This window comes from Chryseobacterium sp. PvR013, assembly GCF_017833095.1.
Taxonomy (GTDB): domain Bacteria; phylum Bacteroidota; class Bacteroidia; order Flavobacteriales; family Weeksellaceae; genus Chryseobacterium; species Chryseobacterium culicis_A.
Genome location: NZ_JAFIBT010000001.1, coordinates 5,065,407 through 5,123,077, shown reverse-complemented (window position 1 = coordinate 5,123,077; position 57,671 = coordinate 5,065,407). Strand labels below are relative to the sequence as shown.

56 protein-coding genes (2 of these 56 cut by a window edge) are annotated in these 57,671 nt (G+C 36.3%); 15 read left to right on the top strand and 41 right to left on the bottom strand.

Annotated features, from left to right (window positions below; all coding sequences use genetic code 11):
- The 12 genes from JOE44_RS23320 to JOE44_RS23265 form a co-directional block, all read right to left on the bottom strand.
- Positions 1-690 carry the 5' end (the start) of a SusC/RagA family TonB-linked outer membrane protein gene (locus tag JOE44_RS23320; protein WP_209788176.1) on the bottom strand. The gene continues 2,100 nt to the left of window position 1, outside the view, so only the first 690 of its 2,790 coding nucleotides appear in the window; its start codon is at positions 688-690; its stop codon lies off the left edge, out of view.
- A 429-nt stretch (positions 691-1,119) separates the two neighbouring features.
- Positions 1,120-2,571, bottom strand: a complete 1,452-nt coding sequence (locus JOE44_RS23315) for a RagB/SusD family nutrient uptake outer membrane protein (RefSeq protein ID WP_209788173.1) — start codon at positions 2,569-2,571, stop codon at positions 1,120-1,122.
- Between the two features lie 10 nt (positions 2,572-2,581).
- Positions 2,582-5,422 carry a SusC/RagA family TonB-linked outer membrane protein gene (locus JOE44_RS23310; protein WP_209788170.1) on the bottom strand — a complete coding sequence of 947 codons (2,841 nt, stop codon included), beginning with the start codon at positions 5,420-5,422 and terminating at the stop codon, positions 2,582-2,584.
- A gap of 417 nt (positions 5,423-5,839) precedes the next feature.
- Positions 5,840-7,168: a hydroxymethylglutaryl-CoA synthase family protein gene (locus JOE44_RS23305; protein WP_209788167.1), complete on the bottom strand. Its 1,329-nt coding sequence runs from the start codon at positions 7,166-7,168 to the stop codon at positions 5,840-5,842.
- Positions 7,169-7,337: 169 nt separating this feature from the next.
- Positions 7,338-9,848: a M1 family metallopeptidase gene (locus JOE44_RS23300; RefSeq protein WP_209788163.1), complete on the bottom strand. Its 2,511-nt coding sequence runs from the start codon at positions 9,846-9,848 to the stop codon at positions 7,338-7,340.
- 22 nt (positions 9,849-9,870) lie between these two features.
- Entirely contained in the window at positions 9,871-10,089 is a 219-nt protein-coding gene (locus JOE44_RS23295) for a hypothetical protein (RefSeq protein ID WP_209788160.1), read from the bottom strand.
- 227 nt (positions 10,090-10,316) lie between these two features.
- Positions 10,317-11,111: a thymidylate synthase gene (locus tag JOE44_RS23290; protein WP_209788156.1), complete on the bottom strand. Its 795-nt coding sequence runs from the start codon at positions 11,109-11,111 to the stop codon at positions 10,317-10,319.
- A 135-nt stretch (positions 11,112-11,246) separates the two neighbouring features.
- Positions 11,247-11,687, bottom strand: a complete 441-nt coding sequence (locus JOE44_RS23285; protein WP_105681095.1) for a hypothetical protein — start codon at positions 11,685-11,687, stop codon at positions 11,247-11,249.
- Positions 11,688-11,810: 123 nt separating this feature from the next.
- Positions 11,811-13,160, bottom strand: a complete 1,350-nt coding sequence (locus JOE44_RS23280) for an alpha-amylase family glycosyl hydrolase (RefSeq protein WP_209788153.1) — start codon at positions 13,158-13,160, stop codon at positions 11,811-11,813.
- A 148-nt stretch (positions 13,161-13,308) separates the two neighbouring features.
- Positions 13,309-13,908 (bottom strand): hypothetical protein, encoded by a 600-nt coding sequence (locus tag JOE44_RS23275; protein ID WP_209788151.1) that lies wholly within the window; start codon positions 13,906-13,908, stop codon positions 13,309-13,311.
- A 134-nt stretch (positions 13,909-14,042) separates the two neighbouring features.
- Positions 14,043-15,074 (bottom strand): ATP-binding protein, encoded by a 1,032-nt coding sequence (locus JOE44_RS23270; protein ID WP_209788149.1) that lies wholly within the window; start codon positions 15,072-15,074, stop codon positions 14,043-14,045.
- 48 nt (positions 15,075-15,122) lie between these two features.
- Positions 15,123-15,797, bottom strand: coding sequence for a response regulator transcription factor (locus JOE44_RS23265; RefSeq protein ID WP_105681099.1), 675 nt, complete (start codon positions 15,795-15,797; stop codon positions 15,123-15,125).
- A gap of 324 nt (positions 15,798-16,121) precedes the next feature.
- Between JOE44_RS23265 and JOE44_RS23260 the strand changes: the two genes are divergently transcribed.
- Together JOE44_RS23260 and JOE44_RS23255 are read left to right on the top strand one after the other, a co-directional pair.
- A complete protein-coding gene (locus JOE44_RS23260) occupies positions 16,122-18,911 on the top strand; it encodes a TonB-dependent receptor (protein ID WP_105681100.1) in 2,790 nt (929 codons plus the stop codon).
- A gap of 44 nt (positions 18,912-18,955) precedes the next feature.
- The gene (locus JOE44_RS23255; protein WP_209788147.1) at positions 18,956-20,365 is read left to right on the top strand and encodes a hypothetical protein; all 1,410 of its coding nucleotides are present in this window, start codon (positions 18,956-18,958) and stop codon (positions 20,363-20,365) included.
- A gap of 391 nt (positions 20,366-20,756) precedes the next feature.
- On the opposite strand, the gene JOE44_RS23250 is transcribed toward JOE44_RS23255, so the two are convergent.
- The 7 genes from JOE44_RS23250 to JOE44_RS23220 form a co-directional block, all read right to left on the bottom strand.
- Positions 20,757-21,995, bottom strand: coding sequence for an amidohydrolase (locus JOE44_RS23250; RefSeq protein ID WP_209788145.1), 1,239 nt, complete (start codon positions 21,993-21,995; stop codon positions 20,757-20,759).
- Between the two features lie 79 nt (positions 21,996-22,074).
- On the bottom strand, positions 22,075-22,920 hold the full coding sequence (locus tag JOE44_RS23245; RefSeq protein ID WP_209788141.1) for a helix-turn-helix domain-containing protein: 846 nt from the start codon (positions 22,918-22,920) through the stop codon (positions 22,075-22,077).
- Between the two features lie 229 nt (positions 22,921-23,149).
- Complete coding sequence (locus JOE44_RS23240) at positions 23,150-24,484, bottom strand: amidohydrolase (protein ID WP_209788139.1); 1,335 nt, start codon at positions 24,482-24,484, stop codon at positions 23,150-23,152.
- 707 nt (positions 24,485-25,191) lie between these two features.
- A complete protein-coding gene (gene hemL, locus JOE44_RS23235; RefSeq protein WP_209788136.1) occupies positions 25,192-26,481 on the bottom strand; it encodes a glutamate-1-semialdehyde 2,1-aminomutase in 1,290 nt (429 codons plus the stop codon).
- A 74-nt stretch (positions 26,482-26,555) separates the two neighbouring features.
- Positions 26,556-27,614, bottom strand: a complete 1,059-nt coding sequence (locus JOE44_RS23230; protein ID WP_209788133.1) for a glucosaminidase domain-containing protein — start codon at positions 27,612-27,614, stop codon at positions 26,556-26,558.
- Positions 27,615-27,680: 66 nt separating this feature from the next.
- The gene (locus tag JOE44_RS23225; RefSeq protein ID WP_209788130.1) at positions 27,681-28,589 is read right to left on the bottom strand and encodes a pyridoxal-phosphate dependent enzyme; all 909 of its coding nucleotides are present in this window, start codon (positions 28,587-28,589) and stop codon (positions 27,681-27,683) included.
- A 315-nt stretch (positions 28,590-28,904) separates the two neighbouring features.
- Positions 28,905-29,231, bottom strand: a complete 327-nt coding sequence (locus JOE44_RS23220) for a hypothetical protein (RefSeq protein ID WP_209788127.1) — start codon at positions 29,229-29,231, stop codon at positions 28,905-28,907.
- A gap of 40 nt (positions 29,232-29,271) precedes the next feature.
- On the opposite strand from JOE44_RS23220, the gene JOE44_RS23215 reads away from it, so the two are divergent.
- The 3 genes from JOE44_RS23215 (at position 29,272) to JOE44_RS23205 (ending at position 32,149) form a co-directional block, all read left to right on the top strand.
- Positions 29,272-29,454 (top strand): DUF5522 domain-containing protein, encoded by a 183-nt coding sequence (locus tag JOE44_RS23215; RefSeq protein WP_047434227.1) that lies wholly within the window; start codon positions 29,272-29,274, stop codon positions 29,452-29,454.
- A 1-nt stretch (position 29,455) separates the two neighbouring features.
- Entirely contained in the window at positions 29,456-29,983 is a 528-nt protein-coding gene (locus JOE44_RS23210; protein ID WP_209788124.1) for a DUF4136 domain-containing protein, read from the top strand.
- A 375-nt stretch (positions 29,984-30,358) separates the two neighbouring features.
- Positions 30,359-32,149, top strand: coding sequence for an endonuclease (locus JOE44_RS23205; protein WP_209788122.1), 1,791 nt, complete (start codon positions 30,359-30,361; stop codon positions 32,147-32,149).
- 212 nt (positions 32,150-32,361) lie between these two features.
- Here the strand turns inward: JOE44_RS23205 and JOE44_RS23200 are convergent, their stop codons facing one another.
- The 16 genes from JOE44_RS23200 to namA form a co-directional block, all read right to left on the bottom strand.
- Positions 32,362-33,081, bottom strand: coding sequence for a hypothetical protein (locus JOE44_RS23200; RefSeq protein WP_209788109.1), 720 nt, complete (start codon positions 33,079-33,081; stop codon positions 32,362-32,364).
- 124 nt (positions 33,082-33,205) lie between these two features.
- Positions 33,206-33,979 carry a hypothetical protein gene (locus tag JOE44_RS23195; RefSeq protein ID WP_209788108.1) on the bottom strand — a complete coding sequence of 258 codons (774 nt, stop codon included), beginning with the start codon at positions 33,977-33,979 and terminating at the stop codon, positions 33,206-33,208.
- A gap of 4 nt (positions 33,980-33,983) precedes the next feature.
- On the bottom strand, positions 33,984-34,352 hold the full coding sequence (locus tag JOE44_RS23190; protein ID WP_209788105.1) for a hypothetical protein: 369 nt from the start codon (positions 34,350-34,352) through the stop codon (positions 33,984-33,986).
- Positions 34,333-34,893, bottom strand: coding sequence for a LemA family protein (locus JOE44_RS23185; RefSeq protein WP_209788102.1), 561 nt, complete (start codon positions 34,891-34,893; stop codon positions 34,333-34,335). Before JOE44_RS23185 ends, JOE44_RS23190 begins: the two co-directional genes overlap by 20 nt.
- Positions 34,893-35,543, bottom strand: a complete 651-nt coding sequence (locus tag JOE44_RS23180; protein WP_209788099.1) for a hypothetical protein — start codon at positions 35,541-35,543, stop codon at positions 34,893-34,895. Before JOE44_RS23180 ends, JOE44_RS23185 begins: the two co-directional genes overlap by 1 nt.
- A 13-nt stretch (positions 35,544-35,556) precedes the next feature.
- Entirely contained in the window at positions 35,557-36,156 is a 600-nt protein-coding gene (locus JOE44_RS23175) for a hypothetical protein (RefSeq protein WP_209788097.1), read from the bottom strand.
- 5 nt (positions 36,157-36,161) lie between these two features.
- Positions 36,162-38,993 (bottom strand): OmpA family protein, encoded by a 2,832-nt coding sequence (locus JOE44_RS23170; RefSeq protein WP_209788094.1) that lies wholly within the window; start codon positions 38,991-38,993, stop codon positions 36,162-36,164.
- 11 nt (positions 38,994-39,004) lie between these two features.
- Positions 39,005-39,493: a DUF4280 domain-containing protein gene (locus tag JOE44_RS23165; protein WP_105681118.1), complete on the bottom strand. Its 489-nt coding sequence runs from the start codon at positions 39,491-39,493 to the stop codon at positions 39,005-39,007.
- Between the two features lie 30 nt (positions 39,494-39,523).
- Positions 39,524-40,567 (bottom strand): hypothetical protein, encoded by a 1,044-nt coding sequence (locus JOE44_RS23160; RefSeq protein WP_209788091.1) that lies wholly within the window; start codon positions 40,565-40,567, stop codon positions 39,524-39,526.
- 43 nt (positions 40,568-40,610) lie between these two features.
- Positions 40,611-42,026: a DUF2235 domain-containing protein gene (locus tag JOE44_RS23155; protein ID WP_209788089.1), complete on the bottom strand. Its 1,416-nt coding sequence runs from the start codon at positions 42,024-42,026 to the stop codon at positions 40,611-40,613.
- Positions 42,027-42,060: 34 nt separating this feature from the next.
- Positions 42,061-43,035 (bottom strand): DUF2931 family protein, encoded by a 975-nt coding sequence (locus tag JOE44_RS23150; RefSeq protein ID WP_245169847.1) that lies wholly within the window; start codon positions 43,033-43,035, stop codon positions 42,061-42,063.
- A 61-nt stretch (positions 43,036-43,096) separates the two neighbouring features.
- Complete coding sequence (locus JOE44_RS23145; protein ID WP_153816338.1) at positions 43,097-43,267, bottom strand: hypothetical protein; 171 nt, start codon at positions 43,265-43,267, stop codon at positions 43,097-43,099.
- Between the two features lies 1 nt (position 43,268).
- On the bottom strand, positions 43,269-45,200 hold the full coding sequence (locus tag JOE44_RS23140; RefSeq protein WP_209788083.1) for a phage baseplate assembly protein V: 1,932 nt from the start codon (positions 45,198-45,200) through the stop codon (positions 43,269-43,271).
- 148 nt (positions 45,201-45,348) lie between these two features.
- On the bottom strand, positions 45,349-45,753 hold the full coding sequence (tssD, locus tag JOE44_RS23135; RefSeq protein ID WP_105681123.1) for a type VI secretion system tube protein TssD: 405 nt from the start codon (positions 45,751-45,753) through the stop codon (positions 45,349-45,351).
- Between the two features lie 290 nt (positions 45,754-46,043).
- Positions 46,044-46,322 carry a DUF2752 domain-containing protein gene (locus tag JOE44_RS23130; RefSeq protein ID WP_209788081.1) on the bottom strand — a complete coding sequence of 93 codons (279 nt, stop codon included), beginning with the start codon at positions 46,320-46,322 and terminating at the stop codon, positions 46,044-46,046.
- Positions 46,323-46,351: 29 nt separating this feature from the next.
- Positions 46,352-47,404 (bottom strand): NADPH dehydrogenase NamA, encoded by a 1,053-nt coding sequence (namA, locus tag JOE44_RS23125; RefSeq protein WP_209788080.1) that lies wholly within the window; start codon positions 47,402-47,404, stop codon positions 46,352-46,354.
- A gap of 101 nt (positions 47,405-47,505) precedes the next feature.
- Between namA and JOE44_RS23120 the strand changes: the two genes are divergently transcribed.
- On the top strand, positions 47,506-47,988 hold the full coding sequence (locus JOE44_RS23120) for a cytidine deaminase (protein ID WP_209788078.1): 483 nt from the start codon (positions 47,506-47,508) through the stop codon (positions 47,986-47,988).
- 153 nt (positions 47,989-48,141) lie between these two features.
- Here JOE44_RS23120 and JOE44_RS23115 read toward each other — a convergent pair whose 3' ends face one another.
- The 6 genes from JOE44_RS23115 to JOE44_RS23090 form a co-directional block, all read right to left on the bottom strand.
- Positions 48,142-48,450, bottom strand: coding sequence for a barstar family protein (locus JOE44_RS23115; RefSeq protein ID WP_209788076.1), 309 nt, complete (start codon positions 48,448-48,450; stop codon positions 48,142-48,144).
- Positions 48,451-48,940: 490 nt separating this feature from the next.
- The gene (locus JOE44_RS23110) at positions 48,941-49,459 is read right to left on the bottom strand and encodes a ribonuclease domain-containing protein (protein WP_209788074.1); all 519 of its coding nucleotides are present in this window, start codon (positions 49,457-49,459) and stop codon (positions 48,941-48,943) included.
- 48 nt (positions 49,460-49,507) lie between these two features.
- Positions 49,508-50,299 (bottom strand): NAD(+) synthase, encoded by a 792-nt coding sequence (nadE, locus tag JOE44_RS23105; RefSeq protein ID WP_209788072.1) that lies wholly within the window; start codon positions 50,297-50,299, stop codon positions 49,508-49,510.
- Positions 50,300-50,312: 13 nt separating this feature from the next.
- Complete coding sequence (locus JOE44_RS23100) at positions 50,313-50,846, bottom strand: N-acetyltransferase (RefSeq protein WP_209788069.1); 534 nt, start codon at positions 50,844-50,846, stop codon at positions 50,313-50,315.
- Positions 50,847-50,848: 2 nt separating this feature from the next.
- Entirely contained in the window at positions 50,849-51,373 is a 525-nt protein-coding gene (locus JOE44_RS23095; RefSeq protein WP_209788066.1) for a GNAT family N-acetyltransferase, read from the bottom strand.
- Positions 51,374-51,385: 12 nt separating this feature from the next.
- The gene (locus JOE44_RS23090) at positions 51,386-52,024 is read right to left on the bottom strand and encodes a leucine-rich repeat domain-containing protein (protein WP_209788063.1); all 639 of its coding nucleotides are present in this window, start codon (positions 52,022-52,024) and stop codon (positions 51,386-51,388) included.
- 52 nt (positions 52,025-52,076) lie between these two features.
- Here JOE44_RS23090 and JOE44_RS23085 point away from each other — a divergent pair, with 52 nt between their 5' ends.
- From JOE44_RS23085 to JOE44_RS23045, 9 genes are all read left to right on the top strand, one after another.
- Complete coding sequence (locus JOE44_RS23085; protein WP_209788060.1) at positions 52,077-53,060, top strand: gliding motility protein GldB; 984 nt, start codon at positions 52,077-52,079, stop codon at positions 53,058-53,060.
- Positions 53,061-53,092: 32 nt separating this feature from the next.
- Entirely contained in the window at positions 53,093-53,416 is a 324-nt protein-coding gene (gene gldC, locus JOE44_RS23080) for a gliding motility protein GldC (RefSeq protein WP_034695059.1), read from the top strand.
- Positions 53,417-53,543: 127 nt separating this feature from the next.
- Complete coding sequence (locus JOE44_RS23075) at positions 53,544-54,683, top strand: cystathionine gamma-synthase (protein ID WP_209788057.1); 1,140 nt, start codon at positions 53,544-53,546, stop codon at positions 54,681-54,683.
- A 72-nt stretch (positions 54,684-54,755) separates the two neighbouring features.
- On the top strand, positions 54,756-55,202 hold the full coding sequence (locus tag JOE44_RS23070; protein ID WP_209788054.1) for a GNAT family N-acetyltransferase: 447 nt from the start codon (positions 54,756-54,758) through the stop codon (positions 55,200-55,202).
- A 108-nt stretch (positions 55,203-55,310) separates the two neighbouring features.
- Positions 55,311-55,823 carry a DinB family protein gene (locus JOE44_RS23065; protein WP_209788051.1) on the top strand — a complete coding sequence of 171 codons (513 nt, stop codon included), beginning with the start codon at positions 55,311-55,313 and terminating at the stop codon, positions 55,821-55,823.
- Positions 55,814-56,254: a hypothetical protein gene (locus JOE44_RS23060; protein ID WP_209788048.1), complete on the top strand. Its 441-nt coding sequence runs from the start codon at positions 55,814-55,816 to the stop codon at positions 56,252-56,254. Before JOE44_RS23065 ends, JOE44_RS23060 begins: the two co-directional genes overlap by 10 nt.
- Before the next feature lie 6 nt (positions 56,255-56,260).
- Positions 56,261-56,857 (top strand): hypothetical protein, encoded by a 597-nt coding sequence (locus tag JOE44_RS23055; protein ID WP_209788045.1) that lies wholly within the window; start codon positions 56,261-56,263, stop codon positions 56,855-56,857.
- Between the two features lie 90 nt (positions 56,858-56,947).
- Positions 56,948-57,496, top strand: coding sequence for an L-threonylcarbamoyladenylate synthase (locus JOE44_RS23050; RefSeq protein ID WP_047378653.1), 549 nt, complete (start codon positions 56,948-56,950; stop codon positions 57,494-57,496).
- A 109-nt stretch (positions 57,497-57,605) separates the two neighbouring features.
- Positions 57,606-57,671: the 5' portion of a nuclear transport factor 2 family protein gene (locus JOE44_RS23045; RefSeq protein ID WP_209788042.1), read on the top strand. 279 nt of this gene lie beyond the right edge of the window; only the first 66 of its 345 coding nucleotides appear in the window; its start codon is at positions 57,606-57,608; its stop codon lies beyond the right edge, outside the window.

Here is a 57,671-nt window from a genome sequence, read left to right as displayed (position 1 = left end):
TTTTTGCCAGTTGTGATCAAAAGCAGCAAGTCTGTCCATTTCCTGCTGAGATCTCGGCTTAAATCCAAGGTATCCCAATTGATTCTGGAAATCCATCAGCTCTCTGGAGTTCATCATGGTGTAGTTCTTGTCTCTCAGCTTTTCACTGAAACCAAATTTAGTTTCAAATGAATAGTGAGTTTTCCCAGCTTTTCCGGCCTTAGTAGTTACTACAACTACCCCATTTGCTCCTCTCGCACCATACTGTGCTGTAGCAGCAGCATCTTTAAGAATTGAAATAGACTCTACGTCTGCAGGGTTGATTGCACTGAACTGTCTTGCAGTCATGTACATCCCATTTACTACGTAAGTAGGCTCTGAAGAACCTCCAACACCGGCAATCCCTCTCACCTGGATGGTAGCAGCAGCACCTGGCTGCCCAGTAGTACTTTGTACAAATACCCCTGAAGCTCTACCCTGTAAAGAGTTACCGATAGATGTTGTAGGAGAGTTCCTTCTGATTTCGTCTCCACCCACAACAGCCTGAGCCTGGGTAATTTCATCTGCTTTTTTCTTCTGGTATCCAGTAACGATTACCTCATCGATCTTATTCTCCTTCAGAACAGAATCATTCTTAGATTTTTGCGCAAAAGCAGCTTGTCCTAAAAAAAACAAAGCTCCTGCACTTAATACATGTAACTTCACATTCATATTAACAGATTTTAATATATTCAAGGGACAAATATGTTAATAAATATCTGTAACATCAATTCATTAAATGCTGAAAACAGGCTTCCAGAACGGAGAGATTCACATTGATACTTGAAAAATGATGGGGAATCATTTTAATTGTATTTAAAAAATTAACAAAAAATAAGTCATTTTAAATATTAACGGAATTTTAATAAATTTCAAAATTAAAATCAATTTAAAGCAATTTAAAGTAATAGGTTAAAAAAATAAACTTCAATAAATAAAATTTACGAAAAATATAAAATAGAACCCTGCCTGATTTGAAGAGAAAATGTAAAAAAATATATTCAATTTCTTAAAATTTACATAACAAACGACGAGTTTACCCCTCAAAAGACTGTCTTAGAGACAGCCTTTTGAGAGGTAAAAAGAAAAAATTGTTAATTGCTAATATCCAGGATTTTGTTGAATTTGTGGATTCAAATTAATAGCATCTATAGGAATTGGCCATTGCCACTTATTACTTGTGGAAGATAAAGTTAAAGTGGGAGCAGGAGTTCCATTACCATTGCTTAAAGCGCCCTGGTTAGGTCTTGACAAGCTTAATCCTAATCTCTTTAATGTGTACCACCTGTCAGCTTCTCCCATTAATTCAAGTCTTCTTTCTTTTTGAATTTCATCCCATAAAGCAGTACCTGTTAAATTTAACGGTGAATAATCAGAATACCTGGATTGTCTTAAAATATTAAGCAATGCTAAAGCTCTGGCTTGATTAGAACTAAAAGCCGCTTCTGCACCGTTAAGATATACTTCAGCTGTTCTAAGATATTTATAATTAACCACATTCGGCAATGATCCTCTCGTATTATATTTAATTACATTAATATAGCTCAGGCCAGAAAATGTACTTACTTTAAAATAAGAATTTTTTCTTACATCAGTAGCTTTATATAAGTCATAGAAGTTCTTGTATACTACAAATTCTGATTTAATGGCTCCACTTATAATTTGATTATAGCAGCTACCAATTGTAACTCTTTCTGCATCTGAATTCAAAATTTCCAATAATGTACCATCTTGATTGGTACTATTCCAAACAGAAGGGAAATTACCTATTGCGCCGACACTAGGAGATATTGCTATAGACTCTTCTGCTGCAGCCAAAGCTTTTACATTATCTCCCATAAACAAATATACTCTTGACAATAGTCCTGCAACTGAAGCTTTATTCAGCCGGCCCTTTACAAATGGAGCAGCGGTATTATTAGTGGCTGGTATATTAGCTTTTGCAAATTCTAAATCAGCTATGATCTTTTCATAAACCTGAGAAACATTTAAATTCCTTGTCACCGGAGTATTGGAAGTAGTGGTCATATATGCAATTCCAAGAGAGGTATTTGCATCTGAGGATTGTGTTGGAATTTTACAATAAGCTCTGGCAATATCAAAGTGTATAATACCTCTTAATGCTCTGGCTTCAGCTTCAACTTGTAATGATTCTGCAGGAGTGAGAACTCCTTTATTTAAATTTTCAAGAACAAAATTAGCTCTGGAAATAGCAAAGTAACCTGCTCCATACAATGCTGTAGTCTGCCCGTCATCAGGACCAAATTCCAAAAGCCATGACCTTGTTTCGGTAAGTCTTCCTGATGGGCTCTGGATCAAATTATCAGCAGTTAGATCAGCCATAATATTTTGACTTCCGGAATCGCCACCCGAAAAATATCCTGTTCTTTTCATAGCATCATATACTCCATCTAAAGCAAACCTATAATCAGTATATGATTTAAATGCATTATCCACAAATGTATTGGTATTGGAAAATTGTTCCAAATCCTTATCACATGAAATCGTTGCTATAAAAGCAAGTAATAAACCTGATATAATTATCTTTTTCATTTTTTAAGTTTTAAAATTCTACTTGAACACCAAACATAAACTGTCTTACTGCCGGATAACTAAATAAGGCATATGATCCAGGTACATAAGTTTGATTTGCTGACAATTGATTTTCGCCGGAACCCACTGCCACCTCAGGATCACCTTTAAATTGGGTCCATGTTAATAAGTTCTGCCCTTGAACATACACCCTGAGTAAATTCAATGGAATACTTTCGCCCAGGAATTTTTTATTAAATGTATAGCCTATCATTAAAGTTCTAAATCTTAGATAATCTGATTTCTCCAAGAATTGATCAGAATCTCTTAAACCTACTGCAGTTGGCTTTGGAAGAACATTTGTATCGCCCGGATTTTTCCAATAATTAAGGGCATCAATACTCATATTATCCGTTCTAGATGAGGGGTCTTGTAAAGTCTGAGTTTGATAATTATAAGTATACGCTCCTGTTTTGAATGTAAAATCTGCTGAAAGATCAAATCCATAAATTTCAGCACTAAGACCAAAACCTCCAAAGAACTTTGGAATTGGGCTTTTGTTTGTAAGGTCTTTAATATCTGCAGAGGCATTATAAACATCCGTAGCTGTCCTTCCATTAATTGTATAAAAATTCTCTCCTGTATTGGGTGTTATTCTATCCGTAAAATATAATGCTTTTCCGTCTGAAGGATTTACCCCTGCATACTCTACAAATCTGTAGAAATATGGGGTTTCACCAATTTTTAAAGCGGTCTCCCCCATATTTCTTTGGGTACTTACTCCGTCAAGAGATGTTACTTTAGCTCTTTGCCAAGATGTATTTCCTCTTAATGAAACTTTTAGATTCGTTTTTCGGATCACATCAAATGTAAATTCAGCTTCAAGTCCCTCGTTACGCATATCACCAAGATTTTTGTATATTGAATAGTTACCTGATTCGTAGGGAAGTGGTAATAGCTGAATAAAATTATTTCTATCTGTTCGATAAACCTCAACAGCTCCTCTAAATCGGTTATTTAAAAAGGCAAAATCTACTCCTAAGTTGGTTGTTTTGTTGGTTTCCCATTTTATATCAGGATTTCCTGTTATAGTGGTAGGCGTCATTGTTGCTCCGCTTCCATAATCTCCATAAGAAACATAACCTACGTTAGCAAAGTTTGGAATATTTCTATCATTTCCTGAAGTACCATAAGATGCTCTGACTTTAAGTTCATTAAAAAAGCCTCCATCTAAAAATTCTTCTTTTGCAGCATTCCAGGCTAAACTACCACTCCAAAATACTCCAGATTTATTATTGGCCCCAAACTTTGAACTTTTATCCCGACGAATAGAACCTGTAACTAAATATTTCTTTTGATAATTATATTCGAACAAACCTAATAGAGAGAATAACGTGCTTTTTACTTTATCTCCTGTAAAAGTATTTTTATCGGATGGAATGGTATTCGAAGGAGCATCTGAATTAGGATTTTTATAATTAGTTCCACTTGCAGTAATATTTTCTGTAAACTCACTATTAAACTCTACAAGACCGGTAGCTCCAATAAAATGATCTCCTAATTTCTTTTTAAAATCTATTCTATTTCCATAAATATAATTGAATGAATAAAAAGTACTTTTTCTAAGTGTCCCTAAGCCAGCTGCTCCATTTACGATAACATCTAATTGAGATCCTCGTTTCAGGTCATTCGTATTTACTAAATTATCATATAATGAGTTAAAATACATCCTGTAAGACAGATCTTTATTGATTTTATATTCACCAAAAATATTTCCGGTAGCTCTTAACCTTTGGTCATAATCAACATTATTCCGTAATGCTTCAACAATATTAAAACCTTGTCTCAAATCATAATTATAGGATCCGTCCGAATTATAAACCGGTTCAAATGGATTATATTTGTACATGGCACCAAATGGACTTTGGACATTATTTCTATCCCTTATATTCTGAGTATACTGGTAAGCAGCTCCTAAGTCTAAACCTACCTTTAGTTTATCACTTAAGTTATTTTCAAAATTAAACCTACCAGTGTATCTATCAAGTCCATTAATATCTCGAACAATCCCATCATCTTTATCATAGCCAAGGGAATAGTAGAATTTATTTTTATCACTTCCCCCTCTTGCTGAAAACAGATAACTCTGGAGAAAAGAAGTTCTTAAAACATCTTTCTCCCAACTATGATCCAGCTTTAGTAAAGCCTCTTCCTCCGCTGTTGTATAATCAGGTAAGCCTGGTAACCCCAAAGCTCTCATTTCTCTTTCATATTGTAATTTCTGAGCAGCATTCATCATTTCAAAATTCAATTCCTTATTTGAAATTTTTTGAGAGAAGCCTAATCTATTTTCAAATGAGTATTGCGTCCTGCCATTCTTACCTCTTTTCGTGGTTACAACGACAACTCCGTTAGCTCCTCTTGAACCGTATTGTGCTGTCCCCGCAGCATCTTTCAGAATGACTATACTTTCTACGTCATTACCATTAACAGCATTAAATTGTCTTGCTGTCATATAAATCCCGTCCACTACGTACAATGGTTCTGAATTTCCCGTAAACCCGGCAATCCCTCGAATATTAATCTCAGCAGTTGATCCCGGCTGTCCGTTTCGTGATTGAACATATACCCCCGATGCCCTTCCCTGTAGCATATTCCCTACAGAGGTAGCAGGTGTTTGTGTTTTTAATTCTTCAGCTGTAACTGTAGATTGTGCCTGGGCAATTTCATCTTTTGCTTTTCTTTGATACCCGGTTACAACAACCTCATCAATTTTATTAGCTATGGTATCCTTGCTTACTTTCTGAGCAAAAGCAGTCTGCCCAAGAAAGAACATAGCTCCTGCACTCAATACGTATAATTTCACATTCATATTAACATATTTTAATATATTTTAGCAACAAATATGTTAACAATCCTTAACAACATCAAATCACAACATACTGCAAAACAACATGTTAAAACGTATTTAATTCATAATTAATATTAAAAAACACCAGCCCCAACTGAGAAACCATTTCTATTGATTTAAAAAATAAACGATAATAGAAATTTGACAGAATTTTGGCAGACGAAAAAAATATTATGAGGTTTCACTTTATTGGAAAAAGCGGTAAAAAAAATCAACAAAACAAAAATTCCCGATTAATAATATCCAAAACAAAATAGTTAATATTCACATAAAAAGTATCAAAATACCCCACAATGAGTGATAATACTTCACAAAAAACAACAAAAAAACAAAGCATCCCAAAATATGAGATGCTTTATGTATTAATTTTCTAAAAACTTATGGTTGATAATGATAATATCTGGCTCCAATTAAAACAGGATTTTCTACTTCAATCGAAACAAGCCCGAAACCTTTATAATTTCTGTTTACAGATTCTCTCAATTGTTTTCTATGAAGTTTTTCATAGGTTTCAAAATCAACAGCTGATCTCTGATTTAAATTTTCGAATAAATGCCATTTTTCAACTACTTTTCTCCAGTTCTCAGAAACCTTACCGGCAAACACTTTTGATTTCGAACCGCTTCCATAGCCTACAAAACCAATTTCTTTTCCTGAAAGTTCTTCATTTTCATTAAAAGATGTTTGTAGTGCAGAAAGAAACGCCATAAAAATAGATGCAGTATACATATTTCCTATTTCTGAAGAGGCTCTCTGGCTCTTTTCTATCTTATCATTAATTAATTTCAGATAGTTTTCTGATTTGGCAACCGCCTTCTGTTCTTCTGCTGTTTCATAGGAAAGATCATTCTCAAGGCTATATATTTCAGTAAAAACCCTTTTCCCATGGAAAGCATAGGGAAGATGGAAAATAATATGTTCCCAGTTTTCATAAGGTTTATTCTCCCCTGTGATCTTTTTATAATGATAATAAGCTTCTTTTATTCTATCCTGATAGCATTGATTAGAATATTGTCCGTCAAAAACAGGCTCATCTGTAAAAACTTCAACCTTGTCAGGATATGTTTCCGGAGCTCCATTCAAATCTTCTTTCTTATATAATCTTCGCGGCTTGAAAAAATCAAAGACACTTTCTGAAGCAACGCCCCAATTATTTTCAATTTCAAGAAGATCCGGTTTTGATGAAACCAAAAGAGCGACAGCCCCACCTCCCTGGGTATATTCTCCTGAAGAAGCCAATTCATATTTTGCATAATCACTGGCAATCACGACTGCTTTTTTATCAGGATTTACTCTTACAAAATCCAGAGCATTATGTAGTGCATCCACTCCTCCTACACAGGCAAAAGTCATATCCAGTACATCACAGTTTCTGAAACATCTTGTTCCAAATTCTTCTTCCAATACTTTTTCTACCATCTGTACAGCGTAGGAAGCTGTAGGTTTTGCTGCATCCACCGCACTTTCTGTTCCCAAATATACTCTTGCTATTTCTTCAGGATTGATTTGATAATCTTTTATAAGCTTCAGTAATGCTTCTGCTGCAAAAGTAGCGGCGTCTTCGTGAACATCAGAAAGTCCCATTTTATGAAGACCTAAGCCTTTTTCCAGTTTCGCCGGTTCTATTCCTCTTTTTTCTGCTAAATCCTTAATCTCCAAATATAAACCAGGCACATAATAGCCCGCTGCTTCAATTCCAAAACTCATAATTGTCTAAATTTTAAACGAATTTATGAAAGATAATGCAAAAAACAGTGGTTAAAAATGCTGATTTTTGTAATATCATTAAAAACCAATGGATTTTACCATATAATCTGTCCATTTAATTTCACTTAAAGACAAAAAGAAAGCCGACACATCTGCCGGCTTTCTCTATTTACTTATAGTTTTCAATTGCTTTATTGATCACATCAATCTGTTTATTAATACTTGCTGCATTTTGTGGATTCTGTTTCAGCAGTTCCATTTTTTTGCTCAGCCCATCTTTCAGCATCTGAACCATCATCATTTTAGCCTGTGGATTATCTGCCATCTGGTTTTTGGCATATCCTGCTATTTTGGTAACGCTTTCCGTTGCCTTCAGATTATCGGAAGTCATAATCCAATTGAAACCATCTTCTGCTGCTTTTCCTAATTCCGGGTTCTGGAATTTAATGAATGGATAAAAAGTGGCAAGAGGGGCAATATTTTCAATCTGAGAGGTAATTTTGTTCTTCACAATAATCGGAAGCAATTGTGCTCTGAGTTCATCTGATGCTCCTTTCATATCAATTTTATCAGCCAGAGCATTTGCTCTTGAAGGATCAATGGAAAGAAGTGCACTCATTGAACTTCCTTTCACAGCATTGGAAACAGCGTTTACTCCTTTTTCAAATAACGGAAGGTATTTCTTATCTTTTGTTTTTCCCAAAGCCGCAATAGCTGCAGCCTGAGTTAATGTCTTCGGATCATTGGAAGCCAGTTTTTCAACTTCAGCACCCAGCACTTTCATTTGTTCAGGATTGGTAAGGTCTATTAAATTCAAAGCTTTTATTCTTACTCTGAAGAAAGGATCTTTCAATGCGGCAGCCAACAATTTTACAGCAGCAGGATTTTTCCCCACCTGCTCTTTAATTCCGGTTAAAGCCAAATATCTGCTTTTGAACTCTTTAGAATTTATAAACTGCATCAGATTCTGTTCCGGAGTTTTGGTATCTGTAATCTCTGCCAGCAGAACTCCGTCTGCATTGATATTTACAAGATCTGGAGCTTTGGAAACATCAAAGCTGAAAGTATTTTTAGCTTCTGCATTTACCCAGACATTATATCTTTTAGGTTTTCCGTTGTCATACACATCTATAGCCAGAGGAAATTCAAATGGTTTTTCCTGAGTTTGATTAATCGTTACGGCAACCTGTTTTTTTACCGGCTCAAATGTAGAAGAATAATTGATCTTCGGGTTTCCGTTTCCAAAATACCATTGATTGAAGAACCAGTTCAAATCTTTACCGGATACTTTTTCAAAAGACAGGCGCAGCTGATGGGCTTCTGCATTCTGATATTCGTTGGTTTTCAGATAATCATTCATTCCAGCGAAAAAGGCATCATCACCAAGATAGCTTCTCAGCATATTTAAAATTCCGCCACCTTTCTGATACGTTACCAGATCAAAAACATCTTCCCGGGATTCATAATTGAACCTTACCAGATTTTTATTAAAATCTTTTGGGTTATGAATATACTGATTCACATCCGTCATCAGGTGATAATCTGCCTGGTCTTTTCCATATTTATATTCATTCCACAGGTATTCGGAATAGTTGGCAAAAGATTCATTGACGGTAAGATTGCTCCAGCTTTCTGCAGTCACCAAATCTCCAAACCAATGGTGGAACAATTCATGAGCAATGGTATCTTCCCATGTATTTTCATCGATAAGCTGTCCCGGTTTCTGTAAGATATCACTTCCATGAAGGGTGGCCGTGGTATTTTCCATTGCGCCACTTACATAATTTCGTCCTGAAATCTGAGCATATTTTGCCCATGGATAATCATAGTTCAGTCTTTTGGAGAAAAAGTCAATCATTTCCGGAGTATTTCCATAGATCTGCTTGGCATAAGGCTCATATTCTTTTTCAATATAGTAATCAACCGGAATATTTTTCCATTTGTCTTTTACCACGGCATATTCGCCTACTCCCATAAAGAAAAGGTAAGTAGAATGTCTCTTATCCATCACCCAATGATCTGTTCTAAGCCCGTTGGATTCTTTTTTAGAATCTTTCATCAGCCCATTGGAAAGGGTAACATATTTATCGGGAACCGTCATGTAGATTTCCTGTGTTGTCTTTTGATTGGGTTTATCAATCGTTGGAAACCATGCAGAAGAGGATTCTGTTTCTCCCTGTGTCCAGATCTGTGTAGGCATATCCGGTTCTGTTCCCTGAGCATTGATGAAGTATAGTCCTTTCGCATCATTGATTGCCATACTTCCCTCCTGTTTCACTTCATTCGGGCGGGAGGTATATTTGATATACACTGTATAATCCTGATTTCTCTGATAGGTCTTATCCAGAGTAATTTTTAGAACATCATCTTTATATTCGTATTTTAAAGGAGATTTTTTGCCGTTATTATCAAGAGCTACTTCATGAATCAGCATTCCTTTTGCATCAAGAGTCAGCTCGTTTGCAGCATAGAAGTAAGGTGAAGCAGTAAGCCATTCTTCCCCATTCATTTGTTCTTTCTGATAGTCAAAATTTACTTTCAGCTTTGTGTGTTTAAGTTCCGTTACTTTGGTGTGGGTAGCTCTGTATACTTTTTCTCTGCCTGAAGTTTCGGTTTGTGCTGATACATTGGCGGAAAATACAATTCCAAGTATAGCAATTGATAAAATGGCCTTTCTCATCGGTCTACTTTATTTTTTAGAATTATTTTTTAATGATTATATCGAAAATATCATTGACTAAAGTTTCATAATCGCCTTTTTTAAGCTGTTCCTTCGTTTTTGCAAAGGCTTTTTTGAGTTCGCTTTCCGGATTTTCGTCATCAACTATTTCTGTTGATGCTACTCCTTTCAGCTGAAGTACAACATTTTTCAGGGCTTCAATGTCTGCATTTTCTTCTATATTAATTTTTAAATACTTCATGATGTATTTTTAAGCATTTGAAATGTGTGATCTGTACCCGTCCATTGATCTCTTTTTCAAAAGAATCCAATGAGCCGGCGTTGTTCTTTCAAATGTAAGAAACAATTGTCAAAAGAAAGCGTACTAAAGTATTTATATTCTGATTCCATAACTTATGGGCACAGATAAAAACATCTATTAGTATTAAAATAATAGAAGTGAATAAAGAATTAAGTGATAAAAGAATATTAAATCGCTACAGGAGCTTTGATCCCAGGATGTGGATCATAGTTTTCCAGGGTAAAATCTTCGAAATCGAAATCAAAGATATTTTTCACGTCGGGATTCAGTTTCATCGTGGGAAGAGATTTCGGTTCTCTGGCAAGCTGTCTGTTTACCTGTTCAAAGTGATTATTGTAAATATGAACATCTCCGAAGCTGTGAACATAATCTCCTACTTCCAGATCACAAACCTGTGCCACCATCATCAAAAGCAATGCATAACTTGCAATATTGAACGGTACCCCAAGGAAAACATCAGCACTTCTCTGATACAGCTGTAAGGATAATTTGCCATCAGCTACGTAAAACTGGAATAAGGCGTGACAAGGAGCCAAAGCCATGTTTGGAATTTCAGCAACATTCCATGCTGACACAATTAATCTTCTTGAATCCGGGTTCTTTTTGATCTGGTCAATTACTTCTGTAATCTGATCTACCACTTTTCCGTCTGCTCCACTCCAGCTTCTCCATTGTGCCCCGTAAACAGGTCCCAGATCTCCATTTTCATTGGCCCATTCATCCCAGATGCTTACTCCGTTATCTTTAAGATATTTGATATTGGTATCTCCTTTCAGAAACCAAAGCAATTCATAGATAATGGATTTCAAATGCACTTTTTTTGTCGTTACCAAAGGAAATCCTTTAGACAGATCATATCTCAGCTGATATCCGAAAACACTTCTTGTTCCAGTGCCTGTTCTATCGGTTTTATCAGTTCCGTTGTCTAAAATATGTTGTAAAAGATCCAGGTAGTTTTGCATTTTGAATGAGATTTTAAGTTTCAAATTTAGTGAAAACCATTAAAAAAAACACTCACTTTTATGAATGCTTTTTATAGAGATGATGTTTATTTTCTATTAAACAACTGTATATCTGCAATCTAACAGATATTAATTTTACCATATATTTTCAATGGTCTGATGAATGGTATTGACAGTGAATGATTCTCCGGTTTTTTTGCCGTACATCACTTTTACCAAAGGAGATTCTGCGGAAACAGTCATAATTTTGTGCTTCTCAAAAACAATTTCTCCCATTGAAGCAGCAACGTAAAACAATCCCTTATTGGTTTTTACCAATGCCCCGTTCTGAACTTTTTCCGAAGGATCAGATGTTATTTTCTGCAAAATATTCTGCTGGTTCAATACTTCGTTAAGCTGTCTCTGAAGATTATTGATTTCCTGCTGAAGCATTTCTCTTCCGGTTTCATATTTGTCCCCCATTGAGCTTTTTGTATCATTATTGGAAGCCCGTGTTTCTGCAATAAGGTTTTCAAAATACTGGATTTTGTCGGCAACTTTTGCTTTAATGATATTGATTATTTCCTGTTTGTTCATTGTAATGGTGGATTTTTATTGTAGGGTAGATAAACCACCCCGTCAAAATCTACGATTTTGACACCCCTCCAGCGGAGGGGAATTGAGAAGCTTTAAAGACGAGTCGTTAAGATGTACTACTACTTATTTTTCAAATACCGCATAATCAGAAACTTTGAAACTAAAGTCTTTTCCATTGCTGAAATCTCTTTTTGTCTTATCAAAAATATTTCTGAATGTTCCTGATAGCTGTTCGTCTTCAATAGAAAAGTTAACCGGCTCTTTTGACATATTCAGGACTACCAATATTTCATCTTTTCCATTTTTTCTTACGTAGGCCAGAATTTTATCATTGGCTGTCGTATTCAGAAGATAAGTAGTAACATGAGGATCTCCTCCTCTTAAGGCAGGATTGGAAGCTTTTACCTCCAATAATGTTTTATAGAAATCGGCAACCTGGTAGGTATGAGTCCATTTGATGACATCTTTTTCGAAAAATTCCAGTCTCTTCATATTCGGAAGTTCCTGACCTGAGTATAATAAGGGAACACCATTCCATGTTGCGGAGAATACCGCCATAGGTTTTGTGATGACCCCATATTTTTCATATTCGGTTCCGTTCCATGAGTTTTCATCGTGATTGGTAGTAAACCATGCTCTCATTGAGGTATCTCCAATATTGGAATATTGTCTCAGCAGATCTTTTAACTCCTGAAGAGGTTCATTTTTTTTGTAATAATCGGCAGACTTGTGCATCCATTTCCAGGAATAGCTGGCATCAAAAACTTTTCCGTATTCCGGGCTTTCCAGCTCATCAAATTCTCCCAGCCAGAAAAGGGGTTTTACTTTTTCCACCTCGGGGCGTGCCTGTTCCCAGAAATCTACTTCTACCCATGAAGCAAGATCACATCGAAAACCATCGATATCGGTTTCCTGTACCCAGAATTTCATGGCATTGATCATAGCCTGACGCATTTCCTGGTTCTTATAGTCAAGTTCAATAATATCATCCATTCCGGAGGCGATATGAAATTTTCCGTCGGGATCTTTCAGATAAAATTCCGGATGTGTTTTTGTCCAGACATGATCCCAGCCTGTATGATTGGCCACCCAGTCGATGATTACTTTGAATCCTAATCTGTGTGCTTCATTCACCATATCTTTAAAATCCTGTAATGTTCCGAATTCAGGATTGACAGAGGTATAATCTGCAGCGGCATAAGGGCTGCCCATACTTCCTTTTTTATTCTGCTGGGCAATTGGGGTAATAGGCATAAACCAAAGTGTTTTTACTCCCATTGATTTCAGGCGGGGCATTTCTTTTGCAAATGCTTTGAAAGTTCCTTCCTGAGTATATTGTCTTATGTTTACTTCGTAGATATTTGTATTATGTTTCCAATCTTTTGGCAGTTCTGTCATCTTCCGGATTTTTTTTTGAGTGGTACAGGAAACAATTCCCAGACCAATTACAGCTAACAAAATTAATTTTTTCATTAAACTATTTTTAACAAAAGTAAGGATTGTTTTTTGGCTGAAAAAGGAGAAAAAAGGCAAAAAGGAAAAATTTACGTTCTTTATTTCCTTACTATTTTGTCATAAAAAAAGCCCCGAATCAAAATCCGGGGCCAGTATATTGTGTTGACTATCTTTCGTCATCATTGTCATCTTCCTCATCAAAGACATCGTCATTGTAGTCTTCTTCTTCCTCATCATCAAAGCTGTCATCATCTTCATCTGAAAAATTCCCTCCAGCTACAAAATCGTCATCAAAACCAAACTCGTCATCTGCCAAAGGCATTGCTGATTTCTTTTTGCTTCCTCCTGCACTTCCGTTTTTGCTAGGTGCCTTCAATGGAACGTTTCCAAATCGGTATACGGTGATTGGATAGTTTACTCCTTTTGTTTCTTCAATTACTTCTACAAGCTCACAGAAGAATTCCCAAAGATCAAGAAGCCCATACTGGAACTGTGCTTTGTCGCCTACATTTTCAAAAGCCTCATCAATGTAAACATCTGACATAATTTCACCATCACCATCATCACTCATATCTTCCAATGGGACACTTTTTACGATTGTTCCGTCATCTTCTAACAGATTAAAAGTAGAAAGCTCATCTCCCTGCAGACTGAATGCACTTTTAATTCCTAAATGTAAGTTCCATAACGTTTGTTTTCCCTTAACTTCAATATCACGGAAAATATCCTCTTTCGCATCTAATATTACGCGGATTTTGTAAACCATATCAGTTTCTTAAATTACTTTTTTGCCTTTATAATTATGATAAATCTCTGTTGCAAATATATAATAAATGACATGTGACAAAAAAATATTTCAGGATTTTTTAAAATATTTTTTTTTCTTACATTTTGCCGGAATTATTTACTTTTTTCGAGCATAAAACTGAACTTCGTACCTTCAAGGTAAACGCTTTCTACGGTAATATTTTCGTTATGTGCTTCAAGGATGTGTTTTACAATGGCCAAACCAAGTCCGGAACCGCCTTCTCTCCTGCTTCTGCTGGTTTCCACACGATAGAATCTTTCAAAAATTCTTGGAAGAATTTCAGATTTGATTCCCATTCCGTTGTCTATAACCTCTATCAGTACCTTATTTTTCAGAACGCTGGTTTTTACAATCACTTTTGCTTCCTGTCTATTGGCATAATGAATAGCATTGGAAATCAGATTGATGAAAACCTGGGAAATTTTTTGTTTATCAGCCTCCACAAAAATCTGTGGATGAAGAGTCTGAATCTGTAGGGTGGTATTTCGTTTTTCCGCTTCAAGATCAAGAAGGTCGAAAATTTCTTTGATTAAAAGATTGACATCAAATTTTGAGACAGTAAGATTGATTTCGCCGGCTTCCAGTCTATTGATCATGTCAAGATCTGTTACAATAGCAATAAGTCTTTCTACTGATTTATCAATTCTTTCCAGGTATTTGTCCCGAATAGTAAGGTTATCCACCCCGCCATCTCTTAAGGTTTCTACATATCCCTGGATAGAAAATAAGGGCGTTTTCAGTTCATGGGAAACATTTCCGATGTATTCTTTACGGTAGCTTTCCATCTCTTTCATCATATCAATTTCTGATACCTGCTGCTGATTGAGGTCTGAAAATCTTTCACCCAATTCTTTGATGGTAATATTTTCGTCATGATTCTGCACTATTTCCTGCGGAAGAAACCCGGAAAGGCCCTTTACCTGCTTTCTGCTATAGTAATTGAAAAGAAGTTCCAATACTACACAGTTTATCATAAAGATCAGGATAATACAGATGAAAAGACCCGTTTTGAATAAAGGGGTCTCATAATAGATATCTTTCAGCGAGTCGAATACAACGACTAAAAGGAGCATTACCAGTGTCAGCAGACAAGAGGCAACGAGGGTAAGTCTGTAAAATTTCAATTTTACAACGTTTTAAGGATTGAACGTAAAGTTAAGATTTTTAAATAATTAAACGATTAGTTTATACCCAATCCCTTTTAATGTCTGAATCGTATTGATTCCGAGTTTTTCTCTTAGCCTTCTGATATGAACATCAATAGTCCTCTCTCCTACAATCACATCATTACCCCAAACTTTTTCAAGAATCTCTTCTCTTTTGAAAACCTTTTCAGTATTGGAAGCCAAAAGGTAAAGCAAATCAAACTCTTTTTTGGGAAGAAGAAATTGCTGTCCGCTTTTGGAAACTCTGAAATTATCTTTGTCGATAACAAGGTCTCCGATTTCGATAAGTTTAGCATTTTCAGAAACCTGAGAGGTTAACTGTAATAATGCATTTACTTTAGAGATAAGGATTTTCGGTTTGATCAGTTTTACGATGTAATCATTGGCACCTGCCTGAAAACCTGCTAACTGAGAAAATTCTTCGCTTCTTGCGGAAAGGAACACAATAAGTGTTTTTTGAAGTTCTTTCACTTTACGAAGTTCCTGACAGGTTTCTATCCCATCTTTTTCAGGCATCATAACATCTAATAAGATAAGATCCGGAACAATTTCCTTTGCTTTTTCTATACCTTCGTTACCATTAGTAGCTGTATAGATATCATACCCTTCCTTTTCCAAATTGTAAGACAGAATCTCTAAAATGTCCAGTTCATCGTCTATTAAAAGAATTTTTTTGCTCATCTTCTAGTTTAAGAATTCCCACAAAATTAATTATTTCAATTGATTTCATCTATCTGTCAAATGTTAACTAATTATTAAAAAATAACATCTTGCAAGTAAATTATAAAATCAATAAAAAAATCAATAAATAAATATACACAAATCAAATATAAGGAATGATATCTACAATTAAAACAAAAATTATAATTATATAAATTAAACATCGATAACTATAAATCTCGTTCATTCGTTAATACAAATTTCATAATTAATTAAGATTCTCCTAAAGTTTTCTTAAAAACTTAGCCTTTATTTTGCCCTTGAAAAAGAAGTAAAAGAAGTAAAATGAAAAAACAACTCCACAAGAGCATAATGCTACTTGCCTTGTTTTCTGCTGGCTATGCTTTTGCACAAAGTCAGATTTTGGAAGGTAGGGTATTGGACGAGAAAGATAATACTCCTATAGAAGGGGTAAAAGTAAAAGTAAATGGTCAGGAAGTAATGACTGACATTTCCGGATACTACTCTATCAACCTTTCCCCTGGTACCAATTACATTGTAACGGTAAGCTCCAATGGATATAATAGAAAAGAGATCAGTGAAGTTATTATCAAAAATGAAGGTAATACTCATCTTGATATCGTTCTGGATAAGCCCTCTATCAAGGAAAAAGAAATTGAGGGAGTTGTCATAAAATCAAATGCAAGAAAAGAAACCATAGCCTCTACCATCGGTTTACAGAAGAATGCCGGTGTAGTTTCTCAGGTTATTGGGGTTGAAGCTATTAAAAGAAGTCCGGACAGAAACACGGGTGAAGTTCTGAAAAGAGTTTCCGGAGTGAGTTTATCTGAAGGAAAATATATTGTAGTAAGAGGTTTATCAGACCGTTACAATCAGGCGATGCTTAACGGTATTCAGCTATCCAGTACAGAACCGGACAGAAAGACTTTCTCTTTCGACCTTTTCCCTGCTAACGTTATCGAAACACTTGTCATCAACAAAACTTTCATTCCTGAATATACCGGAGAATGGGGAGGAGCTTTGATTCAGGTAAACACAAAGGATATTCCTAATAAAAATTTCTTCAATGTACAGGTAGGTGTAGGAGGAAATACGGCTACTATGGGACAGGAATTCCATATGCAAAAAGGTGGAAAATGGGATTTCTTAGGAATTGATGACGGTTACAGAAAGCTGCCCACCAATATGCCTGCAAAAAATGCGTTCAGTATTTTAAGTGAGGGTCAGAAAACCGATATTGGTAAAGGGTTTACAAAGAATTTAGGATACAACAGTATTGGTTATCCTGAAAACTTAAGTTTACAACTTGACGGAGGTTTCAATACCAAATTATTCGGAAAAGATTTAGGGGTAATTGCTGTTTTAAACTATAGTAATAACAAAAGAAGAACTGAATCTACCAACCGTTTCTTTACCATCAACGACCAACTTGCTGATACCAACTTCGATTATTTTACAGAAAAATACAGCAATGATATTATCTTAGGAGGAATGCTGAACCTTTCTTTAAAGCTCAACAGCAATAATAAAATCTCCTTAAAGAATATCATCACCAATAATACGGTGAACCATATGTCCTTCAGAACAGGAAAGGACTTTGAATTTGATCCTATCAACGGGACAAACATTATGGCAAGGGAAATAGGTTTTAAAGAAACTACTTTCTACAATTCTACCCTTACCGGTACTCATAAAATAGATGCTCTTGGCGGGCTTACTGTAAACTGGTACGGAAGCTTCGGAATCCTGGATCAATACATCCCTTTGTTACAGCGTTTACAGTATAACCAATATACTAACATGCCGGGAAGCCCTTATTTAGCATTGATTTCTAATGGTCTTTCTCAAAAATCAGGTAGTGTATTCTACTCTACGCTAAACGATTATTTATATAATGCGGGAGGTGATATTTCCAAGACATTTACAATGTTTGGCCAAAAACAAACCATCAAAGGAGGTTATTTGTTCCAGGTAAAAGACAGAATATACAATTCAAGACCATTCTCTGTAAGACTTGAAAACTTCAACCAGGGATTACTTTCTCAACCTTTTGAAACTATTTTCAATCCTGGTAATTTTGGAACTAACGGAGGATTTACATTTGATGAGATTGCAGGAAATCAGTACAGATATATTGCCAATACCATCCTTAACGCAGGATATTTACAGTTTGACAACAACTTCACACCGTGGTTAAGAGCCGTTTGGGGATTAAGAGTTGAGAACTTTGATCAATTGGTAGGAAGCACGAAAAAAAGTGATGACCGTTTTGTCAATACACGTGTTACAGACTTTTTACCAGCTGTTAACTTGACATTCAAGGTAAATCCTAAAATGAATATCCGTCTTGCAGGTTCACAAACTGTTGTAAGACCAGAATTTAGAGAGGTTTCTCCGCTGGCATATTATGATTTTGATCTTGGAGCGACTGTAATTGGGAACAAATCAATTGAAAGAACTAAAATTACGAGCGCCGATGTTCGTTGGGAATATTACCCAAGAAACGGGGAGATTATCTCGGTGGCCGCTTTCTATAAAAATTTCAAAAAGCCGATTGAATTATACTTCAACCAATCAGGGGTAGGAACCAGTAACACCTTCAACTACCTTAACGTAGATAAAGCTGATGCTTATGGTATAGAAGTAGAGGCCAGAAAAAAACTGGATTTTGTAAGCGCTCTTAGGAACTTTACGCTGGGTGGAAACGTAGCTTTAATTAAAAACAAAGTAACAGACGAAGCAACTAAGATTGACAGACCAATGCAGGGACAGTCTCCTTATACTGTCAACGTAAGCCTTCAGTATGATACTGAAAAATCAGGATGGTCTTCTACTGTACTATTTAACATGATCGGAAGAAGAATCCTTTATGTAGGAAACGATCAGGTTCCACCAATCTGGGAAGCACCTAGACCTCTTTTAGACTTCCAGCTTGCTAAAAAATTATGGAATAACAAAGGAGAAATCAAGCTGAATGTTTCAGATATTCTGAACCGTCGTGCTAAATTCTACCATGACCTGAATGACAACGGTAAATATGACAGCAAAGATGCTCTTGCCATTGAAAGACTTTCAGGAACCAATATCAGTTTAACACTGGGATACAATTTTTAATTCACTCAACAAATAATCTAATAAATAATTTAATTCTTTATAACATGAAAAAGTTCGTTTTATATTCTTTAATGCTTGGCGCTCTAGTATCAACTACCGCATGTAGAAATATAGAAGAAGATGGACCTACCATTATTCAAGATGGAGGTAACGGAAACGGAAATACTGAAAACCTTATTCTTTCAGGAAAAATCACTTCCAGCATTACGCTTAAAGCAAATAAAATCTATAAGCTAAGAGGACTAGTATATGTAACTAACGGAGCTACTTTAACTATCGAACCAGGTACAAAGATCGTAGGTGAAGCTGATAAAAACGGAGCTTTGATCATTACAAGAGGAAGTAAAATCATGGCAGAAGGAACAGCTGCCAACCCTATTATCTTCACTTCAGAAAAACCAAGTCCTAAAAGAGGAGACTGGGCAGGTGTAGTAATTTTAGGAAACGCTCCTACTAATGCATCTTTCGGAGGAGTAAACGGGGTTGGAGAAATTGAAGGAGGTATCAACAACTCTGACGGTCTTGGACTTTATGGTGGAACAAATGCTGCTGACAACAGTGGTATATTAAAATATGTAAGAATTGAATATGCAGGATATGCATTCTTACCGGATAAAGAGGTTAACGGACTTACTTTCGGAGGTGTAGGTAACGGAACTACAGTAGACTACGTAGAAGTTGCTTATGCTAATGATGACAGTTTCGAGTGGTTCGGAGGAACAGTAAACTGTTCTCACCTTATTTCTTACAAAGGTCTTGATGATGATTTCGATACAGATAACGGTTTCTCAGGAAATGTACAGTTTGGTATCGCAGTAAGAGATTCTCAGGTGGCAGACGTTTCAGGTTCTAACGCATTTGAATCTGATAATGATGCTAACGGTTCTACATTAACACCTCAGACATCAGCTACATTCTCTAACATGACGATTATCGGGCCAATCAACTCTGCGGCTCCTGGATCTATCAACGCTTTATTCCAGAATGCATTACAGATCAGAAGAAATTCTTCAATCTCTGTATTCAACTCTGTATTCACAGGATTCCCGGTAGGTTTATTCATTGATGCTACGAAAGGAGCTCCAACGGATAACAATATTGTAGGAAATAAATTATTCTTTGAAAACAACATTTTAGCAGGAAATACAACTCCTTTAAAATTCGGACCATCTACATCAACTCCGACAACATATACATTAAACGATCTTACGACTTGGTTTAATGCTAAAGGAAATACAATCCTTGCTTCTACAGCTGATGTAAAACTTGCCGGCGCATGGGCTCCTGCAGGAACTACACCAAACTTCACTCCTACTGCAGGTTCTCCATTATTAACAGGTGGAGCATTTACAAACCCTAAATTAGCTACTTGGTTTACACAAGTAACATACAGAGGTGCTGTAAAAGATGCTACAGATACATGGTATGCAGGATGGACAAACTTTAACTTATAACATCATCATATAAGTACCTAGATTTAATTTCAAATAGAAGGCCTTCAGAAGTATTTTCTGAGGGCTTTTTTTATTGTTAATATCAGACATTATGATTAACTGCCCAAATCAATATTAAGGGGTGTTCATATTGTAAAAACAGAAAAAGGGAATATGAACAGTAATTTTTATCGCAGATGGATCGATTTTTATTTATTTTATGAATAGGTTTTGGCTAAAGCCAGTGAATTTATTCATATTTAATAACGGGCTAAAGCCCGTTTCTATTGATAGAGAAGAGACCCGAAACCCGGATCCCGAAACTCATAATTTATAATTCAATAAAAAGCCACCAGAAAAGCTTCCGATGGCAGTTACAAAAAACAAGTGTATAAAAAATATATACTTCAGATTAATTTCTCCAAAACAAATTCCCGTCATTCATCAGGGCTTTTATTTCAGACATCCTGGAAACGGCTTCTGCAGAACATGAAGCTTCTGTGAGAACAATTGCAGCCTCATCACCGGCTTTAGGCCACTGCTGTTGTCCTTTTTCATCCAGAGGAAGAATACTTTGAGTAGCAAACTGTAAAACTCTTGACAGGGCAAATTCTGTGGCATAACCGTACAGCTCTGCAATAAGATTGGCTTTCTGCAGCATACTTCCGGATCCGAATGTACTCCAGTAGTCCTGTACGTTATCATTTCCGATCAACACATTCACACCATACTTTTTCAGGGTTGGTATTGGAATTACCGTTCCTTTAAAAGGTACAGAAGATGCAATTCCTACTTTTCCGGCAGCCAGTCTTTCTGCAATCTGCTCAGTTTCTTTAGGGGAAAGATGAGCCAAAGCAAATGCATGGCTTACAAATGTTTTTCCCTGAAGCTCCGGATTTTCAATTGCTTTATCAATCAGATAATTGATGGTTTTCATTCCGGACTCTCCTGCTTCATGCAGGTGAATATCAATGCCTTTATGGTGATCCAACGCGAGCTGAACGGTAAAATCCATTACCTTTTCAATACTTCCGTCAATACTCAACGGATCCAATCCACCAATGAACGTCACACTTTTCAGCTGGGCTGCCGCTTTCATCAAAGGAGCAGATTCCGTATAATAAACGCCATGCTGCGGGAAGGCAACCAATTCAGCTTTGAAAGAATCTTTTTTATTTTCAAGAGCCTGTTCAAGATGTTCCAGAGACTTTAATCCTGATGTAGGATCAATATTAAAATGGGTTCTCGCAAAATGAGTTCCGTAGTGCTGCTGCAGACTGATCAGCTGTTCTGCTCTGCTTACAGAAGTTTTCAACAGTTCAGGGATAATTTCCTGCTCATAGGCAATCATATCTTTCACCGTTCTTCTTTTCGGAGAAAGTGCCTGCCATGGCAGACCATATAATGTTTTATCCAGATGGATGTGCATATCTCTGAAAGCGGGAAGCATCAGATATCCTTTTGCATCGATTGCTTTTAAAGAAGGATCATTTGCTTTTACTGTTTTTATTTTTCCGTTTTCAATTTCGATACTGAAAAGATCAGTTTTTGTTCCGGTAACCTCTTCATTTTCGTATTCAAAACCTGTTTCCAGGCGGACATTTTTAAGGGTATAGTTTCCTTTTGCAGTTAATTGATAGGGAAATTGCATGATTTTAAATTTAACAATACAAAATTAACCAGCCCTGAGCGTAAAACCGGTGTATCAATTATGTCTTGTTTTGTACAGATTATTCTTTGAATTGGGAAGGTGTCATTCCCGTCTGTGCTTTAAAGAATTTGGAAAAGCTGGCGTGATCATAGAAACCGAGATCGTATACAATATCTTTCACAGACATTTCAGAAACTTTTAAAAGTCTTTTGGCTTCCAGTAAAATACGATCCTGAATAAGAGATGATGCCGAAGCATTAAGATTTTTCTTGCAGACAATATTCAGATAATTGGCAGAGATATTCAGTTTATCAGCATAAAAAGAAACGGATCTTTCTGTTTTGAAATGTTCATCAATAAGATGCAGAAACTTTGAAATAATGGGATTTGAGTTATAGACTTCAAAATCTTTGAAAGCTCCTTCCACAGATTTACTCACCAGCAGGCCAATCAATTCGCTTCTTTTCTGAATCAGTTCCCAGAATATTTTTTCTGTGCTCAGTTCTTTCTGGATGGCCTGAAATTCATACAGAAAATTTTCAAAAACGTCTTTGGAAAGATTAATCACCGGATGATTCTGGTAATAGGATGCAGAAAATCTTAACGAGGGCAGAAAACTTTCAAACCAGTCTCTGCTGATCATCAGCTGATAACCAATGGTTTCTTTTTCAATGACCCACTGATGTACCTGATCCGGAAAAACAAGATGAATCTGGTAGTCTTTCACCTGATATTCTGTAAAATCTATGGTATGCGAACCGACTCCGTGCTCAAAAAGATTGATGATAAAAAAGTCATGTTTGTGGGGATCATCAATGGAGCGTGCTCCCGAAAGTTCATTGAACAGCAGATTACAGCCTTTCAACTGATTTTCACTAAATTCCTGAATTCCTAAAATAGGAAAATGATCCGTATGGTAAGCCACTCTGCCTGATTTTCTCCTAAAATTACTAAAATTTATGAGAGAAAAACTAAAACAACCACAAAAGGAACAAAAGTTTTATCTCCATCACGCTATCTTCAATTTCCACCTTGCTTCTGTAATGGTCTCTGAAATCTTAATGAATTTACAGGCTTTCCCTCGTAAAACTTTTATACCCTTTGTGGTCAAAAAAACACAACTAAAAATATATTAAATTCCTTTTTATATTGAATTAAAAAACAATGTTTCCCTCATGTACTAAGGACTTCACATCCGAAATTCTCGAAACAGCTTCTGCAGAACAACTTGCATTGATAAGAACAAAATCTGCTTTATCTCCGGATTTTGGCCATTGCTGTGTTCCTTTATCATCCAATGGAAGGATATTTCCTGTTGCAAGCTTTAAACTTCTTGACAATAAAAATTCTGTTGAGTATCCATACAATTGCGCCATTAAGTTGGCTTTCTGAAGTACACTGCCAGTTCCGAAAGTATTCCAGTGATCTATAATACTGTCATTTCCTGTCAGAACCGTTACCTTATGTTTGTAAAGCGTTGGTATGGGCATAATCAGCCTGCCAAAAGGGATTGTGGAAACAATTCCGATCTGCGCTTCACCTAATTTTTCAGCGATTTCTTCCTGTTTTGCTGGTTCCAATTTTCCAAGGACAAAACAGTGGCTTATGTAGGTTTTCCCTTTAAGCTCAGGATTTTCATTCACTTTTTTAATCAAGTATTCTACAGTTTTTAATCCTGAATCTCCCGTTTCATGCAGATGGATATCTATTCCCTTTTTATTGTCCAGAGCAAGCTGAACCGTGAAGTCTACTACTTTTTCAATATCTCCATCGATGTTGAATGGATCTACTCCTCCGATGAAATCAATATCCATTTTCGCAGCTTCTTTCAGGTAAGGCACAGAGTCCGTATAAAACACTCCATGTTGTGGAAAGGCTACCAGCTCAGCACCAAAGCTTTTCTTTTTATTTTCTAAAGCCTTCTGTAAATTCTTTAACGACTTAAGTTTGGAAGTGGGTTCAATATTCACATGACTTCTGGCATAGGAAGTTCCTTTTGACTGTAATAATTCGATCAGTTTTTCTGCCTTGAAGGTTGAATTTTTCAGCATCTCCGGAAGTATTTTCTGCTCCAGTTCTATCATTCCTTTGATTCCTCCCGTTCTTTTTCTCACAGCCTGCCATTGATCGCCATAAAAGGTTTTATCAAGATGAATATGCATATCTTTAAATGCAGGAAGCATCAATAATCCTTTCGCATCAACCGCTTTAGCGTTAGGCTGGTTTGGAGCAATCTTTGTAATTTTTCCGTTTTCAACTTCTACATAGAACAGATCTGTTTGGGTAGAAACTACTTCCCCATCCTGGTATTCAAAACCTGTTTCCAGACGAACATTTTTAAGGCTCATTTTTCCTTTTGCAGAACTATTATTTTCATCAGATAAAGGTGATGCCGTCATAATATTGGGTATTAAAGTTAATCCTGCTACAGCCAATGCTGAATTCCGGATAAAATCCTTGCGGGAGATATTATTGTCTGAGGTCTTCATGTCCAATCTATTTAATACAAAATTAAAAAGAAGTGTCCCTGAACAAAGTGTATGAATTATTACAAAATCTGTATGATTTATGCATTGTTTTGATTACTTACTAAAATACCCGGTCTATCTTTTCATACTACAATAAAAAAGTATTCACGGGAATTGTCTTTCCGTAGGAATCCAGATTATACTATTTCTACACTGTCAGACTCCTACGGAGTGACAAAGAGACTGGCAAAGCTTTGTGTTTCAACTATAACTCATAATTAACAACTAATATAAAATTATCAATACCGCTTGTCATTCTGTAGGAATCCAGATTATAATGTTTTTACACTGTTGAGACTCCTACGGAGTGACAAAGAGACTGGCAAAGCTTTGTGTTTCAACTATAGCTCATAATTAACAACTAATATAAAATTATCAATACCGCTTGCATTCTGTAGGAATCCAGATTATAGTGTTTTTTCACTATCGAGACTTCTACGGAGTGACAAAGAGACAGGCCAAACTTTCTGTTTCAACTATAGCTAATAATTAACAACTAATATAAAATTATCCATAACGCTTGTCATTCCGTAGGAATCTAAGCTATTATTAGTTTTATTTGTTGAGACTCCGACAGAGACTCCGTTGAGATTTTTTCAATCTAAACTCTTCAAATCAAATTTCTTTTGCATAAAAAAACCGGATCTAAAATCCGGTTTCATTATTATTTATTTGTTAGAATATTCAAATTTTCTTACAGCTTCCAGCGTCATATCAATTTCTTTATCCTTGATTGCATCACTGATGAAGTAAGTTTCGTACCCACTTGGCGGAAGGTATACCCCATTCTGCAACATTTGGTGGAAGAAGTTATTGAACAATGAATGATTAGCTTCCTGTGCCTCATCAAAGTTTGAAACTCTGTTGATATGGAAGAATACAGACATCATAGAACCTTTTCTGTTGATTTTATGAGCGATTCCTTTTTCATTTAAAATTTTCCCGATCTCAAAATCCAATGTCTCTGTTGTTTTATGCAATCTGTTGAAAAACTCAGGGTCATTTTTAATAAGCTGAAGGGTTTTTAATCCGGCTCTCATTGCTAAAGGATTTCCACTTAATGTTCCTGCCTGGTAAACACCTCCTTTTGGTGCCAGATGGTCCATAATCTCGTTTCTTCCTGCGAAAGCTCCTACCGGAAGTCCTCCACCGATTACTTTTCCGTAAGTTACTAAGTCTGCTTTTACATTGAAAAGTTCCTGCGCTCCTCCGAAAGCCAGTCGGAAACCGGTCATTACTTCATCAAAGATTAATAAAACTCCGTTTTCATCACAGATCTTTCTCAGGTTTTGTAGGAAATTGTTTTCCGGCAATACACATCCCATATTTCCCGCAACCGGTTCTATAATTACTGCTGCAATTTCTCCCTGGTTGTGACGGAATAAATCCTCAACCTGTTCAAAATCATTATAACGGGCTAATAAAGTATCTTTTGCAGTACCAGCAGTTACTCCCGGAGAATTTGGATTTCCGAATGTAGCAGCACCACTTCCGGCTTTAATCAGGAATGAATCTGAGTGTCCGTGGTAGCAACCTTCAAATTTTACAATCTTATCTCTTCCTGTATATCCTCTTGCCAGCCTGATTGCACTCATACATGCTTCTGTTCCGGAAGAAACCATTCTGATCTGGTCAATATTCGGGACATTTTCAATAATGAATTTTGCAATTTCTGTTTCCAGTTCTGTAGGTGCTCCGAAAGAGAATCCTTTCTCTGCCTGTATCTTCAGTTCTTCCAATACTTCAGGATGGGTGTGTCCTAAGATGGCCGGGCCCCATGAATTGATATAATCGATATAAGTATTATCATCTGCATCGGTAAGGTAAGCACCCTTTGCCGATTTCATGAAAACAGGCACTCCTCCTACGGATTTGAATGCTCTTACCGGAGAGTTTACTCCTCCCGGAATGTATTTGTAGGCTTCATCAAATAAAGCCGAACTTCTTTGATACTTCATATATACTTAGTTGCTGTTGACAGCTGCCGGTTGGCAATAAACTGTCAACGGTAAACTCTCAACAAAAAATTAAATTAGTTTCGTGGTTTTTTGTCTATTAAATAAATCAGTTGTCCTGCAGATGGCTGTTGTCCTTCATCCATTCTGTTTTTGGCATACAATTTATGTAATTTGATTCCGAATTTTTGGGCGATATCATGCATATCTTCTCCGGACACCGCTTTATAGGTTGCTGTATTTCCTGTAGAATTTTTTGACTCAAGGAAAACAATATCATTTTTCTTTAAGGTTTCACCTTCCAGTTCATTCCACTTTATCAGTCTGCTTTCGCTGACTTTGAATTTATTGGCGATGAATTTCACATCAGTATCTTCAGGAATTACAATATATTTCAGACCGTCATTCGGATGGCTTTTGATAAGAATGGAATTAAGAATTTCAGCTTTCGTTTTGATTCTTTCCACTCTTTTTTGCTGTTGTGCGTAAGAAGTCTGTTTGTAAGGAACTTCTACAGTCACCGGGTCTTTAGCTTTTTTCAATGCTTTTGAAGGCTCCAGCTGTGCCATGAAAGTTCTGTCGTCTTTCAGATCCGGATACATTTTAAGAACAGCGTACAATACTTCATTAGAATTGGTATTGTCGTATTCGTATAGTCTGTATTTTTCAATTTTGGTAATAAGAATTGAAGCATAGCGCGGATTGGTGGCATATCCTGCTTTTTTTAAACCGGTTGCCCACGCTCTGTAATCTCTCATATCCAGTTTGAAAAGATTTGCGTAATATTTTCTTGTGGATAAAAATATAGAATGATCTTCATAAGACTGTCTTGGATCGTCATACACACGGAAGCATTCATTAGGTGCATCATCGGTATGTTTCATCGTTCTACCGGTCCAGTCTTCTTTACATTTTATACCGAAGTGGTTTTTACCTTCCTGTGCCAATCTGCTTTGCCCGCCTCCGGTTTCCAGTAATCCCTGGGCAAGAGTAATAGAAGCCGGAATTTTATATTTTTCCATTTCTTCTACGGCATATTTAGCAAACTTCTGAATATACTGATCTTCGGTTGCCCAAGTCTGGGCTGAAAATTTTGATAAAACTAAAAGGCTTATGGATAGAAAAAGTCTTTTCATCTTATATTTTTTATTGTTTTAAAATGAAAGATGGAACACTAAGTGTTTCATGTTTTTCAATTTTACTTATATAATTAAATTTCTATTCTGTTTTTCCAACAGCAGATTAGCTCCTTCAATTCCCTGTAATCCACCAGTGTGAAAGCACAAAATCTTACTGTTTTCAGGAAAATATTCTTCTTCTATCAGTTCAAAAACCTTCTCCATCATTTTCCCTGTATAAATCGGTTCCAGAGGAATACCGTATCTCTCCTTGAAATCATTGATAAAACGGACGTTTCCATCACTTATTTTACCATAACCTCCAAAACATGAATCTATTAGATTAAAATTTTGTCTCAAAGTTAATTCAAAAATTTTATTTTCCAGTGAAGCATCATCAACCGCTTTAAATCCTATAACTTTCTGATTTTCTTCACAAAATTTTGAAATCCCTGCAATGGTTCCTCCGGTTCCAACTGCGGTGCAAAGATAGTCAAAATCTTTTGTTTGTTCGTTGAGCATCATTTTCACCCCTTCCACTGCCTCTTCATTGGTTCCACCTTCAGGAACAATCAATGCCTCAGGGAACTCCTGCTGAAGGAATTCTGTGAGTTTTTCTTTATGGCGGTATTCTTCACGGGTGACAAATTTCAGGTTCATTCCATTTCTTTTGGCAAAAAGTAATGTGGGGTTATCCCTCCATTTATGCTGAAGCTCTTCTCCTCTGATGATTCCCAGTGTTGGAATACCTGCCAGACTTCCTACTGCGGAAACTGCGGCTATATGATTGGAAAAAGCACCTCCAAAAGTAATAATATAGGGATTATCAGGATTTTTTGCCAGATAATGATTGACATTATGGAATAGTTTCCAGTATTTATTTCCTGAAATTAGCGGATGAATCTGGTCTTCCCTTTTAATAAACAGTTGTATGTTTTTATGAATTGGAATTTCCTGAATGGGAATAGGTTCTGTGGGAAGTTGTAATAGCATTTCAGTTTTTAGCGACTCAAGGTTTATTCTTTACAAAAGTAGGAAAAGATTTAGTGTGGTGTGAGTTTTCTTTTTTTCTCACAGATAATGCAGATTTACACAGATTTTTTTTGTTTTTTTTTATTCTATATGAATTGTTTATTGTAAGTTTCGGCTAAAGCCGAATAAATTTGAAATTATTTGATAAGCGGGCTAAAGCCCAGCTCTATTGAATATAGATAATATTTAAAATCACAGTCTAAATATAAAATACAAAACCAACCTCTCAAACCCCGAAACACGAATCCCGAAATTCATCATTCATCATTCATCATTTCAAAGGTATTTTCTAAAGTTCCAGAATTTTCTTTTTTTGAGATAATTCAGGTTATTTTCATGGGCATAAGCTTCTCTTTCAAAAGAAATTCTTCTGTAAGCAAGATATCCGTCTTTAAGTTTGAAAAACCAGTAATAATATTCAATAACATAAAAAATATAGAAGAAAATGATGAGCATTTCCATCTGTTGCCGCAAATGGATTTTTTCATGATTAATCAATACATTATTTTCCTTATCTTCGGGTTTCCTAATGAAGATAAAGGGAAATAGAGCAATGCCATTAATTTTTAATTTTTTTAAAGGCTTTTGGCATACAATTATCATAGTAACAAATATAAAAAGTTTTTTGACTAGCATTTAACTTATGGCCCATTATGACATCAAAGAAGGTGAAGACTTCTACTATAATGAACAGGGGTACAAGGTTTTTACAGAAAAATTTCATCTGAAAAGAGGATATTGCTGTAAAAGCGGCTGCAGACACTGTCCTTACGGGTACGATAAAAAGACTGATACATTCATTAAAAGTGATAAAAAAAATAAATAAAATGAAAAAATATATTTTTATTTTGTTGGCATCTGCTACTTTAGGCTTAACTTCTTGTAGCCCTTTTCAGGTACGTTCAGATTATGCTGAAAGCGCCAATTTCAATTCTTATAAAACTTACAAAATAAGAATTGATGATCTAAAATTGAATGATATTGATAAAGACAGGGTACTGAACGAACTGTCGAGACAGCTTCAGAGCAAAGGACTTCAGTCCGGAGAAAATCCTGATCTGATTATCAACGTAAAAGCAAATCATAAAAAGATTACTGACATCAATTCCTCTTCTCCTTACGGAATGTGGGGATGGGGCGGACCTTTCGGATGGGGTGTTGGTATGAACAGAACCTGGACAACGAATTACAATGAAGGCGCTCTGATTGTTGACCTTATTGATGCAAGAAGCAACAAATTGGTTTGGCAGGGTATCGGAAGCGGAATTTCTGTAGACTCTCCAAAAGCAAAACAGAGACAGATTCCAGAGATTATGGCTGAGATTATGAAAAATTATCCGCCACAAAGAAAATAAGATGTAAGTCATCCATTATATAAGCCGGTACGTTTTGTATCGGCTTTTTTATGCTTTGTGTTTTTTTCACGCAGATAAGACAGATTTGCACAGATAATTATGTTTAATGATTCGTGAGTTTTGTATGATTATTTTTAGATTTTGTCTGAAATCAGATAGATTTTTGATTTATTTTATCAGTGAGATCCTTCGACTACGCTCAGGATGACAGCCACTCCTATTGAATTGAATGCAGATACAGATATTTAATCGCAACATCATTCATCATTCATCATTCATTACTTATTTTATTTACATGCAGTGCATTTAAAATTAACGATTTTGTAATTTTTTATTTACAAAAATTGTAGTATTCTTGCTTAAACTTGTATTAATATGAAAAAAGTTATTTTATTTTCTGTATTTGCGGGACTTGCCCATGCTCAGGCTCCTGCAGGATACTACAACTCTGCCAACGGACTGAGTGGCGCAGCGCTGAAAACCGAATTAAGCAGCATTATCTCTAACGGACATATGGATAAAGGCTATAGCGGGCTTTGGACAGCATATAAAACCACTGATATTGATAAGGATTACGAAAATGACGGAACAATCCTTGATATTTATTCAGAAAGACCTTCAGGGGTTGACCCTTATAACTATACTCCGGGAAGTGATCAGTGCGGTACCTATTCTACTGAAGGAAATTGCTACAACAGAGAGCATATCGTACCTCAAAGTCTTTTCAATCAAGCTTCTCCCATGGTTGCAGATATTCACTTTATCAGAGCTACAGACGGGAAAGTAAATGGAATGAGAAGTAATTATCCTTTCGGAAAGGTAGGAAGTACTTCTTTTACGTCCCAGAACGGTTCAAAGCTTGGAACTTCTGCTTCTTCAGGATATTCAGGAACGGTATTTGAGCCGATTGATGAGTTCAAAGGAGATGTGGCACGTATGATTTTCTATTTTGTAACCCGTTACCAGAGCAAACTTTCTACATTCTCATCAGGAAACATGTTAGGAAGTTCTACTTTTCCGGGATTACAGACTTGGGAGCTGAACGTTCTTCTGGCATGGCACAATCAGGATCCGGTTTCTCAGGCTGAGATCAAAAGAAATAATGCTTCATATACTTTTCAGGGGAACAGAAACCCTTTCATAGACAATCCAAATTATATAAACCTTATCTGGGGTTCTCAACAGCCTTCAGGTGACACTCAGGCACCTACTACAGCGACAGGTCTGAATGTTTCAGGAACAACTTCCAGCAGCATTTCTCTGGCATGGAATGCTTCTACCGATAATGTAGGGGTAACAGCTTATAATGTTTACATGAACGGAAGTCTGCAAACTACAACGAGTTCAACTTCAACAACAATTTCAGGGCTTACTCCTTCTACTACTTACAGCTTTTATGTTGTAGCGAAGGATGCAGCAGGAAATTCGTCATCGAACAGTTCCACGGTTTCCGGTACTACCAATTCTGGAGGTACTACTCCAGGTACCAGCTGTGCCAATGAAAATTTTGAAACTATTCCTGCAGCCAGCTCTACTTATTCAACCAAAACATGGAGCAACGGAGGTATTTCATGGACCGCCACAGATGCCAGAACTGATCAGACTCTTAATAACAAAGCAATTACGGTAAGAAACGGTTCTTTAACATCAGGCAGCTCTGCAAACGGTATTGGATCCTTAACAGTAACTACACAGCTTAAGTTTTCCGGAACTAATGGTACTTTTGATGTAAAAGTAAACGGAACAACTGTAGGAACTATTCCTTACAGTGCGTCATCTACAACGACAACTATCAATAATATCAACACTTCCGGGAATGTAGTGGTAAGCCTGGTTAATAATTCATCCAGCAACAGAGTGGCTATTGATGATCTTGCATGGACGTGCTATTCAGGATCAAGTGCAAGAATGGCTCAAAGTACAGCTGCTGAAACAACTTCTAACAGTTTTAAAATTTCTCCAAACCCTATTACCAATCAGGAAATTTTTGTAAAAGGAGATCTTCAGAAGGTAAAAAAAGCTGAGATTTATAACCTTCAGGGGAAAACTCTTCAGACGATTGATCAGCCTTTCAGAAATGGAAATTCTATTAAAACCAGAAATCTTGGTCAGGGAGTTTATATTTTGAAGCTGGATCAGGTTACGATGCAGTTCCTTGTAAAATAATTCAGATATCAACTTTATATAAAATGCCGGTCGAAAGAAGACCGGCATTTATTTTTTAAACTCCCGCTGATTTTGCTGATTGAGCAGACCTTTTTAACGCAGAGGTCTTATTTTTTAATGCTTTATTTTAAGAAAGCAAAGAGTGATCAGCAAGCTGATTTGATTAAGCGAATGTTCTAATTTCTTTGTTTCTTTTATCTTAATTAATGTAATTAGTTCAAGGAAATTTTATCCAGATCGGGATATCCTGATCCTTTGAGAAGATCTTTCCATTCTTTATTTTTGAACACGAAAAGATTGCAGCGGTATTCATCAGGTCTGTTATCTATTTTGGTTTCACAATAGTAATAGAGCATATCTTTGTTTCTCCATATGGCCACTTCCTGTCTCATTTTATTATGGGTCTTGATGATTTCATTGTCTTTAATTTCTGATTCAAAACCTTCACGGATGGTATCAAATCTGGGTTTCTGGAATGTTTTGTTCAGATTATCCAGAAGTGCCGTTTTTTCTTCCTCTGTATAGATATCAAGCTGATACATTCCCAACTCATCTTCTTTTTCGTTAGCAAGCGGGCCAATTTCCTGATCTACTTTTCCGAAGTGTAAAATTACTTTATTGGTATTTTTATGATTCTTTCCTTCCAGATCTATTCCATTGAAGTGTAATAATTCTTTTGATGAAAAGGCCAGTTTTTCATTTCCAATCAGGGTCACTTCATTGGTTCGAACAGCTTCTTTCTCTGTTGCTCCGGCAGATTTTAAAATTTCATTGATATTTTGTCCCACAGCAACTTTAGCAAGATTGAAAGGTTCTGTCTGAGTACTTCCCTGTGTTTCAACCAGAGACTCAGTATCTTTATTTTTCTGATGGCCGCATGAAGCAATCGCCAAACAGATCATTGGTATTACTATATATTTCAATCTTTTCATAATGTTAGTGTTAGTATGCAGTTCTCAATAATAAAACAGAAAAAAGTGGATTCAAGTATCCGGAAAACGTTTTTTATTCATTTTTAACTTCAAATTCCTATTTCTTTGCATGAATATAAAACGCCTATATTATTTCAAATTCTTCCTTTCCTTCGGGAATATAAAATGAAATATCAAGCATCAGTTCTTCTTCTGTTTCCGGGTTTTCCAGATATAAAGCAGATTCTCCGTTTGCCTTTTTTAAAAAAGCGACTTTATTTTCTGCACATACAAACATAACGGCATCTTTAGAAACTGGTTGTATTTTAAATCCGGATTTGAAATCTTTTACAAGATCAGTAAAACGTTCTTCCGATTCTGCTTTCGACAGATACATTGAAGCGGCCATATTTTCCTCTCTTTTGGAAATTAATTTTTTATAATCCTCAAATTTATTTTCTCTTATTAATCTTGATATATGATCATAAGCCTGTTCCAGTTTTTTTCTGTTGTCCTTAATATCCTGCAGATTTCTTCCGTTCTGCCACGCAGACAGCTGATAGGGAACTTCTGCTTTAAAGGAACCCACATGTTTAATAACCTGTTTCTTTTTATCTTCTATAGCTTCAGAGCGATAGTCACCAAACTGTTGGTCAAAGACAAAATCATTAGCCACATCAAAAAGTTTAATATTAAATTTCAATTCTGATTTAGGGTGCAGCTGCAAATCGCCAATATTAGGTAAAATGGTTGCTGATATAGACTGAACACCACTTTTCAGTATGGCAAAATTAATCGGAATATTAGTAGCTACCTGCCCTTCAACATTCATATGAATCACAGGATAATCATTAATCCTTATCTCGAACAAACAGGCTGATGCACTGAAGTCGATCATATAATAGGGTTGTTGTATCATAATTTTAGTTTTTAATGATTTTAGACCAATCGGTAAACATTTTACTGATGGTATTGGTATTGATGATGCTAAAGCAGAACATTCCCAGGAGAATAGAGCTCCAGCACCACGCAAGCTTCACTCCGTTCTTATCTGTTATAAAAAAAAGAATCAGCATAGTGACTGTTCCAAAAAAGAATGTGAAAAGCAGGGTGTATAGTATGGCCTGAATAATATACATATTGAATTTCAGTTTTCTGAAAACCCAGCCTATCATACTGACCACCATAATCAGACCTATAGGAAGCAGCAATGCCCCGAAAAGAACAATTTCGGGTTTTTCCATCAGTATACTTTCATACCCGAAAAATGTATTAAAACTGAACTCCTTCATACTGTTTTTCCTGATTTGAAACTTCTAATAAGGTTTTGTCTTTATAGCCTAGCATTTTTGCCAGAATAACATTGGGAAATTCATGAATTCCTATATTATAAAGGCTTACGCTGTCATTGAAAAATTCTCTTCTGTCTGCTATTTTATCTTCCATTCCGGAAACTCTTTTCTGTAGTTCCAAAAAGTTATTATTAGAAAGAAGGCCCGGATAGTTTTCTGAAACGGCAAAAAATGATGAAAGCGCTCTTGAGGTCTCGTTTGCGAGTTCCGTTTTTCTGTCAGAATCATTCGTAGTGTTATAGAAAGTTCTAAGCTCAGTCAGTTTGGTAAGCAGATCTTTTTCATGATTCATAAACTGTTTGGCAACGTTTACAAGGTTAGGAATTTCATCGGCTCTTTGTTTTAAAATAACATCTATATTCCCATATGCTTTTTCCACATTGAATTTCAGCATGACAAGCTTATTGTACAAACTGATGAAAAAAGCCAGAATGGCTATGATAAGAAATACGGCGATAACGATGGCTACAATTTGATCCATTATTGTGATAAGATTAAAATCATTACTATAAGTATAACGATACAGGTTACCAGAAATGATCTCAACAGAGGCTGGTATTTATTCCAGACTGAAATTCCTGCTGCAGTGGTAATTCCTAAAAGCTTATGACCTGTATCTTTTCTGATAAAGGCTTCACCGTTTCTGGAATCAGCGGCACCTACCAACAGCATTTCCTGACCAGATTTAAGCAGTGTTTCCTTATATCTTTTCTGTCCGTTATAACTTACATTTGTTTCTTCGATGAATATCAATTCTATCCCTTCCGGATGTACTTCAATAGTTCCTGTATCATCCTGCATCTGAAAGAGATTACACTGGGTTTCTTTATGAATGGTTGTATAAGAGTTTTTTCCATCCTTATCTCTTGTAACATCTTCAATAGTATAATAATATCCTATGCATTCTTCTCTTGCAACAGGTGAAATCAAAGGTTCTTTCATAATCAGTTTCCCCTGAATTTCTACCAGTCCCATGGCCACTGATTTTATTTTGGATGTAGGTAATGATGCCTGAATTCTTAAAAATCTTTTTCTAGAATTAGGAAGCAGTAAAACAACTGCAATAATAGAAAGTATAACTAACGGTAAATACGTAATTACTTTTTCTGCATAATAATCATAATTATCCATCAATAAGAGTCTGCTATGGAGTATAAGTTTTTACAAGATGTGCAGCAGCAGTTTCCTGTCCGTCTGCGGTCTTCACCTGATTGTCTACAATATAGAGAACAGAGGAAGTATTGGGTTTATTATTGGTGTATTCATAATATTGTACAAGTACCATGGTTTTATCTTTCATATCCCATAGATAGGCTGCATTTCCTAATATTTTTCCTTCGCTGTTCTTTGCGGGAATTCCGGCAAGAACCTTAGGATTTTTGTATTGTGATTTAAGATAAGCCAAAAGATCATTTCCTGCAGCGGTATCTTCCCATTCTATTTTTATTCCTTTTGTAAGTTTTTCCGCAGGATTGTTTATTAATAATCCTACCGTAGAGCTTTTTACCTTATTTTCTTTATGTTCCGGAAAGGAGATATTCCCGAATTTGTATCCGGCTACATCTTTGGTATACGCAATAGGGAGTGTGGTTACAATTTCCCTTGCCTCTGTCTGATACTTGGTATCTTTTAAAACTTCTTTATACCCTTTGGAAAAATCTACTTTCTCCAGGTCTGTCTTCTGTTGTGACTGGCATGATACAAACATGATAAAACACAAAATTATTAAAACGATCTTTTTCATATTATCTAATTTCTTATTAACGGAATATCGGCACTGAATCCGAAAAGTTCTTCGAGACTTTTGATGACATCAAATTTAGGTACAATTTCGTTAAATTTACCTTCTGCGATAATACCTTCATCTTCCGAACTTCCTTTAAGTTCTGCCGGTTTTTTATTACCTCCTCTAGGTATTTTCTTTTTGGCGGACATTCCTACTTTTCCTTTGATCACATATTCAGCATTGAGCCCATCGAATCCTAATTCCGGACGGTAATTTAATCCTTTATCATCAAATTTCACACCATGCCCGAATGTAATGGAAGCTGATCCCTTACCGCTCATCTCAAAATATCCTTCTACTTTAACAATAACAAGATTGGCTTCTGCTTTTGCCCAAACTCCTGCTTTCAATTCAATTTTAAGGGTATTTTTTGCTTCTATTTTTCCCTGCGTGTCCCCTTTTTCACTTACGGTATTGAATGAAAAACCAACTGAAGTTTTGATTTCACTTGAAATAACGAGATCAATATAAACATCTGAGCTTAGTTTAGCTCCGAAATCATCATTCCCAAATTCCACCCCTGTGTTCATCTGGTCTTTGATCACTCCATATAATCTCACCGCTCCCGGCGCAGCAGTTCCTCCACTTACCGCTCCTGCAACAAGTCCAACAGCAGTACAGAGAAGGTCAACAGTGACCTCTAATCCTATCAGGGGTTCTGCATTAAAAGATATATCAACCTTTGTTCCTAATCTTTCTATTTCTGTATTTTTCTGTTTGGCTCTTTCCAGGCACCATTCTCCCTTCAGATTAATATTGGGTGGTTTGATGGCAAAAGTTACCGGAAGACCTTTAAAACCCATGTTTCTAACTTGTCCTTTAGTTTTGTTGGTAATACCATCAGACATTGCTCCGAATGAACCAAAAAGATCATAGAGCTTTTTAAATTTTGTTTCGTATTCTCCTTTAAGCTCTTTACTTCTCTGAAAATTTCCGCTTCTGTTCTTTTCCCATTCACTTTTCAGACTGAATCCGAATGAAGCATCTTTTTGTTTCCATCTTCTTTCAGCGCCTATTTTACCGGCTTTTGCCTGTAGGTCTTTATGTTTTGCAGCGGGCTGGTTTTGCCATTTTACGCTAAGCTCATTGGTAAGATTAACAAAGAAAGTTAGCGTCCATTTAATATCCGGATAGGCCTTGATTAATACAGTGGTTCTTTTTTCATTACTGAAATACCTGCAGGTATGGGCATGCAAATGGAACTGGTTTGGATTAGCCCACATAGGCCAGATGTAATGTATAGGCATCGTATCAAATTTGGATAAATCTGAATACACTCCATAATTAAATGAAGGTGTAGTAAATGTCTTTACGGTGTCTCCTTTATCGATGGCCTGGCCTACATCTACGATCAGGACCTGTTTCTTATGTTTTCCTTTGCTGTCTCTGAAACATTCATTGGTTTGAAAACCTGTAACATCAATCGTTAAGTCTTTCTTCATAGATACGCTAGGTGCTGTCACTTCATAGTTAACAGTCTGGGCATCATGGGCATTGAACACGAATGAGATATCTACTCTACGGTTGTTTTCGTAGTCTTTTTCATTTTTATATTTGATATTATCTCTTCCCTTTTTATCATCTGTAGGATCTACTTCTCCTTTTCCCACAGAGATTATTCTTCTGGGATCTAATCCACCGTCTGCAAAGAATTTTTTGACAACGTCTGCTCTTCTTTGGGAAAGTCCTTTATTATAATTCTGTTTTCCAATAACACAGGCATAACCACTCAGATTCATGGTGGCATCTTTATGTTCTAAGAGGAATTTGAGTACATTATTCAGAATGGCTACTCCGTCTTTATCTATGACCGTAGAATCAAATTTATAAAAGATTGTTCTCTGAATATGTTCCTGCAGTGCAGGCGATTGTATTTGCTTTACACCGTTACCATTATCAAAAACTTTAACGGTTGTATTATTAGCCTTACCATCTTTTATTTCACTTTCTGTAATCTTAATGACTTCAAACTTACAAGGTTCCAGTCTGACAGAATTTACATCCGGCTTATAAACTTTAGTCGGTGTCTGGTTCTGAGCTCCGTTGGTATTGGTGGTAACAACTTTATTTTTTACATTAAGATAAATGGCATGAAGATCATCACCCAATTTATCTTTGATGTATTGTTTTGAGGCGTTATCCTTTACTTTAACATAGAATTCCTCTACATTCTGGATATTGTCTACATAGGCCATCCAGGCAAAGGTATTTTCTATTTTCAGATTTACTTCACCATCTATGACCTGTACATTGTTGTAGGTATGTACCAGCTTATCTGCTTTTGCTGTCTGCTGATTCCAGAGTTCGATACTGAGTGTATTTCCGTTAAGACCTTCCGTCATCAGGTTCAGGTGTACAATGTGTCCGTAGGAAATATATTCATTCTTTTTATTGTTTTTGATGCTTTTGCTGTTTTTCTGGGTAGACCATTTGCTGCTGACAATTTTGGGATCACACCAGCCTTTTACATATATTCCTGTATCATTTTTGGGGTCTCTTACTCCTGACAGGCTGGCTTCAATATAAAACTGATAGCTTCCACAGAACTGTTTTCCAATTAAAAATTTATATCCTGTAGCAGAGGTTATCTGATTGATAATAATTTTTTTACTGCTGTTCTGCCTCATCCAGGTGAGAGGTTTCTTTTTGTCTGCGTCTGTAGTGCCTGGTAACCATTCGCCCACGCCAAACTGTACCCACTGATCCGGCTTTATAGTAACCCTCTGTCCTAATACAGACATTTTGGGATAATACAATCCGCTTACAACTTTTATTTTTTTTACGCCTTTTGCCATTGTATTATCATTTAGATTGCACCATCCTGCCCTCCTCCTGAAGGCTGTTCGTTATACATTTCTTCGGAATCCACCAACGGATTGATCTGCTGCTGGACATCTTTGTCAGCATTTTTAAAGTTCTGCTGGCTGGCTTCAGCTCTCTGCCCATGGTCTATAATCTCAATACATGGAGTTCCGGCAATAGCACATACTGCTTTGCTGTCTTCTACAATGATATATCCGCCATTGCTGAGCTGTACTTTATCATAAAACTTCTGCCATTCTGTAACCATAATTTTGCAGGGAGGTGGTGGGCCACCCATTTTGGTACAGTTTCCGAATGTATTTTTTTCAAATGTGGCTGCTCCAATTTCTTTCGTGGTAACGATCAGTTTTTTGGAAGCGCTTTTATCATTGGCATATTCTTTTTGGTGTGTAAGTACTTTCAGCTTGTCCGGAACTTGTCCGAACTGGCATTTGCATAGGGCGCCCTGTACTACAATATGTTTTTCTGCCATATTAATTTTATCTTTAGTGAAATGGTATTTTTATTTTTCATCAATTCCTGAAACTGATACTGAAATCTTTTTTTCTTCCTGCAGCATGATACTGCATTCCAGGTAAAGAGATTCCGGAAGTGAAGTTTCTCCTTTCAGATAGCTTATGAGTCTGAAAGTTCCTTCTTCATTCATCACAGGTTCATCTTCTATAATCAATGAAAAAGGTGATCTTCTTATAAAATCATCAATATCTCTTTCTTCATATAACTTTCCTGTTCCTTCTATGGTTATCAGGCCTGTTTCTTCTTTCAGCGGATCTGTTTCCAGGGTAAATTTATATCTGGGTTCAATCGCATTGTCCACTACAGGAAAAGTTGTTGTCATCTCAGTTCTATATTCCTTTCCAAAACTCTGGTATATTCCAAAGAATAAAGTGCGGATGAAGTAATCATTTTTAATGTAAAGATTGATGGCTTCAGGCTGGCTGATTATTTTTTCAATCTTTCCGCAGTATTCGTCTACGGTTTCGCCTTCAAATTCTTTGTATAATTCTTCTTTTACAGCCGTCCATCTTTTAAGAAATACGTCAGCATTTTCTACGGCTTCAAATTTCCCGTGTTCATCTGTACTAATCTGTAAAGGATATAAAACCTTAGAGGTTCTGTAAGCCAGCAGGTCTGCAATTTCATTCACTTCTTCTTCATTAAGATACAGGTTGGATGTTCTGTCTATTTCAAAAAAATGAATTCCTTTATCTGTTTTTAACCAGCGAACAGAGGTTTCATATTTTAGTTCGTTTTTAGATTCTCCTTTTTCAATGGTAATGACGACACTGTATCTTAGTACTGAATTTTCCGGCTGAAGGGTAAGGCTGTTTCCTTTCCCGAATTTTACCAAAATATTTTTATCTGCAACCGCAGTTCTCGGAACAAAAAGTTCTTTCTGCCCGTTCAGGTTGATCAGGATCATATCCTTAACCGTGCAGTGATTGTTATGAAAGAGTTTTAATGCATCTTTATCCAACCCGTACAGCGAGGCTATACTTTTTAAAGTTTCATCTTTCTGAACGGTATGTATATTATATTTCTGCATAAAAATATTCCTGCTTCAATTCTTTTCTTTATTTGATATTTTATTACAAATGAATAACCCTTGTTCTGTTAGGTCTTGGATCCATACCAATACCTTCTCTTCTTGCTGACCAGTGGAGATATTCATGGCGAAGTTTTCTTAAATCATCCTGTTCCTTTACTTCTTTCTGATAAGCTGTCTGACGGTTTTCCGGGATTTCGTTTCCTCCGTAGGCATCCCGCAGGGCTTTATAATGTTTGAAAGAGTAAGGCTTGCCATCTCCCATCACGTAAGTTCTGAGACGGTCTTTTATTCCTATTAAAAACTGATCATCCAAAATAGAATATTTATCGTCTGTCAGTTTCTTTATGGTAATAGGAAGATTTTTATCTACCCCATATTCCGCCATAAAATGCAAAGGAATGTAGCTGTATGTCTTCAGCAGCTTGCGTGTTCCTCTTAGTGATAAATAGAATCCGGGGGTAATGGTGAGCTCATCTTTATGATACCAACCTTCATTTTCAAGCTCTGTTTTTAATGCTTTTAATTTGGTACTGGTAGTCCATGAAGTTTCCACTTCTTCCCATGTTTCCTGTCCGTTTTCGTAAGCTCCACCTACATCACAGTGTACCCCGGGGAATGTTTTTTCAGTTCCGATATGCACTCTCGTAAGGTCAAAATTTTCCCTATGTTCATCTTCTGCAGTAAAGTGAACTACGGTCTGTGCTTTTCCGATATCATTCAGGCTCAGTTCTTCAACGTCATTGCTGAAATTAGGTACTGGCGACAGGTATTTTGAATAGGAAGAAACAGTATCGTAAATTCCCAGGAATCTTACTTTCAACACATCTACTTTTAATCCTGCTTCCTCAAGTTTAAGGCCTAAATGTCCCCATTTTGGAAGTTCTTCTGAAGCAACACCCTTTCCATCATCATCGGAATACGTTGTCACCGACACCGCTTCATTGGCAACGGTTCGGGAAGTGGCTTTATATTTTGCTTTTCCGATTTCGTATACAAAATTACGGGCAGCAGCAGCTCCACGGCTAAATCCGAATACATCAAAAGTAAGCACAGCAATTTTATCGGCTTTCTTTTCTGCTTTAATGGTTTTCACCTTTTTTACAATTTCTTCACAGCCTTTTCTCACTTTCGATCTGATTCCGGTTTCTCCTGTTCCGAAAGCATATCCCAACGTAGCATCGCCTTCTTTATCCTGTGTACCGATACCTTCTATATAAATGCCGAAGTTTTTATCATAGTTGTCCCACATGCGGGCAACATTGCTCCAGTCATTGTTGTAGCTGGTGTTGTCTGTCGCTTTTCCGCCGTGTTTTTTATGGGCATCTGTTCCTTTTTTTCTTTCGTCTGTATTGGTTTTATTATTCAGGGTTCCGTCAAAAAAAATCCCAATGGTAATATCCAGTACTTCCTCTTTGGATACAGATGGTGTATAACTTCCAAATTGATTGTTGTGCATAGTTCTTGTTTTTAAATTGACTGAGTGAATGCTATCATTCTATCTTTCGGGATACCCTGATTTTTGCTTTGGTAACAGGCAGTTTTTCTTTTTCAGATTCTAAGGACACCAAAACTCTGGTATTGTCTTCATTTACTTTAATGGTAAGATCAATGTTTTTGTCTTTTCCTGATTTCTGAAACAAGTCAAATATTTCTTTATCATCAAAAGCGTCTATCCAAACTGCATATCTGTTGTTGTTTTTATCTTTCCAGTAAAAACCACAGAATCTTGGTACAGCTCTGCTTTTGTAAGTATTATCTTTTAAGCTCTGGTCAAAAAGATTTTCCTGCTCTCCGTTATAATTGGTAAAACCGAAATCGATCCATGTTGCTCCTTCAGGAAGAATCACAGCAGGTTTCCAGTTGTATTTTTCTCTGTAGACGTTGTAAACATCTGCAGCAGGATAACCTTCTTTTTCAATTTTCTCCCGTACTTCCGGCTTGAATGTCTTGTAAGACGGATCTTTAAGCATTCTGTCGGCAAAACCTTCCTTCAGCATATACTGAGCATTATCATAGGCTTTTTCTTTGGTAATTACGGTATCATGAGCCTGGAAAGCACCTATTTCTTTCTGGTTTCCGGGACCTTTCATCCATAACACCACTCTTCCCTTTGGAGCCAGTCCGACAACAAAAGAGTTGTAGGTAGATTTCTTTTTCGTATCCTGATCTACAAATCCTTCATCAAAAAGGGCTTTTATCTTTTCTTTATCCAGATTCCATTTTCCGGTGTAGAATTTTTTTTCTACCAAAGAAAACCATGTGAATTCAAGTTCATGGGGAGCATTCATCCTTTCGGTTGTCACGTTCATCGTACCACCTTCTTTGCCCCATCCTGTATTCTGTGTTCCCCAGATGGCATCAAAGCCGTATGTAAAATCATCAGCGACAATTGCTCCTTCATAAACTTCCATCGGATATTCCTGCGGGGCAGAAACGGTTCCGAGCCAACTGTATTTTTCTTCCATTTTTTTATTCTGACAATTCGTTAATGAAAAACACCATATAAAAAGAATCAGCAGGTTATATTTACTTATGACCATGGGACATAATCTTCTTGTTACTTGCTAAAACCAGATTTTCTTTATGGGCTTCCACATTGATTTTCTTTGCTATTTTTTCAACCTTTTTTCCTACGCTCAAATGGTAGGAATCTTTGACTGTTATGCGCAGATTGGTTGCTGTTTTGATGATCGCCATATCAGAAAAGTTTTGATTTTTCAGCACTGTTGAATTCTACAATTTTTCCACTCTGCATGGTCATATTTTCCAGTTCGCTGAACATGGAAATTTCACCGGCTATTTCATTGGAAGTTTCAGATTGTCTCTTGAATTCTTTTTCAATCATTTCCGTTCGGGTATCGGAAGCTTCCGTAATGTCTCCAGAAGCAGTAAGTTTCATATCTTTTCCTGCTATGGAAACAATATTATCGTTCGCTGTACTGGTAATACTTGCGCCTGCTCCTATCGAGATTTCTTTTCCGGCTGTAATATTGATATTGTCACCTGCATTTAAAGTAAAGTTTTTAGGTGCTTTCATGCTGATATTTCCCTGTCCGTCCATGAAATAGGTATTTCCGCTCGGATCCAGGATCGTTACACTGCCTTCTTCATCATTCATTAAAATTCTGATTCCGCTTCTGGTTTGGATGGATTTCAGGTGATTGTTAACGCCGCCTCCCAAAGCAATTCCACCATGAAACATTCCTCCCATGACAAAAGGCCTGTCCGGATGACTGTGTACAAAATTAACCATCACCTGATCTCCCACTTCGGGAATGGCTACATAACCACGGTTTTGAGTAATCTGATCCGTTCCTCCTGCATCAGGGCTCATCATACGGATAAAATGAGTAGTATCATTGGTCTGCCAGTCAAATCTCACCTGTATTCTTCCCTGTCCTTCGGGATCTGTGTTAGAAATTACGGTAGCCGTCTGTGGTTCAGCTTTTGGAATGGTAAATTCCGGTTTTGGAAGAAATCCTGTATCAGCTGCTATTCCTATGAAGCTTCCTTTGTAATGACCGATGGTATCAATTTCATGTTCCGCTTCTGTAATCATGATTCTGGTGAAATAAGAAGTTTCATTAGAATCCTGTTTTCGCATCTGAACATCTGCTACACAACCCGGATGCAGGAAAGGAACTGTTGTATTTCCTGAAATGGAAAACACATTCACCGCTTCACTTCCGGCCGCACTTTTCTGAGAGTATTCCACATCAAGATGGGTGGTCGCTTTAATGGGAGCCATCTGCAAAGCCGGCGTTTTATAAATAGATTCGTTATGACTGTAGGCTGTTTTCGCCAAATCACTTACATGTTTAATGGGTGTTGAACCCGAAGTCAGTCTTTCATTTTTGTTACTGTTATAGCCATAGAACTGAGGCTTGGTATGTACCGCCTTCAATTCAACTTTTATATCATTGGCACTGCTTCCGTAGGTAAGGGTAATGGGTTTATTCTGAGCCGGAAGTTTTCCGAAATGTAAAACTTCACCATCATAATAGAACTGTTCACCATAGGCTTCAGCCATTCTTGCCAGATAATTATAATGCGTTTCATCATACTGACTGCTATAAATGATCTGAGAAAAGTTATTGGCATCTACCCTGACATCAAATCGGCTTTTATCAATTCCCTGTTTAATCACTTCTTCAGCAATGATCCCTACATTCACAGATTGGTTCCCTCCAAAGCTTTGAATATGCGGTGCACCGTCAAGAAGAATGGTAGGACTGAAACCTGTAAGTACAATATTTCCTAAACTCATATGTTCCTGACTGAATCCTACTCCGGTAATGACTCCTACAAAAGTTCTTTCCGGGCTGTTGTCTATATCTTTATAGGAAATAATGGCCGTAAGCCTTTTTCCAAGGAATTTATTGGCCTCTTCTAATGAATGGGTCTGTCTGTCCCCCAGCGTATCGTGTGCCAGTGTCAGTGTAAATTCGTGATGTCTTCTGGTACTTTGTTTAAGCTTGAAATGTTTATAGTACTTGATAATTTTCCCTTCTATGACAAGAGAAAGTTTTACCAGACGGTTGATGCCTGTATGATGGTTTTCAGAAATACCATCCGCATTCTGCGTCGGACGAAAAGACGTCGCTTGTGATTTTCCAGGTGTATTTGACATATTTTTAGTGATTTGATTAGTTTTCTAAACGATTATTCAACAGAAAGGGAGTTTAAAAATAAAAACAAAAGCTCCTGCAGAATATAGTCTTAGGTAAAAAAAGACCGTCTTATGAAGGACAGTCTTTTATTTTTAGTTCATGAAAGACTTAGCTCATTGGCCAAAGTCCGTCATAGAATGAATTTCCATACGTAATGCTTTCAGCACTTATTACAAAGCTGATCAGCATGTTGTTGCTGTCTATTGCATCAAAATCTACTTCATGTTGGATAACATATCCGTTTTCCCACTTCAAAGAAATGAGTGTTCCTTCTTCGTGAGATTTATTAAATTGAATTTCTCCGTTTGTAGGTTTATATTTGCTGTTTAACAAGCTTTCTAAAACATCAGATTTTTCTGTTGCTTCAATGGTTACTTTAATCAATGCGTTTGACGGATCAGATGCTACACGTCCTGAAACATCTGTAGATCTTGATACGCTGTAGTTAAGCTTTAATAACTTCTGACCTTCACCTCCATTGAATTTTAAGATTCCTCTCGAATTTCCTGCCATATTCTTACATTTTAATCATTAACGACTGTTCCCTGATATAGGATTTATATAACAAAGATAGACTTCAGGTTCTAATTTAAAAAGTTTTTAAGGCACTGTTTTAGAAATTGTAGTAATTCTACGACATTTTTAGAATTCCGGATTAAAAAATAAATTTAGAATTTTAAACTAATTTATTTTATTTTTCATTGAAAATATTCTACAAAACCCACGAGAACTAGAGTGCTGAAGAAAACACTCAATAAGCATTTCCTTCAGTATCATCTATTTAGTTTGTCTTTCCTCCGTAATTAGTGATGTTTATAAATATACCCGATTACCATAATAATCAGGTTGATGATGATCATAATCAGTAAAATATTACCGTATTTTCTTTTTTTATCGATAAAACTCAGAGCAAGAATTATAAAGAATATCAATAAGGTATACACAGCAGGATACATTTGAAAAGCTTCTGCAAACTTTCCTTCGAACACCAATACAACGGCTCTCTGTGCACCACAGCCCAGGCATTCTACTCCCAGAAATTTTTTACTGGGGCAGGTAAGCATGAAATCATCAATATCCATCTGTACTGGTTTTATAAGAGACCTGTTAATTAAGAAGAAATTTTGGCTCTGGTATACTGATGCGGGAAAAAGCAGTTTTCTTTCATTTCAAAAGATCCCTGAACAGCAATATATGGGTTTCTAAGGATCTCTCTTGCTACGAAAATTAAATCGGCATCGCCTTTCTGAAGAATTTCTTCAGCCTGCTCCACTTTAGTAATCAACCCTACTGCTCCTGTCTTTACAACGGCTTCATTTCTTATCTGTGATGAAAAAGGAACCTGATAGCCATCGAAAACCGAAATTTTGGCACCATGAATATTTCCGCCACTGGATACATCAACAAGATCGACAGCATGTTCTTTTAAAATTTTAGCCAGCTCAACACTGCTTTGGATATCCCAGCCATTATCCGCATATTCCGTTCCTGAAATTCGTACAAAAAGAGCGGTATTTTCATCCAGTTCTTCGTTAACAGCATCTACAATTTCGATCAGAAATCGGATTCTGTTTTCAAAACTGCCTCCATATTCATCTGTTCTGATATTGGAAAGTGGTGACAGAAACTGATGAATCAGATATCCGTGCGCCCCATGAATTTCAATAACATCAAAACCAGCTTTCACAGCTCTTCTCGCAGCTTTTTTAAAATTCTTAACCTGCTCCTTTACCTCATCTGTAGTGAGTGTATGCGGAATTCTTTCTGTGGGGTGATAAGGAACAGGACTTGGTGCCACCGTTTCCCAGCCTTCTTCCAGAGGAATCTGTATATTATTCGAGGTAGATCCTTTTCTTCCCGCATGAGCCAGCTGAATTCCTATTTTGCTTTCTGAATTTTTATGAACAAATTCTACAATTCTTTGCAGCTTTCCTGCTTGTTCATCATTCCAGATTCCCATACAGTGATTGGTAATTCTTCCTTTAGGTTCTACTCCTGTAGCTTCTACCATCAAAAGACCTGTTCCGCCCTGAGATCTGCTTCCGTAGTGTACAAAATGGAAGTCGTTAGCCTCTCCGTTTTCACATGAATACATACACATGGGAGACATTACCCATCTGTTTTTTAACTCTACATTTCTGAATTTTATTGGTGTGTATAGCATTTTACTCCTTAAAAAAAATTGAACTTTTCACCGGAAGAATAAAACATTGCCCACTTCATTAAAAAGAACTAATTTTACCCCCCTTTTTTAGTTGACAATATATGAAAAAAGACATACAGATCAGTTACGAATATTTTAAAAATAGCAGTGAACTGAGTGATATAGAAAATACACTATTTGAAAGAGCCAAAGAGGCTCGTGAGAATGCTTATGCGCCTTATTCTCAATTTTTGGTAGGATGTTCCGTATTATTGGAAAATGGAGAAATTTATTCCGGAAACAATCAGGAAAATGCTGCCTATCCGTCCGGGCTCTGTGCAGAAAGAACTACTCTTTTTTGGGTAGCCGCCAATTTTCCGGATGTGAAAATAAAAAAGATCTTCGTTGTAGGAGGTCCTAAAGAATTTCATGAAAAGAATCCTCCGATTCCTCCTTGTGGAGCATGCCGCCAAAGTTTGATTGAGTACGAAACCAAGCAGAACGAAAATATTGACCTTTATTTCTCCAGTATGAATGAAGAGGTTGTAAAAGTAAGTGCAGTAAAAGATCTGCTTCCTTTTTACTTTGATTCAACATTTTTGTAACCACTGGTTTAAAATCTTTTAATTTCAAGGATTTCATCCACCATGTCAAGGTTTAAAACCTTGACATGGTGAATAATAACTCAGTAAACAACAAACTTCACATTTCAGCATAAAAAAGGCTATCTCTTATCTTGAAACAGCCTTGTTTTTCTTTTATTCTTCAGATTCTACCTCATCATCTTCGTCTTCGTATTGCTCCAGATAGTAGCTAAAGCTGAAGTCTTCCACTTCCTCTTCAGCATCTTCAAGAGTAGTCAGCAGGTCTTCAAAAATCTCAAGCTGATCTACAGTCATATTTACGAATTCCAGGTGGAGCGGCATTTCCAAGTCTCCGGTGATGGTGTCAGACAGTGCATCAAGATTATCGCCAAAATGTTCAGGAAGCTGAATTTTTTCCTTTAACTGAGCGTAAAAATCTTCATAGTCACCTATGTCTGTAAAATCTATATATACTGTCTTCATATTGAACTAAATTTCCAATTTTTATTGATTAAAAAAGCTTTGCATTTTTGGCAGAAATCTTTTCAGAACTATCCATACAACACTTTTATTTTTCAAAAATACGACTTATCACTATTTAACTACAAATTATACGCTGGTCATTGCGAGGAGCTGTGCGACGAAGCAATCTCAAAAAACATCTAAAATATGCTGGATATCATCCGTAAGATCTTTCCAATCTGGGTTTATACTATTAATTAAATCCAATTTCTTTTGTCTTGAGCCAGCCTTTATTTGTTTTTCTCTAAATATAGCATCACCTATTTCCTGAAAAGCCTCCCAATACCCCAAAATATATAAATTATATCTTGGGGTAAAGCTTTGTGAATAGTATGCTTATTTATGATTTTTATTCGTCATAATATAGACAAAACCTGCTTTCATCTGTGATTCTTTTTTTGAGGTTGCTTCGTCACTCTGTTCCTCGCAATGACTATTTCTTATTTACAGCCTACTGTTTCTCAAAGCTCTTATAATGGTTTTTGGTAAGATATACGTCTCCATTTTGAGTGTAAATGATACGGTCAGCATTTCTTCCTCCACAATGATAGTTTACATCTGCTTCAAAATATTTCTCTCCGTCCGGCAAACGTCTCTCCCTGTTTCCGAATTTATCTCCACCAATAGCTTTTCCCGGAAGCACATCACAAAGATTCCCCTGGGAAGGATTCCATCCCTGTTTTCTGGCTTCATTTTTAGTGATATAATAATCTGGAAGTTGATGATTTTGTTTTACGTAGCTGATAACCGTTTTTTCTTCTGTAAGCTGATCAATGGAAACCTGAGCAGATGAATTTCCGTTATTGGAAGCTCCTTCTGAAGAGGTACTGCCATAGCTCACCGTTTCCTTTTTTACTGAATCTGACTGATCTTTTTTATCTTCAATAAAATTTTTATAGATATACATTACAGACATTCCGAAAAGGAGTCCCAGACATATAAAAAACACGGGTCTTATTTTACCGTTCATAACAATCGTTGTATTAATGTGACAATTTACCAGTATTGGTACAGTGTATTATGCTCTCCATTCTTCGGGAATATCACAAACCGGAATAGGATCCATTTTATGCTTGGCGGCTTTATGCATTCTGTCAAAAATTAAGAATACTTCCTTATCTCTTCCTTCATAATCATCGGCAGTTTTATTTCCGTATTCTTTCTGGATTTTTTCCAGTTCCGGATAAGATGCACCAATTTGCTGCTCATCTGTTCTGTCTACATCCCAAAGTCCGTCAGTAGGAATCGCTTCCTGAATGCTTTTAATTAAATTAAGCCCTTTGGCCAATTCATATACCTCCGTTTTATAAAGATCTGCAATGGGAGAAACGTCTACTCCACCATCTCCATATTTTGTATAAAATCCGATCCCGAAATCTTCCACTTTATTACCTGTTCCGCAAACTAAAAGTCCGTTCAGCTGTCCGTAATAATATAAAGTAAGCATTCTCAGACGTGCTCTCGTGTTGGCGAAAGCCAGTTTTTCATTAGGATACAGATCATCTTTTACATCAAAAGTTTTGTAAAGCTCCTCAAAAGCAGGGGTCAGATCTACAGACATTGTTTCTACATTCGGAAATCTGGATTTAAGGTCATCCATATGATCCTTTGCGCGGTCTACCTGATCTGCTTTCTGACGGATTGGCATTTCAATCAATAACGTTTTCAGTCCGGTCATTGCAGCCAGCGTAGAAACAACTCCTGAATCTACTCCTCCTGAAACCCCGATTACATATCCGTTTACTCTTGCTTTTGCCGCATAATCTTTTAACCAGTTTACAATATGATCTATCACTTTTTGTGTCTGCATCGTTTATATTTTTTTAGTCTATTCCAAATTCCTGAGGGTATTTCACCACTCCTTTTTTATTTTTTAATCCATCTTTTACCAATTCTACAGCCATTCCGTTTTCTTCCGGAATATCGAATGGAAAAGAAATCCCAAAATTACTTGTTTTTTTGTAACCAAAGCGCGGATAATAATTTTCATGTCCGATCAATATTACAGATTCATATCCCAGTTCTTTGGCAATATGGTGTCCCTGCAGAATCAATTTCCCTCCGATTCCCTGATTTTGAAATTCAGGTTTTACAGAAACAGGAGCCAAGGCAAGAGATTGGAAAGATTCTCCATCCTCTTCAATGGTAATTTTTGTAAACAGAATATGTCCGGCAATTTCTCCGGCTTCATCTTCTGCCACTAATGACAATTCCGGAACAAAGGCTTCAGATTTTCTTAATTTTTCTACCAGAAACTGTTCCTGATGATCACTGTATTCCATTTCTCTAAAAGCCTCTTCTGTAAGTTGAAAGACTTTTTGATGGTCTTTTTCCTCTTCCTTTCGTATCGTTATCATTTTTAAATATATTTCTCTTTTTTCAGTTCATACCAAAAGCAAGTTCCGTCTGGTTCTTCAAACTCACCTGTTTTTTCGAATCCTAATTTTCTTAAAATATGGTTGGAAGCATCATGTTCAGAATGGGCATAAGCATAAATGACCTCTGCATTCAGATCGTTAAAGCCATAATCCAGAGAGGCTATTCCGGCTTCCACAGCATATCCTTTTCCCCATGATTCAGGCAGAAAACGATATCCCAGTTCCAACACATTTTTATAGCCATTCGTTTCATGAGTCAGTAATTTTAATCCACTCCATCCTATCAGAAGTCCGCTTTCTTTTTCCACTACTCCCAGCCTTCCAACACCATTTTCCTCATACTGCTTCTGAATAATGCTGATAACATTTTTTGATTCATTGATATCGGTCAAAACGGGTACACCAATATATTTCATCACCTCAGGATTGGAATCCAAAAGAAAAATGCGTTCAACATCTGCCTCTTCAAGTTTTCTTAAAATCAGTCGTTTTGTTTCTATTTTCATAATGATTAGTTTTTATTCTTCTGCACCAAAAATGGTAACCTCTGTTTTTGTTCCTTTCTTTATATCTTTTTCCTTTATCTTATTCCCGATTATATTCAGAGTCTGTAAAGCCGGATTCCCGGAAATATCAATTTTTTGAAGTTTATTATGTTCCAGATTCAGTTTTCTTAATCCTTTACACTGAGCCAGGTCAATTGTTTTTAATTGATTTAAAGATAATGTTAATTGATCAATTTTTGGAATTCCTGTCAACGAAATACTTTCCAACCTATTATGATCCAAATACAAAGAACTTAAGTTTTTCAGATTTTCTGTTTTGAATGAAGAGATTTTACATCCTGTACATGACAACAACTCAAGCTGATCGAGGTTGCTTATTACCATATTAGGAATTACATTATCATCCAGGACAATCATTTTTACATTTTTAAAAAAGTGCAGATCATCCGTAGAAGTAATTCCTTTCTGAACAAGGAACAGATTGGTAACCCTATCTGCCTCCGGAGATTCCAGCATTCCATTTTTATTCAGATCAAAATTTTCAAGTACTGCTTTTTCAAAGTTTTTATCTTTAAATTCAAGCTTTTGCCCATAGAAAAAAGAAAGTCCATAAATAAGGTAAATGGCAGTAAATATTTTAATTTTCATCATAAATTGTGTATTTAATCCTTATTTTTGTAAACTTAAATTCCATGTAAAAATAATGAAGATTTTTAGATATATTGCACTTTCTTCTCTTTTAGCTGCCGGACTTATTTCCTGCAAAAAAGAACCTGAAAATCAATGGAAGGTAGAAGTTAAACAAACTGCCGAAAAAGTTGACATCACGGATATTTCCAAAGAGTTTTACAACCCGGCTCTTCCGCTGGATCAGTTTAAAGCTCAATTTCCCTGGTTTCAGGGCAGTGTTTCTGATGCCGATTTTGGAAAAAGAAGAGCAGATGCTGAAGAAATAAAAATCTATAAGGAAGCGATTGGGAAAATAGATCAGGCAAAGCTTCAAAAAGAACTTCAGAGTTTATTTTCACATATCAAATATTACTTCCCACAGTTTAAAACCCCAAAAGTATATCTGTTTTCATCAGCTTTACAGATGGTTCAGGATCCGATATTTTATGACCAGAAGGGCAATCTGTTATTTATAGATGTCACCGGTTTTATGGGAGATGGAAATCCTAATTATAAAGGCCTGGAACTGTATTTCCAAAAATCAATGAACCCACAAAATATTGTTCCAAAAGTGTCGCAGCTTTTTGCTGAAAACATTGTTACGGAATCTCCTGATCATCAGAAATTTATTGATCAGATTATTCTGAACGGAAAAGTAATGATTCTACAGGATGCTTTTCTCCCTGATGTTCCCGATTATCTGAAAATGAATTATACTCAGAAGCAGTATGAGTGGGCAACAAGTAATGAAGCCAACATCTGGAATTATTTTGTAGAAAGCAATCTTATTTTCGGAGATGATCCAAGATTGGGAGAGCGTTTCATTTCTCCTGGCCCATTCTCGAAATTTTACACAGAGATTGATAATGAATCTTCACCGCAAATCGGAATTTTTACGGGATGGCAGATCTGCAAGACATATCTTAAAGAAAAACCTGAAACAAAGTTGACCCAGTTCCTGAAAATGGATGCTACCACAATTTTTAATCAATCCGGTTATAAACCGAAACTTAAATAATAGAAAATTTAGAATTTAGAAAAAATAGAAAAATGAGAAAGACTCAGATTACGATAGATGTAGAGCTTGATGAAAATCATGTCCCGGAAAATATTACATGGAATGCTCAGGATGGTGGTATTGATAAACAAGATACCAAAGCAACCATGATTTCTGTATGGGATGATAAAACAAGAGAAGCCCTAAGAATTGATCTTTGGACAAAAGAGATGCCTGTAGACCAGATGAAGATGTTTATCCACCAGATTTTAATATCTTTAGGAAGTACGTATCAGAGAGCGACAGGTGAAGAGGATGTAGCCCAGTGGATGGAGGAAATTGCAGAAGAATTTGCGGTGAAATCTGCTATTAAGTAAAAAATACAATTGCAACAAGCTGAAGGCAGTAAGCGGTAAGCTTTTTGTATTCAGCTAGAGCAACTTTTAATAAAAACAATGAACATTAAACTCGTATGCTTAATGTTCAAGCCTAAAGCAAAAAATTATGAATTTTAATACAAAAGTAATTCACGGAGGGCAGCACCACGAGTCTGCAACAGGTTCTGTAAATGTACCTGTATTTCTGACCTCTACATTTGCACAGAAAAGCCCGGGAGTACATTCCGGATATGAATATTCAAGAGCTGCCAACCCTACAAGACAGGCATTGGAAGATTCTTTGGCGAGTATTGAAAACGGAGCGAGAGGTTTAGCTTTCGGTTCCGGTCTTGCAGCCATCGACTGTGTTTTGAAATTATTAAATCCTGGTGATGAAGTAATTGCCGTAGATGATCTTTATGGTGGAACTTACAGAATGTTCACAAGACTTTTCGAAAAATATCAGCTGAAATTTACGTTCGTGAATTTTGATGATGTTTCTAAAATTGCTGATGTTATCACGGATAAAACAAAACTGATCTGGGTAGAAACCCCTACCAATCCATTGATGAAATTAGTGGATATCAAAGCAGTAGTAGAAATTGCAAAGGGAAAAGATATTTTAGTGGCTGTAGACAATACTTTTGCAACCCCTTATATCCAGAGACCCATTGATCTTGGAGCTGACATCGTAATGCACTCTGCAACCAAATATTTAGGAGGACACTCTGATGTGATTGCAGGAGCTCTTATCGCTAAAGATGCTGAACTGGGAGACAAGCTTCACTTTATCCAGTTTGCAAGTGGTGGTATTTTAGGACCTCACGATTCTTATCTTGTATTGAGAGGAATCAAAACACTGGCGTTAAGAATGCAGAGACATTCTGATAATGGACTTGCTGTAGCCAAATATCTTGAAAATCATCCTGCTGTAGATAAAGTAATTTATCCTGGATTGGAATCTCACCCACAGTATGAATTGGCAAAATCTCAGATGAAGGAATCCGGAGGAATGGTTTCATTCACTTTCAAATCCGGAAAGAAAGAAGATGCTATCAAATTCTTAGAGAAACTAAGAGTATTCACCCTTGCAGAATCTTTAGGAGGAGTAGAATCTCTGGCTAACCACCCTGCTCTGATGACCCATGCTTCCATTCCGGCAGAAAAACGTGCTGAATTAGGAATCACTGATGACCTGGTTCGTTTAAGCGTAGGGATTGAAGATGCTGAAGATCTTATTGCAGATCTTGAGAAAGCTTTTTCTTAATATACTATAAACTAAAATGAGAAGGGTTGTCAAATCCTTCTCATTTTATATCACACACCAAATACTAATACTATGAAAAATACAAGAAAAGCTGCTATTTCCGATCTGCCCCAACTTTCGGAATTATTTGATCAGTACAGAATATTTTATCATAAAACATCCGATATTCCCGCAGCAACAAATTTTCTAAAGGAAAGACTTGAAAATAAAGATTCCGAAATTTTTGTAGCAGAAGAAAATGGTAGCCTGACAGGTTTCGTACAGTTATATCCCCTATTTTCATCCACAAGAATGCAGCGCTACTGGCTGTTGAATGACCTCTACGTAAATGAAACCCACAGAGGAAAAGGCTATTCCAAAGAATTAATTGAACAATCTAAAGAACACTGCCGTTCATCTAAAGCATGCGGTATTCTTTTAGAAACCGGAAAAAGTAATGATATAGGGAATCAGCTTTATCCATCCTGCGGCTTCGAACTGTATGACTCCGTGAATTTCTACGAATGGAGTAATTCATAAGTAATGAATAATAAGTAATGAGTAATTTTTCTGTAAAATGTATTCATTGCGATCATTGGTTTTCATTATATCCGCACCTCAAAATCAATTGATAAAAACAAAAACAATATGACCGATTTTCAAAAATACATTCAACGATATTTAGATCAGATTCCAGCAGGAGACTGGTTGAATGAACTGCAGACATCCGCAGACAAAACAATAGGAATTTATTCAAATCTTACTGAAGAGCAGTCTACTTTTGCTTATGCTGAAGGTAAATGGACTTTAAAGGAGCTTCTACTCCATTTATCAGATACGGAAAGAGTGTTCCAATACAGAATATTAGCTTTTGCCAGAGGAGAGAAAAACAATCTTCCAGGCTTCGACGAAGATGAATATGCTAACCGATCTTTTGCAAGTGAAAGAACCATCGAATCCCTTCTGGAAGAATACAAGCTGGTAAGAAAATCTTCTCAGATTCTATTAGAAACCCTTCATCCTTCCGCTTTACAAAATACAGGTACAGCCAATGGTCATGAAATTTCTGTAGAAACCATCGGAAAACTGATCGTGGGACATAATTATCACCACCTGAATATTATCGAGGAAAGGTATTTATCGAAATTGGGATGGATGTAGCAAAACGAATCGCATTCATCAGTGTATTTATTTTTGTGCTCTCTCTTTGTTTTACGGCTTTTAAAGTTGAGGATATGGGAGAAATTAAAGATTATAAATCATTTGAAGCTTTCCTTATAGGTCCCATTAGTTTTTTGGGCGGAGGTTTATTTGAATTTTTAGTATGGACCGCCAATGGCTGGTTTTTCATTGCTGTTATATTATGTTATAAAAGGTCTTTTCTCCTCTCAATCACATTAGGTATAATAGCCTTTTTAACAGCCGGCTCTTTTTTTTTCTGGAAGGAAATTTTAGCTGCTGAAAATGGAAGGATGGGAAAAATACACAGTTTGGAAACAGGGTATTTCCTATGGATAACTTCTATTTTATGTTTAACGATTGGTTCGTTTTATTTAATTATAAAATCTAAAAGAAATAAAATATTGCCCTAATTTCCCATGAGATCATTAAAAAATTTAAATATCACAGAAAGTATTCAATCTAAAAAATTAGTTTTTGAAGAAAGCTCCTATGATAAGTTTGACACTATTACGATCTATTTTGGTTCTTCAGTAATGGTTTGTGCTTCTCTATTTTTATTAAGAGATATAACACCTTCTCTTAATAATAGCTTAGAATATTCGATTCTTATAGGCTTGTTTATCTCTAGTGGATATGTTTTGTACTGTAAATTCACTGAGAAATATTTAAAAGAAATTCCGTTTGCCATTTCTAAAGAAGAAGCAAAAAAAAGAATTATTGAGTATGGGAAAAGACACCATTACAGAATTTCAAAGATTTCCGGCAATCTGATTTTTCTTAACGAGCCAAGTGACAATTATAGTCCAGGAAAAGAACATGAACAGACCACTATTGTGTTTTTTAAAAACAATGCTATTCTTTATACTTTAATTAAGGAAGGATCAAGATCGAATTTCCCTGTATTGCTTTCTCAACACTTAACCAAAAGGGATTTCAAAAAAATACTATGCCCTGAATATGTTGAACCCATTAAACGTACAACTTATTTCAATTCATTCTTTCACGGGTTATAATCTTTAAAAATTTACCATTTACTTAGTGATCGTTTGCCTAAAATTCACAGATTCTCTACCTTTATCCTTTCTTTGAACTCATATACTATTATGGAACATATTATCGAAATATTAAAATCCGGCGGAACAATCCTTTATCCTACAGATACGATTTGGGGAATTGGTTGTGATGCTACCAATATAGAAGCTGTCAATAAGATTTTTGACATTAAAAAGCGTGAAAAAAATAAATCCATGATCATCCTTGTTGAGTCTGAGAAAAGACTTCAGGATCTGGTGGATGTTCCTGAAATGGCGTGGGAAATTATTGATCTTAGCGAAAAACCGGTAACTATTGTTTATGAAAATCCCAGAGGTCTTCCGAAAGAACTTCTTGCAGAGGATGGAAGTATAGGAATCCGATTGGTAAAAAATGATTTCTGCAAAAAACTGATCACAAAACTGAACAGACCTTTGGTATCTACCTCCGCCAACTTCAGTGGTGAGAAAAGTCCGTTGAAATTCTCTGATATTTCTGAAGAGATGATCAGCCTTGTGGATTATGCGGTGGAAGAAGACAGAGAAAAAGTTTCAAAATATTCAGGTTCTTCCGTTATCAAAATATGGAATGACAACAGGATAAAAGTTCTTCGGGAATAAAAATCCTGAACCTTTATATTTAATTTTTTTAGAGTCTTGTCAGTTCATATCGGCAGGATTTCTTTTTTTTAATTCTATCTTTGCAAACTCAACTCATAAATTATTTGCTATGAATCATCAGGAATTTGCTCAAATGTGGGTTAATACTTGGAACTCTCATGATTTAGAGGATATT

Bases quoted from the DNA above. Each gene is read 5' to 3' on its own strand.
- JOE44_RS23310 (WP_209788170.1), bottom strand. From the start codon at position 5,422: ATGAATGTGAAATTATACGTATTGAGTGCAGGAGCTATGTTCTTTCTT.
- JOE44_RS23145 (WP_153816338.1), bottom strand. From the start codon at position 43,267: ATGGCGATCATCAAAACAGCAACCAATCTGCGCATAACAGTCAAAGAT.
- JOE44_RS23130 (WP_209788081.1), bottom strand. From the start codon at position 46,322: ATGGATATTGATGATTTCATGCTTACCTGCCCCAGTAAAAAATTTCTG.
- JOE44_RS23225 (WP_209788130.1), bottom strand. From the start codon at position 28,589: ATGCTATTACAACTTCCCACAGAACCTATTCCCATTCAGGAAATTCCA.
- JOE44_RS23115 (WP_209788076.1), bottom strand. From the start codon at position 48,450: ATGAAGACAGTATATATAGATTTTACAGACATAGGTGACTATGAAGAT.
- JOE44_RS23090 (WP_209788063.1), bottom strand. From the start codon at position 52,024: ATGATGAAAATTAAAATATTTACTGCCATTTACCTTATTTATGGACTT.
- JOE44_RS23300 (WP_209788163.1), bottom strand. From the start codon at position 9,848: ATGAGAAAGGCCATTTTATCAATTGCTATACTTGGAATTGTATTTTCC.
- JOE44_RS23050 (WP_047378653.1), top strand. From the start codon at position 56,948: ATGGAACATATTATCGAAATATTAAAATCCGGCGGAACAATCCTTTAT.
- JOE44_RS23120 (WP_209788078.1), top strand. From the start codon at position 47,506: ATGAAAAAAGACATACAGATCAGTTACGAATATTTTAAAAATAGCAGT.
- JOE44_RS23165 (WP_105681118.1), bottom strand. From the start codon at position 39,493: ATGGCAGAAAAACATATTGTAGTACAGGGCGCCCTATGCAAATGCCAG.
- JOE44_RS23255 (WP_209788147.1), top strand. From the start codon at position 18,956: ATGAAAAAGTTCGTTTTATATTCTTTAATGCTTGGCGCTCTAGTATCA.
- JOE44_RS23210 (WP_209788124.1), top strand. From the start codon at position 29,456: ATGAAAAAATATATTTTTATTTTGTTGGCATCTGCTACTTTAGGCTTA.
- JOE44_RS23085 (WP_209788060.1), top strand. From the start codon at position 52,077: ATGAAGATTTTTAGATATATTGCACTTTCTTCTCTTTTAGCTGCCGGA.
- JOE44_RS23070 (WP_209788054.1), top strand. From the start codon at position 54,756: ATGAAAAATACAAGAAAAGCTGCTATTTCCGATCTGCCCCAACTTTCG.
- JOE44_RS23140 (WP_209788083.1), bottom strand. From the start codon at position 45,200: ATGTCAAATACACCTGGAAAATCACAAGCGACGTCTTTTCGTCCGACG.
- JOE44_RS23150 (WP_245169847.1), bottom strand. From the start codon at position 43,035: ATGGAAGAAAAATACAGTTGGCTCGGAACCGTTTCTGCCCCGCAGGAA.
- namA (WP_209788080.1), bottom strand. From the start codon at position 47,404: ATGCTATACACACCAATAAAATTCAGAAATGTAGAGTTAAAAAACAGA.
- hemL (WP_209788136.1), bottom strand. From the start codon at position 26,481: ATGAAGTATCAAAGAAGTTCGGCTTTATTTGATGAAGCCTACAAATAC.
- JOE44_RS23060 (WP_209788048.1), top strand. From the start codon at position 55,814: ATGGATGTAGCAAAACGAATCGCATTCATCAGTGTATTTATTTTTGTG.
- JOE44_RS23110 (WP_209788074.1), bottom strand. From the start codon at position 49,459: ATGAACGGTAAAATAAGACCCGTGTTTTTTATATGTCTGGGACTCCTT.
- JOE44_RS23295 (WP_209788160.1), bottom strand. From the start codon at position 10,089: ATGAAGTATTTAAAAATTAATATAGAAGAAAATGCAGACATTGAAGCC.
- JOE44_RS23075 (WP_209788057.1), top strand. From the start codon at position 53,544: ATGAATTTTAATACAAAAGTAATTCACGGAGGGCAGCACCACGAGTCT.
- JOE44_RS23065 (WP_209788051.1), top strand. From the start codon at position 55,311: ATGACCGATTTTCAAAAATACATTCAACGATATTTAGATCAGATTCCA.
- JOE44_RS23055 (WP_209788045.1), top strand. From the start codon at position 56,261: ATGAGATCATTAAAAAATTTAAATATCACAGAAAGTATTCAATCTAAA.
- JOE44_RS23190 (WP_209788105.1), bottom strand. From the start codon at position 34,352: ATGAAGGAGTTCAGTTTTAATACATTTTTCGGGTATGAAAGTATACTG.
- JOE44_RS23100 (WP_209788069.1), bottom strand. From the start codon at position 50,846: ATGATAACGATACGAAAGGAAGAGGAAAAAGACCATCAAAAAGTCTTT.
- JOE44_RS23305 (WP_209788167.1), bottom strand. From the start codon at position 7,168: ATGAGTTTTGGAATTGAAGCAGCGGGCTATTATGTGCCTGGTTTATAT.
- JOE44_RS23195 (WP_209788108.1), bottom strand. From the start codon at position 33,979: ATGATACAACAACCCTATTATATGATCGACTTCAGTGCATCAGCCTGT.
- JOE44_RS23205 (WP_209788122.1), top strand. From the start codon at position 30,359: ATGAAAAAAGTTATTTTATTTTCTGTATTTGCGGGACTTGCCCATGCT.
- JOE44_RS23220 (WP_209788127.1), bottom strand. From the start codon at position 29,231: ATGATAATTGTATGCCAAAAGCCTTTAAAAAAATTAAAAATTAATGGC.
- JOE44_RS23315 (WP_209788173.1), bottom strand. From the start codon at position 2,571: ATGAAAAAGATAATTATATCAGGTTTATTACTTGCTTTTATAGCAACG.
- JOE44_RS23285 (WP_105681095.1), bottom strand. From the start codon at position 11,687: ATGAACAAACAGGAAATAATCAATATCATTAAAGCAAAAGTTGCCGAC.
- JOE44_RS23240 (WP_209788139.1), bottom strand. From the start codon at position 24,484: ATGAAGACCTCAGACAATAATATCTCCCGCAAGGATTTTATCCGGAAT.
- gldC (WP_034695059.1), top strand. From the start codon at position 53,093: ATGAGAAAGACTCAGATTACGATAGATGTAGAGCTTGATGAAAATCAT.
- JOE44_RS23200 (WP_209788109.1), bottom strand. From the start codon at position 33,081: ATGAAAAGATTGAAATATATAGTAATACCAATGATCTGTTTGGCGATT.
- JOE44_RS23260 (WP_105681100.1), top strand. From the start codon at position 16,122: ATGAAAAAACAACTCCACAAGAGCATAATGCTACTTGCCTTGTTTTCT.
- tssD (WP_105681123.1), bottom strand. From the start codon at position 45,753: ATGGCAGGAAATTCGAGAGGAATCTTAAAATTCAATGGAGGTGAAGGT.
- JOE44_RS23155 (WP_209788089.1), bottom strand. From the start codon at position 42,026: ATGCACAACAATCAATTTGGAAGTTATACACCATCTGTATCCAAAGAG.
- JOE44_RS23230 (WP_209788133.1), bottom strand. From the start codon at position 27,614: ATGAAAAGACTTTTTCTATCCATAAGCCTTTTAGTTTTATCAAAATTT.
- JOE44_RS23280 (WP_209788153.1), bottom strand. From the start codon at position 13,160: ATGAAAAAATTAATTTTGTTAGCTGTAATTGGTCTGGGAATTGTTTCC.
- JOE44_RS23170 (WP_209788094.1), bottom strand. From the start codon at position 38,993: ATGGCAAAAGGCGTAAAAAAAATAAAAGTTGTAAGCGGATTGTATTAT.
- JOE44_RS23250 (WP_209788145.1), bottom strand. From the start codon at position 21,995: ATGCAATTTCCCTATCAATTAACTGCAAAAGGAAACTATACCCTTAAA.
- JOE44_RS23275 (WP_209788151.1), bottom strand. From the start codon at position 13,908: ATGGTTTACAAAATCCGCGTAATATTAGATGCGAAAGAGGATATTTTC.
- JOE44_RS23175 (WP_209788097.1), bottom strand. From the start codon at position 36,156: ATGAAAAAGATCGTTTTAATAATTTTGTGTTTTATCATGTTTGTATCA.
- JOE44_RS23095 (WP_209788066.1), bottom strand. From the start codon at position 51,373: ATGAAAATAGAAACAAAACGACTGATTTTAAGAAAACTTGAAGAGGCA.
- JOE44_RS23290 (WP_209788156.1), bottom strand. From the start codon at position 11,111: ATGCAAAACTACCTGGATCTTTTACAACATATTTTAGACAACGGAACT.
- JOE44_RS23160 (WP_209788091.1), bottom strand. From the start codon at position 40,567: ATGCAGAAATATAATATACATACCGTTCAGAAAGATGAAACTTTAAAA.
- JOE44_RS23185 (WP_209788102.1), bottom strand. From the start codon at position 34,893: ATGGATCAAATTGTAGCCATCGTTATCGCCGTATTTCTTATCATAGCC.
- JOE44_RS23180 (WP_209788099.1), bottom strand. From the start codon at position 35,543: ATGGATAATTATGATTATTATGCAGAAAAAGTAATTACGTATTTACCG.
- JOE44_RS23215 (WP_047434227.1), top strand. From the start codon at position 29,272: ATGGCCCATTATGACATCAAAGAAGGTGAAGACTTCTACTATAATGAA.
- nadE (WP_209788072.1), bottom strand. From the start codon at position 50,299: ATGCAGACACAAAAAGTGATAGATCATATTGTAAACTGGTTAAAAGAT.
- JOE44_RS23265 (WP_105681099.1), bottom strand. From the start codon at position 15,797: ATGAGCAAAAAAATTCTTTTAATAGACGATGAACTGGACATTTTAGAG.